The organism is Streptococcus sp. HMSC062D07 (genome assembly GCF_001814215.1).
GTDB classification, from domain to species: domain Bacteria; phylum Bacillota; class Bacilli; order Lactobacillales; family Streptococcaceae; genus Streptococcus; species Streptococcus infantis_I.
Genome location: NZ_KV815331.1, coordinates 443 through 58113, shown reverse-complemented (window position 1 = coordinate 58113; position 57671 = coordinate 443). Strand labels below are relative to the sequence as shown.

Here is a 57671-nt window from a genome sequence, read left to right as displayed (position 1 = left end):
AGTCGGACGAATGATTTGCTCAATAACGGTATCAGTCTGCTCGTGTTCATAATCACCAGGTGTCGCTGACACATAGACAATCTGGTGAACATGACTTTCGAACTCTTCACGACGAAGAGGACGATTATCCAAGGCAGATGGCAAACGGAAACCGTAATTAACCAACATCTCCTTACGAGAACGGTCCCCATTGTACATGCCCTTGATTTGCCCCATGGTCATGTGGCTCTCATCAATCATAATCAAAAAATCATCAGGGAAGAAATCAAGAAGGGTGTACGGTGGCTCTCCTTCGCTTCGTCCATCCATGTGGCGGGAGTAGTTTTCAACGCCGTTTGTATAGCCCATCTCACGGAGCATCTCGATATCGTACTCTGTACGTTGTTTCAAGCGTTGCGCTTCGAGGAGCTTACCTTCCTTCTCAAAGATAGCTAATTGCTCTTCCAACTCAGCCTCAATCTTAGCAATAGCTACTTCCATGTGGTCGTCATTGGTCACAAAGTGAGTGGCTGGGAAAATCGCCAAATGATCCACTTCGCCGAGAACTTGACCAGTTAGAGCTTCGACTTCACGAATACGATCAATTTCATCCCCGAAAAACTCTACACGAAAGGCATGCTCATCACGAGAGGCTGGGAAAATCTCCACCACATCCCCACGTACACGGAATCTTCCACGCTGAAAATCAATGTCATTGCGTTCGAACTGAATGTCCACCAAATCATTGAGCAGTTTATCGCGAGAAATCTCAAGACCCGGACGCAAACTTACCACGCTATCAGCATATTCTTTAGGAGATCCCAAACCATAGATACAAGACACAGATGCTACAATGATAACGTCATTACGCTCCAAGAGAGCTGAGGTTGCTGAGTGACGAAGCTTGTCAATCTCATCATTGACCGAGCTATCTTTTTCGATATAGGTATCGCTTGATGGCACATAGGCTTCTGGCTGGTAGTAATCGTAGTAAGATACGAAGTACTCAACAGCATTCTCTGGGAAAAATTCCTTGAACTCCCCATAGAGCTGTCCCGCTAGGGTTTTATTGTGGGCAATGACAAGAGTTGGTTTATTGACCTGGGCAATGACTTGACTCATAGTGTAGGTCTTTCCTGTACCAGTCGCTCCCATCAGGATTTGTGCCTTTTCTCCACCCTCGATATTATCCACCAACTGCTCGATGGCTTGAGGTTGATCCCCAGACGGTTGATATTTGGATACAAGTTTAAATTTGTTGTCTGTAATTCGATTTATCATAATAGCCTCATACACATTTTCTATCCTTCTATTTTACCATAAAAAGGAAAGAGTTTCTGTTTCTCAACAGACCACCTCACTTTATTATATGTTATATCTTCTGACATAGAAATATAAAATATTTGCCGTTCTTCAACTTTTTTGATATAATTTTAAAATATCTTGAAAGGAGACATCACATGAAGAAAAAAATTCTAGCTTGTTTGCTAATTTTATTTCCTATTTTTTCATTAGGGCTAGTAAAAGCTGACACAGAAAAAACCAAGTATGTTATCGCCAGTGACTCATCTTTTGCGCCATTTGTTTTCCAGGACTCAAGCAATCAATACACTGGTATCGATATGGATCTAATCAAGGCAATCGCTGAAGACCAAGGTTTTGAAATCGAGATTACCAATCCAGGTTTTGATGCTGCTATTAACGCAGTCCAATCTGGACAAGCAGACGGTATCATTGCGGGTATGTCAGTTACAGATGCTCGTAAAGAAACTTTTGATTTCTCTGATTCTTACTATACAGCAAACACCATTCTCGGTGTGAAAGAATCAAGTACCATTTCTTCTTATGAAGATTTGAATGGTAAGACTGTAGGTGTGAAAAATGGTACTGCTTCACAAACATTCTTAAACGAGAATCAAAGCAAATACGGTTACAAAATCAAGACCTTTTCAGATGCTGCTTCTATGTATGATAGTTTAAATACTGGTTCAATTGATGCCGTTATGGATGACGAACCTGTTATTAAATATTCTATCAGTCAAGGACAAAAGCTAAAAACACCAATCGCAGGTACACCAATTGGCGAAACTGCCTTTGCTGTTAAAAAAGGAAGCAATCCAGAATTGCTAGAGAAGTTCAATAAAGGACTTGCAAATCTTAAAGCAAATGGAGAATTCCAAAAAATTCTTGATAAGTATCTAGCCAGCAACTCTACTACAACAACTTCAACTGCTGATGAAACAACTATTTGGGGCTTGTTGAAAAACAACTACAAACAGCTCCTCAGTGGACTTGGAATTACTCTCTCATTAGCCCTTATTTCATTTGTAATTGCGATTTTTATCGGAATTGTCTTTGGTATGTTTAGCGTCAGTCCTTATAAATCACTTCGTTTGATTTCTGAGATTTTCGTTGACGTGATCCGTGGTATTCCATTGATGATTCTTGCAGCCTTTATTTTCTGGGGAATTCCTAACTTTATCGAATCTCTTACAGGTCAACAAAGTCCAATCAACGACTTTGTCGCTGGTACAATTGCACTCTCTTTAAACTCAGCAGCCTACATCGCTGAAATCGTACGTGGTGGTATCAAGGCCGTTCCTGTTGGGCAAATGGAAGCTAGTCGAAGTCTTGGTATTTCATATGGAAAAACCATGCGTAAGATTGTCTTGCCTCAAGCAACCAAACTCATGCTTCCAAACTTCGTTAACCAATTTGTTATCGCTCTTAAAGATACAACTATCGTATCTGCAATCGGTCTTGTAGAACTCTTCCAAACTGGTAAAATTATCATTGCTCGTAACTACCAAAGTTTCAAAATGTATGCAATTCTCGCAGTCTTTTACCTTGTGATTATCACTCTTCTAACTAGACTAGCAAAACGCTTAGAAAAGAGGATTCAATAATGGCAAAATTAAAAATTGATGTCGATAATTTACATAAACAATATGGAAAAAACAAGGTTCTAAAAGGAATCTCTGTAAAATTCTACGAAGGGGATGTTGTTTGTATCATCGGTCCTTCTGGGTCAGGTAAGTCAACTTTCTTGCGTAGCTTGAATCTCCTTGAGGAAGGTACCAAAGGTCATATTACTGTTAACGGTTATGATTTGACGGATAAAGCAACCAATGTCGACCATGTTCGTGAAAATGTCGGAATGGTATTCCAGCACTTCAATCTCTTTCCACATATGACTGTCTTGGAAAATATCACTTTTGCTCCTATCGAGCATAAGTTATTAACCAAACCAGAAGCCGAAAAATTAGGCATGGAACTTCTTGAAAAGGTTGGACTTGCTGACAAGGCCAATGCTAATCCTGATAGTTTGTCTGGTGGACAAAAACAACGTGTGGCTATTGCTCGAGGTTTAGCAATGAACCCCGATATCATGCTCTTCGATGAGCCAACTTCTGCCCTTGACCCTGAGATGGTCGGAGACGTTCTAAATGTTATGAAGGAATTGGCTGAACAAGGTATGACCATGATCATCGTAACTCACGAGATGGGATTTGCTCGTAAGGTTGCCAATCGTGTTATCTTTACAGCAGACGGTGAATTCCTGGAAGATGGAACCCCTGATCAAATCTTTGATAACCCACAACACCCTCGTCTAAAAGAATTTTTGGACAAGGTTCTCAACGCTTAAAAAAACTGTAAGGTTTCCCTTGCAGTTTTTTTCTTACTTGTATTGGAATTTTGGATTTTTTTGAAAATTATGATAAAATAAAGGATATGAAAATGGGGTTTTCCCATGCCTAGCTGGACTAGGAAACAAAATAGAAATTAGGTAGCTCGATGTCATCTAAAGTTATTGTTACAATTTTCGGTGCAAGTGGAGATTTGGCTAAACGCAAGCTCTACCCTTCACTCTTTAGACTTTATAAATCAGGTAATCTTTCTGATCATTTTGCTGTTATCGGAACTGCTCGTAGACCATGGAGTAAAGAGTATTTCGAATCTGTTGTTGTCGAATCTATTTTAGACTTGGCAGATAGCGTGGAAGAGGCTCAAGCATTTGCTAGTCATTTTTATTATCAAAGTCACGATGTTAATGACACTGAGCACTATATCGAATTACGTAAACTTCAAGCTGAATTAAACGAAAAGTATCAGACTGAACACAACAAGCTTTTCTTCCTCTCAATGGCACCTCAATTCTTTGGTACCATCGCCAAGCACCTCAAGTCAGAGCAAATCGTTGACGGTAAAGGCTTTGAACGTTTGATTGTTGAAAAACCTTTTGGAACAGACTATGAGACTGCAAGCAAACTAAACGAAGAACTCCTTGCTACTTTTAACGAAGATCAAATCTATCGTATTGACCACTATCTCGGTAAGGAAATGATTCAGAGTATTTTTGCGGTTCGTTTTGCCAATATGATCTTTGAAAATGTTTGGAATCGTGAGCACATCGATAATGTGCAAATTACCTTTGCAGAACGTCTAGGTGTTGAAGAGCGTGGTGGCTACTATGATGAGTCTGGCGCCCTTCGTGATATGGTTCAAAACCACACCCTACAACTTCTATCACTCTTGGCTATGGATAAACCAGCAAGCTTTACAAAGGATGACATTCGCGCAGAGAAAATCAAGGTCTTCAAGAACCTTTACCACCCTACAGATGAGGAACTTAAAGAGCACTTCATCCGTGGTCAGTATCGTTCTGGTAAAGTTGATGGCATGAAGTACATTTCTTACCGCAGCGAACCAAATGTCAACCCAGAATCAATGACAGAAACCTTTGCTTCAGGTGCCTTCTTTGTCGATACTGATCGCTTCCGTGATGTACCTTTCTTCTTCCGTACAGGTAAACGCCTAACTGAAAAAGGAACACACGTAAACATCGTCTTCAAACAAATGGATTCAATCTTTGACCAACCTCTAGCACCAAATATTTTGACCATCTATATCCAACCGACGGAAGGATTCTCTCTTAGCCTTAACGGTAAAGAAGTTGGAGAAGAGTTCAAACTTGCACATAACTCGCTTGACTATCGAACAGATGCAACTGCAACAGGTGCTTCACCAGACCCATATGAAAAACTGATCTATGATGTTTTGAACAATAACTCAACAAACTTTAGCCACTGGGAGGAAGTGAGTGCATCATGGAAATTGATTGACCGTATCGAGAAGCTTTGGGCTGAAAACGGTGCTCCACTTCATGACTACAAGGCTGGTAGCATGGGACCACAAGCTAGCTTTGATCTCCTTGAAAAATACGGTGCCAAATGGACTTGGCAACCAGATATCGCCTATCGTAAAGATGGTCGTTTAGAATAATCAAAAACATCCTGCAAGAATTCTTGCAGGATTTTCTTATTTATAGTAGACCTTCTAAAAGACCCTTCATAAAGTTTTCTGAGTTGAACTCACCAATATCGTCAATCTTTTCACCAAAACCAATTAGCTTAACAGGGATATTGAGTTCCTCACGGATAGCAAGAACAACACCACCTCGGGCAGTCCCGTCAATTTTTGTTAAGACAATCCCTGTAACAGGAGTAATTTTTGAGAATTCTTTAGCTTGTACAAGAGCGTTTTGCCCAGTTGACGCATCAAGAGCTAGGAAGGTTTCATGAGGTGCCTCTGGCACTACGCGTTTGATGATACGACCAATCTTTTCCAATTCTGCCATTAAGTTTTCTTTGTTTTGCAGACGGCCAGCTGTATCAATCATGAGAATATCAATACCTTCTGCTACTGCTCGTTCCATCCCATCAAAGACAACGCTAGCTGGATCTGCTTTCTCAGGACCAGTAACAACAGGAACATCTACACGACGTCCCCATTCTGCTAACTGAGCAACCGCACCCGCACGGAAAGTATCCGCAGCAACAAGCATAACCTTTTTACCAGCTTGTTTGTATCTATTAGCTAATTTACCAATTGAAGTTGTTTTCCCAACCCCATTAACTCCAACAAAAAGCATAACCGTTAATCCATCTTGGAAGTTAATATTTTCATTATATATGCCGTCCTTTTCGTATAGCTCCACTAATTTTTCGATGATAACACGACGAAGGGCATCAGGTTTCTTAGCATTCTCAAGCTTGGCTTCATAACGCAATTCTTCCGTAAGATTTGAAGCCACCTGCACACCAACGTCACTCATGATAAGTAGCTCTTCTAGTTCCTCAAAGAAATCTTCATCGACTGAGCGGAAATTTGCAAAGAAAGCGTTCAAACGGGCACCGAATCCAGTACGCGTTTTTTTAAGACTACGATCATATTTTTCTTGTTCAGTCTCTTGGACTTGAGGAGTTTCTTCGATTGCTTGGTTTGCTTCCTCTTCTTCAAAAAACTCTGTTTCTGCTTCGTCTGATTGAGGCTGAACAATTTCTTCCTCGTCACTATCATTTGAAGTTGCTTCTTCAACATGAGTCAATTCTTCTTGAGGACTATCTGCCTCTTGGACTTGATTTAACTCTTCTCGAGAAACCTTCACTTCGTCAACTGACTCGGTAATAGTTTCTTCGTCAACCTCGGCTTCAATTAATCCTTCATCACTTTCTTCCGCTACGACAGTCCCGTCTTGCTCTTTGACTTCGATATTTTCAGATTCTAGCGCCTCAGTTTGCTGGCTATCATCCGATAAATCAATGTTTTCTAGAGCTTCTTTGACAACTTCTTCAATTTTAGGTTCTTCTATTTTTCCAAATAAACGGTCAAATAATCCCATTCTTTAATTCTCCTTCAGTACATATTTTTCAATTGCCCAGGCGACAGCTTCTTCGTCATTAGTCATTGGTGTTACCACATTTGCCACAGCCTTAACTGCTGGCACAGCATTTTGCATAGCGACACCGAGACCGGCCCACTCAATCATCGAAAGGTCATTAGCCTCATCTCCGCAGGCAATAACCTGACTTTGGTCAATTCCCAGGTGTTCAATCAGTTTAGATAATCCTGTCGCCTTATGAACATTCTTTGGTGACCATTCTAGCAAGAGTTCACGTGATTTAAAAATTTCATATTGGTCGTATAATTCTGGTGAAATCTTCTGAATAGCTGCATCCAAAGGCTCCTGAGGAAAGGCAGTCACACATTTATTGTATGTTACCTGACTAGACAAATCTTCAAAAGTAGTTGGAACAAAAGTTAGAGCTGGGTTAAACTGAGCATATAAACTTTCTTGGTCAGACTGAATCTGGTAAACTGTTCCTTCTGAAATTGCATCTAAGGGGATTTCTAATTTTTCAGTTTCTTCATAAATACGTGTCACATCATCAATTGAAAAGACTGTCTTATCAAGAATCTCACCTGTATTTTTCTGAACCAATCCACCGTTGAATGTGATAGTATATTCGTCATCGTGACCATCTGTCCCAAGCTCTTTAAGGAAGAAATCCATAGCCTTGAGAGGACGTCCAGTTGTTAGGACTACCTTGACCCCTTGTTCACGCGCAGCCTTTAAAGTTGCCTTGGTACGATCAGTCAATTTCTTGTCTGTCGTCAGCAAGGTTCCATCTAAATCTAGGGCAATTAATTTAATATCTGCCATTATAACCCCTCCATATAAGCGATAACAGATTGGTCCTTATGATGACCGATAACTGTTTCAGCTAGTTCCAAAATCTCTGGACGGGCATTTTCAGGTGCGACTGGGTGCCCTACAACTTGCATCATGTGAAGATCATTAAGATTATCACCAAAAGCCATCACTTGGTCCATATCTAGATTTAACTTCTTAGCCAATTCGACAATCGCAACTCCCTTATCCACATAATCAAGAACAATATCAATGGATTCAAAACCTGTCGTCATTGCCTTAACACCAGGCACATGTTCATTAACCCAAGCTTCGCCAGCTTCTACTGTCTCTTCTGTAAAGTTAGTTGTGAATTTGAAAATTTCATCGGTGATATCTTCAAGTTTGGCTACTTTTTGAATATTCTCATTGTAATGATGACTAAACATGAGATAGGTTTCATCAACCGTATCTAGAACATAGCATGCTTTTTTACCTGTTAGGAGCATCTTCTTTTCATCAAAATAAGGTGATGTCTTTAGCTTTTCAAAAGTTGATAGGTAAAAATCTCTAGGCATGGTCGCTTCATAGAGGTCTTGTCCATGAAAACGAACCAGACTCCCATTTTCAGCAATGAAAATAATCTCATCTTTGACATCCGAAAAATGCTTTTCAAGCGACAAAAGACCGCGACCAGAAGCTACAGCAAAGTAAATTCCTTTTTCTTTATAAGAATGGAGGAGCTTTTTTAAGCGCTCCATATCAAATTGGCCAGCTTCATCCAAAAAAGTCCCGTCCATATCAGTTGCGACTAGTTTAATCATAAATCCTTCTATTCTCCAGTTGTAAATCTATCTTCTATTATACCATAGAAAAAGTAAAAAAAGACGTGCTGAATTGACACGTCCTTGTATTCTATAAATCTATCTGTAGGGCCAATTGTTATTATAAATATAACCCCCTTTCCACACTTTCCTGAATCAAATCTTCCGTCAGTTTCCATAATTCTTCTGATTCACTTTTTATGAACTTTTTCTTTTCTAATACCATGTCTGCACTGATATTATCAGGGTTATAATTTAATTCTGACACTTCTAAGTGATTTATCAGTGGTACCAATGCATCGATTACTCTTGCATATCTTGATTCAGCACTCTGTCCTTTTTCAAATTCCAACCACAAATTTTTCATATTCAAATATTTCTCTTCTGGAAGGAGGCTCATTGTTTTTTCTATAGATTCTAACTCTCTATCATGAGAATGAACCTTTCTTTCATCATCAAAAACCCAAGTATCTCCGGCATAAATCTCACCTAAATCATGAATCAATAACATAGAAATAACTTTTTCCATTTTCAACTTTTCAGGATAATAATCTTGAAGAACTATAGCAGCTATAGCACCTTGCCAAGAATGCTCGGCACTATTTTCAAATCTTCCATCAAGAGTTCTATTAAATCTTGTTAGTGACTTTAACTTCTCTATTTCTTTAATAAAATCGACTGAATTCTTTAAATTACTCATTGTAGCTCCTATCTTATTTAAAATTTTAGATATAATACCAAAAAATATTAATTTCATCAAATATTTCCCGTATTTGCAAAAATAAAATAGCGCCTAATCCATACGAGATTAGACGCTTGATTAAACTTGTAATTTATAAAATATTTATCAATCGAGTGATTGAACTTTCCTACCATCAATCAATTCCAAGTCTTTTTATCCATATTTGGCAAAGAGAGCTTAAACTTAATAATACAGAGTCGAATTACAAAACCGACAATTGAGAGAATGATAAAAGCAGTAATTCTTGGAAAGTGAAGGACAAAGGCCAACCAGTAATAAATAATGCCAATTACAAAAGATAGGAGGGCATAGATGTCCTCTTTTAGAACACTTGGGACTTCATTAATCAAGAGGTCTCGGATGATACCACCGCCAGCACCTGTTAAACAGGCCAAAATCCCTGCAGACATCAAGTTCAATTTACTATCAGCTAAGGCGGTAGCTCCAATCAAGGAAAAGATGATTAAGCCAATCGAATCAAAGATAAGATAAGCTTCTCTCAGCCACTTATAGAATTTTTTTTCTTGACTAGCATTGGCTTGTTTTGATGTCACAAAGGCATACATAATAACAGCTACTAGAATAGAGACATAAATCGGTCCAGGATCTGCGAGAGCGGAGGGGAAACGACTGATAATAGAATCTCTCAAAATCCCTCCGCCTACTGCTGTTACAATTGCCAATAAACTAATGCCAAAAATATCTAAACGTTTACCAAATCCTTTGATGGCTCCTGACGCCGCAAAGGCTATAGTCCCAATATAATTACAAATCATTAGGAATAGGTCAAAATCCATGTAAGCTCCTCAATTTATTTTTGTAACCTTTCCGACTTCTTGAAGGTCATTCTAAATACTTTAGCTTGAAATGTTATATTGAAAACAAACTAAGCATCCATATTTTCTAAATCTTTTAGTTTAACAGAGACAATCTTAGAAACACCAGATTCTTGCATGGTTACTCCGTAAATAGTGTCTGCGGCTGCCATGGTTCCCTTACGGTGGGTAACGACGATAAACTGGCTATCCTTGTCAAATCGGTTAAGATAATCCCCAAATCGTTTAACGTTAGCTTCATCGAGTGCAGCCTCTACTTCATCCAAAATAACAAATGGAATGGTCTTGACACGAATGATTGAGAAGAGCAAAGCAAGAGCTGACAAGGCCTTCTCTCCACCACTCATGAGGTTGAGAGATTGGATTTTCTTTCCTGGCGGTTGAACAGAGATTTCAACACCTGCTGTCAATAAATCTCCCTCGGTCAGGATTAGGTCCGCTTGACCACCACCAAACATCTGCTTAAAGGTTACTTTGAAGGATTCACGAATAGCTTCAAAGGTTGATTTAAATCGTTCCTTCACTTCATCGTTCATCTCTGTAATGGTTTCAAGAAGAAGATTTTTAGCCGAAAGAATGTCATCACGCTGACTATTTAAGAATTCCAAGCGTTCGTGAACTTCGTCAAACTGTTCAATGGCATCCAGATTGACTGGACCAAGTGAACGAATCGATTTTTCCAAATCCTTGACCTCTTGTTCAGCGACAGTCAAATCTTCTAACGAATTGGCTTGTTCTAGGGCTTCCGTATAACTAATCTGGTACTCTTCAGTCAGTTGACCTTGAAGATAGCGAAGGCGGTCCGTAATCTTCTCTTTGGTTGCTTCTGCACGTGTTTGCTTACGAATCCATTCTTCATTTTGCTGACGAGCTTGTTCTAAATGACTAGCAATATCATCCAATTGACCTTCAATATCATCCAGCTCAAACTGCTTACGAATAAGCCCTTGTTGAATTTCTTCTTTCTGACTCTTGGCTTCTGCTTCCTGCTTGGCCAAAAGTTCCGTATCAACCTTTTCAAGATTGTCTACCTTTTCTTGGAGAAGGCGTTCGATTTCATCTTGCTCCATATCAAGGTATTCAAGCTCTTTGTTAATCCGTTCAATATCTGCAACTTCGTAACGTTTTCGCCCTATCATTTCTGTTTTGAGCAGACGTTCTTGGGAAAGTTTATCCTGTAAGTTTTGGTAACGTTCCTGAATAGCATTTTTATTGGACTTGATTTCTTCAATCTCAGACTCCAGCTTTTGCTTTTCAGTTGCGATGATTGAGAGACGTTCTTGGCATTTTTCTTTTTCAGCTTGCCAATCTCCACCTCTGAGATTGTTTAATTCTTTTTCCTGAAGTTCTAACAGTGTTTCGAGTTCTTCGACTTGTTGGGAAGTTTGTTGATAAGCCAGATATAAGCCTTGCTCTTCTATACGAGCTTGTTCCCCTTTGGACTTAATGGTCTCCAAAGTCTGAGCGAGGGTAGTCAAAGCATCTTGAACTGACTTCAGATTTTCTTCCTCTTGACGAAGAAGTTTTTCTTCTTGAGCAATCTCTTTTTGCAACTGCTCCAATTCAGGCTTGATGAAAATACTGTTATTTTGACGATTGGCACCACCAGCATAAGAACCACCTGTTCGCAATTCTGTACCATCTAGCGTTACCATTCGAACCTGATAACGTACCTTGCGAGCTGCATCACGCGCATGCTCTACCGTATCAAAGATTGCTGTTGTAGCTAGCAAGTTTTTAAATATAGCTTCATGCTTGGCATCAAAGGTAACCAGTTCATCTGCCATTCCAAGAAAACCTGGACTTGAGGCAATCACATCTTGATTCTGACCTGAAATGCTACGAGCCTTAATAGTTGTCAAAGGTAGGAAGGTCGCACGACCAGCTCGGTTTCGCTTAAGGAAATCGATAGCCTTAGTCGCAGCCTGTTCGTCTTCAACGATGATATGTTGGCTACTTGCCCCGAGGGCAATTTCAAGAGCTGTTTGATAACGAACATCAAAGGTTAAATGTTCACTGACTGCTCCGACAATACCGCCCAGGCAATTTTTTTCTTGTAGAACACTCTTAACACCCGCATAGAAATTACTATGGTTTTTAAGAATGTTTTCCAGACTTTGCGCCTTGGCCTGCTTGTTTTTCAGACTATCCAAACGGTCAAAAAGTTGATTTTGCTGACTTTGATAAGCCTTCTTTTGTTCTTCTTCCTGTTTAGCATGCGTCTGATAGTCAGCAAGCAAGGTCTGTACTTTTTCTTTTGCTGATTTAAGAGCAGTTTCTTGCTCACTAGCCTTAGATTTAGCAGAAGCTAATTGTTCCTTCAAGGACTCCAATTGTTCTTCTTGCTTTTGAGTCTGTTGGCGACTATTTTCAAGATCATTTTCAATCCGTGTCAACTGGTTAGAGACATCCGCTTCTTCCTGCAAGAAAGCAACAAAGCGCTCACGCAGTTGCTCAATCATCTGATCAGGATCATCAGAAAATGCTTCTAACTCAGCTTCTAAACGATTGAGCTCCTTGGTATTGAGAGCTAGATTTGCTTCTAACTGACTGAGATTTGCTTCTTTTTCTTCCTTCTCTTGAATAAGAGCATTTCTCTTTTCATCCAAACTAGCTAAACGAGCTTGGGCCTCTTGTTGATTGAGAGCAACCTGCTCTGTCTCCAGTTTAGACAAGGCTAATTTCCGTTCTAAATCACTGATTAGAGCAGTCAAATCCATCAAGCTAGTTTGATCTTTAGCCATCTCTGCTTGTAAATCTTGTCTCTGCTTCTTGAGAGATTGATTTTCAAGTTCTAGTGACTCGCGTTTTTGATAATAACTAGTCAACAGTTCTTGAACTTGGTTTAATTCTTCTTCTGTTAGATCCAATTCTGCCTTATTGGCTTGAATTTGCGCAACTAAAACATCTAAGTAGATGCCTTTACGCTGACTGTCCAAGTCCATAAATTTACGAGCTGTTGCTGCTTGCTTTTCTAAGGGCTTGATTTGATTGTCTAACTCATAGATGATATCTTCCAAGCGGTCTAAATTGTCTTGAGTTTGTTGCAGTTTACTTTCCGTCTCTTTGCGACGAGTTTTATATTTTAAAACTCCCGCCGCTTCTTCAAAGATAGCACGGCGTTCCTCAGGCTTAGAGTTAAAGATTTCTTCGACCTTCCCTTGGGAAATGATGGAGAAGGAATCGCGTCCAAGTCCAGTATCTAAGAAAAGATCATGAATATCACGAAGACGAACTTTTTTCCCATCAATCTTGTATTCACTATCTCCCGTACGATAGATGTGACGCTCCACCTTGATTTCCTGTCCTGCATCCTTGATGAAACCGTCCTGATTATCTAGAGTAACGACTACAGAAGCATAGTTTAATGGCTTTCTACTTTCTGTTCCTGCAAAGATAACATCAGGCATCTTCCCACCACGAAGACTTTTGACACTTGATTCCCCAAGAGCCCAGCGTAAACTTTCTGTGATGTTAGATTTTCCAGAACCATTAGGTCCTACAACTGCTGTTACTCCTTGGTCAAAAACAACCTTGGTCTTATCAGCAAAGGACTTAAACCCCTGAATCTCAATTTCTTTTAAATACATGAATCCAGTCCTTCCTCAACTGCATTTTTAGCGGCTTCTTGTTCGGCCAATTTTTTAGATCGTCCTTGACCCCTACCTAAACTTTGACCCTCTACAAGGACTTCAACCTCGAACATCTTATCGTGGGCAGGACCATTTTCCGAAATCACCTGATAACGAATATCGACATCACCATTGACTTGGAGTAATTCTTGAAGGTGGGTCTTGTAGTCTTTAATCATTTCAAAGTCACCGGCCTCAACCTTCGGTATCATGACCTGGTAGATAAACTCTTTTACCGTAAGTAGATCCTTATCTAAAAGCAGGGCACCCAAAAAGGCTTCGAAAGCATCTCCCAAGATGGTATCTCGATTACGGCCTCCAGATTTTTCCTCTCCCTTTCCTAGCTTGATAAACTGGTCAAACTGGCAGTCACGGGCAAAACCAGCCAAACTCTCTTCACGTACAATCATAGCACGGAGTTTAGACAGGTCACCTTCTGGTTTTTTAGGATATTTTTTGTACAGATATTCTGAAATCAATAATTGCAGAACAGCGTCTCCTAAAAATTCCAAGCGTTCATTGTGTGAAATTTTTAAGAGGCGGTGCTCATTGGCATAACTAGTGTGAGTAAAAGCTGTTTCAAGTAACTGTTTATCTGAAAAAACAAGCCCAAAACGTTGCTCTAACACGGTTTCTAATTCTTTCATAAGAACCTCTTTCTAAAACATTATAATACACTCCATTATACCAAAAAATAGAATCATAGTCAGAAAATAACCGTTAAAAGTCCTTTTTCTGACTTGTGTTTAAAATCAATCCATTACTAGCAGTTCAGGCTATTTTTTGGTATAATAAATCTTATGGAAATTGAAAAAACCAATCGAATGAATGCTCTGTTTGAATTTTATGCAGCCCTTTTGACTGATAAGCAGATGAACTATATCGAGCTCTACTATGCAGACGACTATAGTTTAGCTGAAATCGCTGAAGAATTTGGTGTTAGTCGTCAGGCTGTTTATGATAATATCAAACGAACAGAAAAGATACTGGAAGACTATGAGATGAAGCTTCATATGTACTCTGACTACATTGTCCGCAGTCAAATTTTTGATCAGATCATTGAGCGCTATCCAGAAGATACTTTTCTCCAAGAGCAAGTTGAGATTTTAACAAGTATTGACAATAGAGAATAAGAGGAATAAATATGGCATTTGAAAATTTAACAGAACGTTTGCAGAACGTCTTTAAAAATCTACGTAAAAAAGGAAAAATCACAGAGAGTGATATCCAGGAAGCAACCAAGGAAATTCGTCTGGCTCTTTTAGAAGCCGACGTTGCTTTGCCAGTGGTTAAGGACTTTATCAAGAAGGTTCGTGAACGTGCGATTGGGCATGAAGTCATTGATACCCTCAATCCAGCTCAACAAATCATTAAGATTGTCAATGAAGAATTGACGGAAGTTCTTGGTTCAGACACAGCTGAGATTATCAAGTCCCCAAAAATCCCGACCATTATCATGATGGTTGGTTTGCAGGGTGCTGGTAAAACAACCTTCGCTGGAAAACTTGCTAACAAACTCAAAAAAGAAGAGGATGCTCGTCCTCTGATGATTGCGGCCGACATCTATCGTCCTGCAGCTATTGACCAGCTTAAAACACTAGGACAACAAATTGATGTTCCTGTCTTTGCTCTTGGAACTGAAGTTCCTGCAGTGGAGATTGTTCGCCAAGGTTTGGAGCAAGCTAAAGCCAACCATAATGACTATGTTTTGATTGATACGGCCGGTCGTTTACAAATCGATGAACTTCTCATGAACGAGCTCCGTGATGTCAAAGCCTTAGCTCAACCTAATGAAATTCTTCTTGTCATCGATGCCATGATTGGTCAAGAAGCAGCTAACGTTGCGCGAGAATTTAACGCTCAATTAGAAGTTACCGGTGTCATCCTTACCAAGATTGATGGGGACACTCGTGGTGGTGCGGCCCTTTCTGTTCGTCATATCACAGGAAAACCAATCAAATTCACTGGTACTGGTGAAAAGATTACCGATATTGAAACCTTCCACCCTGACCGTATGGCCAGCCGTATTCTCGGTATGGGAGATATGCTGACTCTGATTGAGAAAGCTTCCCAAGAATACGATGAGCAAAAAGCCCTTGAAATGGCTGAAAAGATGCGGGAAAACACCTTTGATTTCAACGATTTCATCGATCAGTTGGATCAGGTACAAAATATGGGTCCAATGGAAGATTTGCTCAAGATGATTCCTGGTATGGCCAATAATCCTGCCCTTCAAAATATGAAGGTGAATGAAAAACAAATCGCTCGCAAACGTGCCATCGTCTCATCTATGACTCCTGAAGAACGTGAAAATCCAGATTTGCTCACTCCAAGCCGCCGTCGTCGTATCGCAGCTGGTTCTGGCAATACCTTCATCGAAGTAAATAAATTCATCAAAGACTTTAACCAAGCCAAACAACTCATGCAAGGTGTCATGTCTGGTGACATGAACAAGATGATGAAACAAATGGGCATCAACCCTAACAACCTTCCTAAAAATATGCCTGGTGGCATGGATATGTCAGCCCTTGAAGGAATGATGGGACAAGGTGGTATGCCGGATATGTCTGCTTTTGGAGGAGCTGGTATGCCTGATATGAGCCAGATGTTTGGTGGAGGTCTCAAGGGTAAAATCGGTGAATTTGCTATGAAGCAATCCATGAAGCGCATGGCTAACAAAATGAAAAAAGCTAAGAAAAAACGCAAGTAAAAAGGACTCAATTGAGTCCTTTTTTGTTTAGTTATTTCGAAGTCTTTCCAAAGTCTCTTTAAAGATATTTGGAATTTCAGAAGTAAATTCCATAGTTTCACTAGTCCTTGGATGGGTAAAACCAAGAGTCTTGGCATGGAGAAATTGCCCATGTCCCTTTAGGGTTTTACGAGGACCGTATACCTCATCACCAGCGACAGGATGACCGATATAAGCCATGTGCACACGTATTTGATGAGTTCGTCCTGTTTCCAGTTGCAACTCTAATAAAGAATAGTCACCAAAGCGTTCCAAGACTTGGAAACGTGTCACTGCTGGTTTTCCTTTGGCAGTCACAGCTTGTTTCTTGCGGTCTTTTTCGCTACGACCAATCGGCGCCTCAATGACTCCACGGTCATTTGGAAGATTACCATGAACAATGGCCCAATATTTTCGAAGAGATTTCTTGTCTTTTAATTCTTGAGCTAGTGCTAAATGGGCATCATCGTTTTTAGCAATCATGAGAAGCCCTGATGTGTCCTTATCAATACGGTGGACAATTCCTGGACGCAGCACACCATTGATTCCTGATAAGTCTTTAATATGATACATAAGGGCATTCACCAAGGTACCACTGGTATGACCAGCACTTGGATGAACGACCATCCCTTGAGGTTTGTTGACTACTGCTACATCCTCATCTTGGTAAATGATTTCTAAAGGAATATCTTCAGCCACATACTCTAAAACTTCTGGTTCAGGAATTTGGTAAGTGATGACATCCCCCTCTTGGACCGTATACTTGGCTTTCTTGACCTGGCCGTTGACCAAGACTTGACCAGACTTGATTTGTTCATTGGCGAGACTACGAGACAATTCTGTCAAATCTGACAAAGCCTTATCTAGGCGTATCCCGCCTCTTTCAATTTTAATTTCCATTCATTTCCTCTTTTAGCATTGCAAGCAATAACACAACGACCCCTACTGTCAGATAACTATCAGCCACATTAAAAATGGCAAAATTGATAAAGTCTAAGTGAAACATATCCACGACAAATCCTTGGCTAATGCGATCAATGAAGTTTCCCAGACCACCTGCAATAATCAGAACCAATCCAAAGACTGTCCAGAGGGAATCTTCTATATGCTTGTGCAAATACCAGATAGCCCCTGCCATAACTACTAGAGTAATCACCGCAAAAAACCACTGTTGATCTTGAAGAATAGAAAAAGCTGCTCCCCTATTTTGCAGATAGGTTAAACTAACTAGATTTGGAATCCATGATTTGATTTCATCAAGAGCAATATTATTAACGACATAAGCCTTTACCAATTGATCTAATACAATCAAGGCAGCTATAATTCCTGCTACTATTCCTCTTTTTTTCATGCTTTCCTCTTCTGATCAAAATACTCTTGCATAACCTCTACAAATAAAGTCCCTGCTTGACTCAAGTCTACTTCCTCACGTTTCACATAAACCATGCGATTATTGAGATTATCATTTAGCGGAATAACGGTGATTCCGTTCACACTATCGCTATCTAAGAATCCAGAACCAGTCGCATAAGCATTTGTTCTTTCAAGAATTCCATTTAAAGTAGCGCGATCTGTTACGTTAAACATCTGAGAGCTGGCACTTGTGTCCACAAAGTTTTCTGAGTAATAGAGATATTCATCCTTCTCTTGTGTGAAACGAACTGTTGGCAAATCAACTAAATTCTCCATAACCAACTCTTTTTTCTTGGCTAAAGGATGTCCTTCACGAAGATAGATATGCGTCTGGAAAGGAATCAACTCAATCACTTCAAGGCCTAATTTTTCAATCCGCTGCATGATACCTTTTTGGTTTTGATTGTTGAGGTAAATAATCCCAATCTCACTATGACCTTGGGCTACTTCATCCAAAATCTGAACAGTTGTAGATTCAAAAATACGGAAATTTTTATATTCAGGATATTGTTGTGAAAATGCTGTAATGGTTGGTGGCAAGAAATCATAGTGCTGGCTGGCTATTGAAAACTCATCCTTCTCCTCTTCAGGATTAGCATACTGATTTTGAAATACATCAAACCCTTTTACTAACTCTTGTGCCTTTTCATAAAATTCCATTCCTCGGCGAGTAAGAAAGGTACCCGAACTAGTTCTGCGGAAAATCTTGAATCCTAGCTCTTTCTCCAGATCTCTTACAGAAATAGATAGACTGGGTTGGCTAACGTACATTTTCTCAGCAGCTTCACGAAAAGTACCACTATTTGCAATAGCAACAACGTAGCGTAATTGTTGAATATTCATGATTTCTCCTTCGTTTTCTATCTTATCATTATACCATAAATAAAGCCTATCCAACAAAGGAAAATCATGAGACAGTTACTTCTAAAAAAGGAAACAAAAAAACACCTTTAAAGCTAGACCCAAAATCCAACTAAAAAGGAGTGTTACCAAATGCGATTATTTAGCTGCTGCGTAAAGCTCGTCTACTTTGTTCCAGTTGATAACTGAGAAGAAAGCTTTGATGTAGTCAGGACGAACGTTGCGATATTTCACGTAGTAGGCATGTTCCCAAACGTCCAAACCTAAGATTGGTTTTTTACCTTCTGAGATTGGTGTATCTTGGTTTGCTGTTGAAGTCACTTCAAGCTTACCTTCTTTGTTAACAACCAACCATGCCCATCCAGAACCGAAACGAGTCGTTGCTGCCGCAGTAAATGCTGCTTGGAATTCTTCGAATGAACCAAAAGTTGCATCGATTGCTGCTGCAAGTTCTGCTGAAGGAGCTGTCTGTTCAGGAGTCATCAATTCCCAGAAAAGAGCATGATTCAAGTGTCCACCACCGTTGTTGATAAGCGCTTGACGGATATCAGCTGGGATAGATTCTACATCAGCAAGCAAAGATTCAAGGTCTTCACCAATTTCAGGGTGTTTTTCAAGAGCTGCATTAGCGTTATTTACATATGCTTGGTGATGTTTGTCATGGTGCAAATGCATCGTTTCAGCATCAATATATGGTTCCAAGGCGTCATAAGCGTATGGAAGATCTGGTAAGATAATAGCCATCTGTAATACCTCTTTTTCTTTCTATATAAAAATGATAACGCAAACAACCTTTTTTTTCAAGTTATTTGCTCAATTTGACTGGCTCGCAATCTGCAATAAAGCTTTCTCAAACAAGTACCCTTTTTCGTAAACACCAGTCTTAATTTGATAATCTGCCTGGATGAGATAACGAATAGAATCTTGTAGGAAATTCATAGACAATCCTCGCGTGTCACGAAGAGCAAATTTGATTTGATAGGGATTCGGATTGCGACCAAGATAATGACCCAAACTGCTAACCATCTGTGATTCTGTCTGACCAGACTCTTGCAATATTTTTACCTGTGTATAGAGTCTAAACTGCCCCAGCATAATGGCAATCAGTTTAATCTCGTCTTCACCCTGTAAGGTCAAATCTTTAACTAAATCTCGTGCCTGATCAATTTTCTTAGTTAATATTAATTGGGTCAAATCAAAAATATTATCCTGCAAAGTCTTTGGAATGGCTTCAACAATATCTTCTTCTGTTATCCGACCACTATCCTTATAAGACTGTAAGAAGAGCAGGTTTTTCTGAATTTCACTGAATTGAAAACTAGATTTGATAAGCAACTGTTCAAAGGAATTTCCATCAAAAGTAAGTCCTTGTTCCTGAACCCACTTTTGAAAATAGGCACGCAACTCTTGCTCTTTAGGTTCAAGAGCCTCAAATACTGTCGCATCCCGCTTAAGTAATTTGACCAAACGTCGCTTGCTATCTAACTTGCCTTCAGCAAAGATTACTAATTTACTTGAGGGTACAGGATTTTCCAGATAGTCTTCAAAGGCCTTGAGCTCATCATCAGTTAGATAGCGTTTTTTAGCAGTTGTAATATCGAGAAAATGATCTAAAATAACAATTTTTTCATCCGCAAAGAAAGGAAGACTGACCAACTCTAGCTCCAAGCTTTTGTAGTCTACTTCTTTCATGTCAAAATAAGCAAAATTCAAATCTGCAGGATCGTATCCGATTTGCTTTAGAACCTGAGTTTTCATGATGTCGTACTGGCCTTGATCAGCCCCTGTAAACAGGGTCAAACTAGGAAGGTTCGCTAAGGATAGCTTTCGACTTTCTTCTATGGCTAGCATTTATTCTCCTTTCTTTTTAATTTAGCTTCTGTTTAATCCATATAATTCAATTTTCCATGGAAATCCTCTAGGCTTTGGTATCCTTTTTCCGTCATAATTTCTTTGAGTTCCTTTGTAATACGCTCAAAAGCACCTACACCTTCTTTATGAAGAGTAGTTCCTACTTGTACCATGCTGGCACCACATAGGATATGTTCAAAGGCATCACGTCCTGTTAATACTCCACCAGTTCCGATGATTTGAATTTGAGGATTTAAGCGTTGATAAAAGGCATGGACATTGGCAAGAGCAGTTGGTTTAATGTATTCTCCACCAATTCCACCAAAGCCGTTCTTAGGACGAATCACGACAGACTCATCTTCTATATAAAGACCATTTCCAATAGAGTTGACACAGTTGACGAATTTGAGTGGATATTTGTTGAAAATTTCTGCTGCCTGGTCAAAGTGAACAATATCAAAATAAGGTGGAAGCTTAATTCCAAGAGGTTTTGTAAAGTAGGCAAAGACTTCTGACAAGATACGGTCTGTTGTTTCAAAATCATAGGCAATCTGAGGCTTACCTGGAACATTTGGGCATGAGAGATTGAGTTCGGTTAAACCACGAAAATCACTTTCTTGAACCTTCCTCAAGATGGTATGAGTTTCCTCTGGAGACATCCCAACTAAAGAGAGAAAGAAGGTACGATTTGGTTCCTTTTCTTGCAATTCCAAAAGGTAGTTCAAGTAATAGTCTAAACCATTATTTGGGAGCCCCATAGAGTTAATAGAACCAAGTGGAACATCTTGATAGCGTGGTTCAGGATTTCCCTGACGAAATTCCAAGGTTGCAGTCTTGGTGACAAAGGTTCCTGCTGCTGAATTTTTGACACCTTCCAATTCCTCAATTGTCATACAAGCAACACCTGCCGCATTCATCAAGCAATTATCAAACTCAAAACCAGCAATCTGTGTTTTCGTTGATACCATGATTCTATTCCTCCAAAATCCATTATTTCTTTATTATTATACCATACTTTGGCAGGAGCCTTTTAATAAAACTAACCCTATAAAAAGGTTTCTAATTCAACTAATAAAACTAGCTTATTCAAATTGAAAGAATTTTTAGAAAATTTATGTTTTTTTCTTTACACTGAAAATTTTTTCTGCTATAATGTCTCATGTAATAAAATATGACAACAAAAAAAGGAGAACGATATGACATCTGCTAAAGAATATATCCAAAGCGTGTTTGAAACTGTAAAAGCTCGTAACGGGCATGAGGCTGAATTTCTCCAGGCGGTTGAAGAATTCTTCAGCACTTTGGAACCTGTCTTTGAAAAACACCCTGAGTATATTGAAGAAAACATCTTGGCACGTATCACTGAACCTGAGCGCGTAATTTCTTTCCGTGTTCCTTGGGTTGACCGTGATGGAAAAGTTCAAGTTAACCGTGGTTACCGTGTTCAATTTAACTCTGCTGTTGGACCATATAAAGGCGGACTTCGTTTCCACCCAACTGTAAACCAAGGGATCTTGAAATTCCTCGGCTTCGAACAAATCTTTAAAAACGTTTTGACTGGACTTCCAATCGGTGGAGGTAAAGGTGGATCCGACTTCGATCCTAAAGGCAAAACTGATGCTGAAGTGATGCGCTTCTGCCAAAGCTTCATGACTGAATTGCAAAAATACATCGGACCATCTCTTGACGTACCTGCTGGTGATATCGGTGTCGGTGGACGTGAAATTGGTTACCTTTACGGACAATACAAACGCCTCAACCAATTTGATGCTGGTGTCTTGACTGGTAAACCTCTTGGATTTGGTGGTAGCCTGATTCGTCCAGAAGCAACTGGTTACGGTTTGGTTTACTACACTGAAGAAATGCTTAAAGCTAACGGAAACAGCTTTGCTGGTAAGAAAGTGGTGATTTCAGGTTCTGGTAACGTAGCTCAATACGCGCTTCAAAAAGCAACTGAACTTGGTGCTACAGTTATTTCTGTATCTGACTCAAATGGTTATGTCATTGATGAAAATGGTATCGACTTCGACCTTTTGTCAGACGTTAAAAACAACCGTCGTGCTCGTTTAACTGAGTACGCTGCAGAAAAACCTACTGCTACTTATTATGAAGGTTCTGTATGGACTTACACTGGTAACTACGATATCGCTCTTCCATGTGCGACTCAAAACGAGATCAACGGTGAAGCTGCGAAACGCTTGGTTGCTCAAGGTGTTATCTGTGTGTCTGAAGGTGCTAACATGCCTAGCGACCTTGAAGCTATCAAAGTCTACAAAGAAAACGGAATCCTTTATGGACCTGCCAAAGCTGCTAATGCTGGTGGGGTAGCTGTATCTGCTCTTGAAATGAGCCAAAACAGCCTTCGCCTTTCATGGACACGTGAAGAAGTTGACGGTCGCTTGAAAGATATTATGACTAACATCTTCAACACAGCTAAAACAACTGCAGAAACATACGGTCTTGGTACTGACTACCTTGCAGGTGCAAATATTGCAGCCTTTGAAAACGTAGCAAATGCTATGATTGCCCAAGGTATTGTTTAAAAATAAAGATCATTATCAAAAAAGCAACAACTTATTAAGTTGTTGCTTTTTATCATATTCAAATAAAGTATATCAAACTCTTATTAAGAAACGATAAATGTTTCACCACAGTTTTCACAAGTTAAGTTAGTTCCAATTACTCCATCTGTTGATGTATGACAATTAGGACAGTAGGCCCGTTTTGCTGACAATCTATAAGATAATTGATCTTGTAATACTTTTCCCTTTGTTTCTATAACATCTTCTTCAAGTTCTTCAAATTCAAGAACTGTCATCAAACTTTTATTATATTGTTTCATCCTTGGTTGTATTAAAAATAAAATAAATGATATGACAATAAATAAGAAAAATAATATGAATAAAATTGTAACTATCAAAAGCCACATAAAGTAGAAATCGTGAAGTAATCCTTCTTTTTTTCCTAATAACCATCTTATTTCCTTATCTATGGACTGATAAAATTTCAATCCCGAAACAATACAAATGAAAGATACTAGCGGATAAACAAATTTTGATATCATTAAACGATAGCGTCTCATTTATACTTCCTTTCTAGATAACCATGCACCACAATAATCACATGATTTACCCTGACCTAAGTCAAGCAAATTCTCCCCACTGCATGATGGACAAATAACAGGATAGGTGTTTTTATGAATCTTATGCTTTTCAAATAAGGTGAATAATGCTTGTATCTGTTTTTGTGTCTTAATTTCCTCTTCTCTCTTTGATTCTCGGTAAGTTAGGATCAATATCACAATCAAATTAAGCAAATACCAAGGAATTAAAAGAAATAAAAATCGGATAGACCATTCCCTGGATTTTACTTGTTCAAAAAGTGATGAAAAAGTAATTAAAACAAGCATTTGAAGTAGATTCTTTTGTTTCAACTTTTTCAAGGAAAAGGAATCTTTAATTGTTTTTCGGAATAAGAATAAAATAATTAAGGCAATAACGACATAAGAAATATTTTGGAATGCTAAAAACACTAAACTTATAACAATAGGAATCCCGATAACCTTCCCCAAGAGTATAAAATCAAGATTTTTTAAAATAACATTAGTTGGTTCATCTTCGAGAGCAAAGATAGCTAGTGATAGAACTACAAAACAGAGTATTACTATATTTGAAATTAACCAATGAAAGACTTCTTTCCAATTATTCTTAATATACTGTTTCACCTATCTTCTCCTCTAGTTGCTATATATTCTCTATAAAGAGCTTTCCCATTATATATCTCATCCAAAGCTTTGACTTTAATTTTTATATTTTCTAAAACACCAAAGCTATAAAATGCAAAGGAAGACAAAAAGAAACCTGATAAAGAAAAAATAATAGGTGTCACTATTGAGAAAATCGGCTTACCATATCCTAGAAATAGAGTTGCAATCAATAGTGAAATAAAAAATGTTGCACTTGTTAATCCCATAAAAAGTATACTTAATAAACGAAATACTTGATACATTCACAATATCCTCCTATAATAAATTTCCTAACTGTTTAACTGTCTAGTTTTTCTAATTTTCCTTCTACATTGATACAATTTCATAAATTTAATGTTCAAACAAAGAATACATATGTATCAGTATAAAAAATGGGAACTCTGAAAGAAACAGAACTCCCAAAATAAGCTAATGATTGGGATTAGAAACATGATAGAATCAAAATATTATAAAGATTTTTAAGACATATGTATATTTCATCCCACATTTTATTTTAAAATTTAAACTTTATCTAGGTTGACCGCAATTAGAACAAAACTTAGCTTCTTCAGAAAATTCAGCCCCACACTGACTACAGAACTTAGCTAAAGCATCCTCTTTACTTGAATCGAATTGATTCTGTTCGGAACTATTATTAGCTTGGTTAAGTCCTTCGATATTTCCTACAAGGTTGTTAAGTTTAGCTCCTATTCCAAGACCCATAGCAACTTCCATACCTACACCCATTAGTTTTCCATCAGAATTTTCATTTTTCGCTGCTTCTTCTAGAATATCAAATTTTCGCTCCTCCTGATAGTTATATCCTTCGATATCTCGACTTGTAGTCTTAATTTTAGCATCTACAATTTGTTTATGGAATTTGAAAATATCTTTATATCCCTGACATCCTTGATTAACTTTTAGAGATTCAATATTAAATTCTTCAATACGAATACCATACTTATCGAACTGATTCTCTAAAATCTTAGATAGTTCAGAACCAATTTCATTGCTGTGCATTTCAATATCAATAACAGCAATCTGATTACTATAGACAACTTTTGAAATAGCTGAACTAATTAGTCCAATGGTAGCTTGCCTAAAGCGTTTTTGAAAAATATCTACTGTAATAAGATCAGGCTGACTTGGCATAAATTCCAATAAAAATGCTTCCAAGTTTACAATTCGAGGAACAAAATTTCCATGTAATTTCAATTCGACAGGAATATCAGTCTCTGGATCTCGTACTAAAATAGCTGAAGGAGTTCCCCAACCAATGGGTTGTAAATCATACAAATTTACGAACCATAGATTTGATGAATTCTGTAAAACACCACCACTGACAAAGGTTTTAAATTCATCCAATAACTGTGTATCAGAGATTTCAATCTTATGCTTTCCTGCATTAAATCTAGCTAATTCTTTCCCATTTGAAAATAATATTGCACATTGTCCAGGGTTAACAATTAATGTTGAACCAGATTTAATATCCGTTTTAGGATGTCTCCAAGCAAGTATATTTCTGGTATTTTCTCCTTCGTACCGAATAACATCAAACATTTTTAAAGCCATGGTTTCTCCTTTTATAGTTTCCAAAAATTATAATCAATCAAATCTTATTTTCTTACTTATACTTATATTTATATTATATAATCTCGTTATTAAAAAGGCAACTCAAATTATTAAAGGTTATATCAAGCAAATTGAGACTTAATATGAGCTTTATATGTAAAAATACCTATCCAAATGGATAGGTATTTTTAATTACAACTTACCTGCTACTGCATCCAACAATTCTTGGATTTTCGCTTGGTTGCTTCCTCCTGCCATGGCCATATCTGGTTTACCACCACCACGTCCATCGACGATTGGAGCTAATTCTTTAACCAAGTTACCTGCGTGGATGTCTTTTGTCTTGCTAGCTACAAGAAGGTTGACCTTGTCACCGATGGCTGCGACAAGAACAAGGACGTCTGAGTAGTCTTTTTGCTTCCAGTTATCTGCAAAGGTACGAAGAGCACCTGCATCTGAAACAGAAACTTGACTCGCAATGTAACGGTGGCCGTTTGCTTCTTGAACATTCTTGAATACATCACCTGCCGCTGCTGCTGCAGCTTTTTCCTTCAATTCTGCATTTTCTTTTTGTAATTGACGGAGTTGTTCTTGAAGTCCTTCAACCTTATGAGGTACTTCTTTGAGTTGAGGTGCTTTCAAGGTTGCTGCGACTGCTTTCAGTGCATCTTCTTGTTCACGGTAAGCTTCGAAGGCTTCCTTACCAGTCACTGCCAAGATACGACGAGTTCCTGATCCGATCCCTTCTTCCTTGACAATCTTGAAGAGACCGATTTCAGAAGTGTTACCTACGTGAGTACCACCACAAAGTTCAACTGAGTAGTCACCAATCGTTACAACACGGACTTCCTTACCGTATTTCTCACCAAAGAGGGCCATAGCACCCATTTCTTTAGCTGTGTCGATGTCTGTCTCAACAGTCTTGACTGCGATGGCTTCCCAGATCTTCTCATTGACTTGTTGCTCAATAGCACGCAATTCTTCTGGAGTTACGGCTTGGAAGTGGGTGAAGTCAAAGCGGAGGAATTCTACTTCATTAAGTGAACCTGCTTGAGTTGCATGGTGGCCAAGGATATTGTGTAGAGCCGCATGGAGCAAGTGAGTTGCTGTGTGGTTCTTCATGACACGGTGACGACGATTGCTATCGATGGCCAAAGTGTATTCTTGGTTCAAAGCAAGCGGTGCAAGGACTTCAACAGTATGAAGAGCTTGTCCATTTGGTGCTTTTTGAACGTCTGTCACTGTCGCTACGACGTCACCTGCAGCATCCAAGATTTGACCGTGGTCAGCTACTTGTCCACCCATTTCAGCGTAGAATGGAGTTTCTGCAAAGATCAGTGATGCAGTTCCTTCAGCTACAGCTTCTACCTCTGCATTGTCCGCTACGATAGCCACCAACTTAGAAGGCAATTGGCTAGCATTGTAGTTGAAGACACTCTCAACTGTAATGTTTTGAAGGGTTTCATTTTGCATACCCATAGATCCGCCTTTAACAGCTGATGCACGCGCACGTTCTTGCTGCTCTTTCATGGCTGCTTCAAAGCCTTCACGGTCTACAGTCATTCCTGCTTCTTCAGCGATTTCTTCTGTCAACTCTACTGGGAATCCATAAGTATCATAGAGTTTGAAGACATCTTGTCCAGCGATAACTGTTTGACCTTTTTCTTTCAAGTCTGCTACGATAGTTTCTGCAAAGTGTTGACCTGAGTGAAGAGTGCGAGCAAATGACTCTTCCTCGCTCTTGACAATTTTTTCGATAAAGTCACGTTTTTCGAGAACTTCTGGGTAGTAGCTTTCCATGATTTTTCCAACAGTTGGAACGAGTTTGTAAAGGAAAGGCTCGTTGATACCCAATTTTTGACCATGCATAGAGGCACGACGGAGCAAGCGACGAAGGACATAACCACGACCTTCATTTCCAGGGAGAGCACCGTCGCCAATAGCAAATGAAAGAGAACGGATGTGGTCAGCAATGACCTTGAAGCTCATGTTGTCGCCATCTTGGTCATAAACCTTACCAGATAACTTCTCAACTTCGCGAATGATAGGCATAAATAGGTCTGTTTCAAAGTTGGTCTTAGCACCTTGGATAACAGCTACCAAACGCTCCAAACCAGCACCCGTATCAATGTTCTTGTGTGGCAATTCCTTGTATTCGCTACGAGGTACAGCAGGGTCAGCGTTAAATTGTGACAAAACGATGTTCCAGATTTCGATATAACGATCGTTTTCGATATCTTCTGCGAGAAGGCGAATACCAATATTTTCTGGGTCAAAAGCTTCCCCACGGTCAAAGAAGATTTCTGTATCTGGTCCAGAAGGTCCAGCACCGATTTCCCAGAAGTTGTCTTCGATTGGGATCAAATGACTTGGATCTACTCCCACTTCAATCCAGCGGTTGTAAGAATCCGTATCAGCTGGGTAGTAAGTCATGTAAAGTTTTTCAGCTGGGAAGTCAAACCATTCAGGGCTTGTCAAAAGCTCATAAGCCCAAGTAATGGCTTCGTCACGGAAGTAATCACCGATAGAGAAGTTCCCCAACATTTCAAACATGGTATGGTGACGCGCAGTTTTCCCTACGTTTTCGATATCGTTGGTACGGATGGCTTTTTGCGCATTGGTAATCCGTGGGTTTTCAGGAATAATGGTTCCATCAAAGTATTTCTTAAGGGTAGCAACCCCTGAGTTGATCCACAAAAGTGTTGGGTCGTTGACGGGAACCAAGCTAACTGATGGTTCTACAGAGTGGCCTTTACTGGCCCAGAAATCAAGCCACATTTGGCGGACTTGTGCACTAGATAATTGTTTCATTTGTATCTCCTTTTTTAATCTGATTGGCTTTCTAGCATCTCTACATAGTCGATAGCGACACAGAGGGAAATGACTAGGTCTGCATAAGATTCGTCGTAGACGGTCACGGTATAAGTCGAGGTTAAATGGAACAGTTCCTTAGCAATCTCCGCAATTACTTGGTCACGATCGTCCAGCAATTTAAAATTCAAATCCCAGACATTTCCTTCGATACGAAGACCGAGATTGTCAAATTCATACTTATCTCTAAAGAACGTCAACTTCTTCCGGATATAAAAACTATCGCCGTTACTCAGTTGAATTTCAAAACGAGGTAGGAAAGTTAAGACTTCCTTACTAATCTCACTGACCTGTTCACCAGCAACATCATAGATGGTAAAAGTTTTAGGAATCTTAAAAAATGAACCTTCAACCTGATAGGCGACATTGCCCAACTCATCCTTGATATCAAAACGTTCACCACCTAGGCGAAATTTCTGTTTGACAAGAAATGTTCTCATAAACACCTCCAAAAATAAAAGACAAATCCATATCACGAAGGGCGAAAAACCGCGGTACCACCTTCATTCAATGAACTTGTCATTCTTTCGTTCTTATGCAATTGTTAGATTGAGTAGCATGATTTTCTATCTTAGATGGCTCGCAGCACCGCCATTTCTCTGGTCTAAGATGGAGAGAAAATCAATTCTCAACTCTCTTATTATAACGTTTTTTTAAGCTTGCGTCAACTGGAAATAATCCTCATTTAAATAACCAACTCCCTATATCCCTGATGACTTTTTCAGGATATATTTTTTCTTACTGCTATCACTCTTTTTATCCCAACTTTTATCCCACATTTTCGAATTGCTAAAGATAGCTACGAAAATATTTGCAAATATAAAGAACCCTATCACCAAATGTATGGAATCAGTTGTTAGATATTGCCGATCCAAGCCATCCTTTAAATGGAATAGTATAATTGTTTGGTCAACAATCAAAAAGGTTGGCCAGTAACTTTTTTTGAAAAAAGTAGACATTTTCATGATTTGTTACCGCTTTCTATTATGATAAGATTAGTATACTACTAGGAAATAAAATAAGCAAATAGGATAGTAAAAATAAACAGTTATACAAATTACGATCTATTCAAAAAACGAACCAGATTTACTGATTCGTTTTTATTTTATATACTTCTACTTCCGATACATCTTAAATTGTAGGAAGAGGTCACTGTAGATTCCTGTCCATTGATGGTCAAACTTCTCATAAACTTCGAGGTGTTTCATTGTATCTGCATCTGGATAGAAGGACTTGTCCTCTTTTGTCTCCTCTGGGAGCATTTCCTTAGCAGCATTGTTTGGTGTTGAATAGCCGACATACTCTGCATTCTTAAGAGCATTTTCAGGCTTCAACATGAAGTTGATGAAGGCATAGGCTGCATCTTGGTTCTTGACAGTTTTAGGAATAACCATGTTATCAAACCAGAGGTTGCTTGCTTCTGTCGGCACAACATATTTGAGGTTAGGATTCTTTTCCAACATCTGGCTAGCTTCCCCTGAGAAAGTCACACCGATAGCAGCATTGTTCTGAATCATGTAACCCTTCATCTCATCAGCTACAATAGCCTTAATATTAGGAGTCAGCTCATACAGTTTATCAACCGTTTGTGATAGTTGTTGAGGATCTTTTGAGTTAAGGCTATAGCCTAGTGAGTTAAGGCCTAAACCAAGCACTTCACGCGCCCCATCAAAGAGCATGATCGAATCCTTGTATTCTGGTTTCCAGAGGTCGTCCCAATGTTCAGGAGCTTCTTCCACCATGGTTTCATTATAGACAATTCCCAAAGTTCCCCAGAAGTATGGGATAGAATATTCATTGTTTGGGTCAAAGGACTGGTTGAGAAATTCTGGACCAATATTCTCAATTCCCTCAATTTTACTATAATCCAGTGGAACTAAAAGGTCTTCGTCCTTCATCTTGTTAATCATGTACTCACTTGGGATGGCAATATCATAGGTTGTCCCACCCTGCTTGATTTTCGTGTACATGGCTTCGTTAGAGTCAAAGGTTTCGTACTGGACTTGGATTCCTGTTTCTTCTGTAAATTTCTCCAGAAGTTCAGGATCAATATAGTCGCCCCAATTGTAAATGACCAATTTTTGACTATCACGGCTATTGATTTTACTATCAAGATGGTAAGAAATTCCCCATAAGACAAGGATAATGGCTAAAATTCCTGCTAAAAATGAATAGAGTCGTTTCATGCTTTCTCCTCCTTCTCACGTGAAATGAAGTAATATCCAACTACTAGGATAATACTAAAGAGAAAGACCAAGGCTGAAAGAGCATTGATTTCAAGCGAAATTCCCTTACGAGCCCGAGAGTAAATCTCGACTGACAAGGTTGAAAATCCATTCCCCGTTACAAAGAAGGTCACGGCAAAGTCATCTAAGGAATAGGTGAAGGCCATAAAGTAACCTGCAATGATAGACGGTGTTAGGTAAGGAAGCATAATTTCTTTAAACATCTGGAACTGACTAGCTCCAAGGTCATAGGCCGCATGAATCATATCCCCATTCATCTCTTTCAATCGTGGCAAGACCATGAGCACTACGATAGGAATCGAGAAGGCTACGTGACTGGACAACACTGTCAGAAAACCAAGAGAGAACTTGAGCTGAGTAAAGAGAATCAAGAAGCTGGCACCAATCATAACATCGGGTGCAACCATCAAAATGTTATTGAGAGATAGAAAGGCTTCTTGGTATTTTTTGCGTGATTGGTAGATGTAGATAGCTCCAAAAGTACCAATCACTGTCGCAATTAAGGCTGACAAAAAGGCTAGTAAAAATGTCTGTACCAGGATCAGCATGAGTCTTCCATCGCTAAACATAGCATGGAAATGAGCTAAACTAAAACCTGTAAAACTATTCATATCGTCCCCAGCATTGAAGGCATAACCAATCAAGTAGAAGATTGGCAGATAGAGGACGATAAAGACGAAGGCTAGGTATAGATTCGATAATTTTTTCATCGTTCTCTCCTTTCCTTGGTCACCCACATGGTGATGAACATAGTCAGGATAAGGATCACCCCGATGGTAGAACCCATACCGTAGTTGTCATTGGTTAGAAAGTTCTGCTCAATAGCCGTTCCCAGCGTGATAACGCGGTTCCCTCCAATCAAACGTGTCAACATGAAGAGACTCAAGCTGGGGATAAAGACAGATTGAACTCCGCTTCGCACCCCATTCATAGACAGAGGGAAGATGACATGACGGAAGGTTTCCCACTTGGTCGCACCGAGGTCATAGCTGGCATTGATGAGATTGTTATCCATATCATCCAAGACATTGAAGATTGGCAAAATCATAAATGGAAGCTCGATGTAGCTTGCAACAAAGATAAATGAGAAATCTGTAAATAGCAACTGCTGAGAACCAATTCCGATAAATTCTAGGAATTGATTAATAGAGCCGTTTTGACCAAAAATCCCGATAAAGGCATATGCCTTAAGGAGAAGGTTGATCCAGGTTGGCAAGATGATTAGCATGAGCCAGAGTTGACGGTGTTTGAGACGAGTCAAAAAGAGGGCTGTTGGATAACTGATAAGAAGCGTCACTAGAGTTACAATCCCTGCATAGAGAACAGAGTTGAAGCTCATTTTGAGATAGGTTAAGTTTTGTGACGCAAAATAGGATTTATAGTTTTCTAAACTAAACTGACCTTCGATGTTGAAAAATGATTGTCCAAAAATCAAGACCAGGGGTGCCAATACAAAGAGGGCAATCCAAAGCATGTAGGGCACTACAAAGAGTTTAGAGGTTGTTTTCTTCATCTCTTTCCTCCTCAATAGCGTTAATCAAACCTGCTTCATGCTCTTCGATTTCTACGTATTCTTCGATACGAGCATCGAACTCTTCTTCTGTTTCATTGAGACGCATGATATGGATATCTTCTGGTTCAAAGTCCAGACCGATTTCCTCACCAACGATGGCCTTACGAGTTGAGTGGATCATCCATTCATTACCAAGTTCGTCATAGGCGATAATCTCATAGTGAACCCCACGGAAGAGCTGCGTATCGACCTTCACTTGAAGTTTTCCTTCTTCTGGCAGAGTAATGCGCAAGTCCTCTGGACGAATGACGACTTCGACCGGTTCATTTGACTTCATCCCACCATCGACCGCTTCAAAGCGTTTGCCGTTAAACTCGACCAAGTAGTCCTCAATCATGGTTCCTGGCAAGATATTTGACTCCCCTATGAAGGTAGCAACAAAGTGGTTGATTGGCTCGTCGTAGATATCAACTGGTGTCCCAGACTGAACAATCTCACCGTCATTCATGACAAAAATCCAGTCACTCATGGCCAGAGCTTCTTCCTGATCGTGGGTAACAAAAACAAAGGTGATGCCCAAGCGTTGTTGCAGTTCACGTAGTTCGTACTGCATGTCTGTCCGCAACTTCAAGTCAAGTGCTGACAAGGGCTCATCCAAGAGCACCACTCGAGGCTGGTTGATAATCGCACGCGCAATAGCTACACGCTGACGTTGCCCTCCAGATAGCCTACGGATAGAACGCTTTTCATATCCTTCAAGCTGTACCATCTTGAGAACTTCTAAGACACGTTTTTCGATTTCTTTTTTATCGACCTTTCGCAATCGCAATGGAAAGGCAACATTTTCAAAGACATTCATATGTGGGAACAAGGCGTAAGACTGGAAGACCGTATGAACATAACGTTTATTGGTCGGGATATCATTGATTCTTACGCCATCCAGCAAAATATCACCCGTCGTTGCGTCTAGCAAACCCGCGATAATATTGAGAATGGTTGATTTTCCTGAACCAGAAGCTCCTAGCAGTGTATAAAATTTTCCTTCTTCCAACTCAAAGTTAATATCCTTGAGAACCTTAGTGTCACTATCTTCAAAAACTTTAGAAACGTTTCTGAATTCGATAATTGGTTTTTTCAATTCCTATAAATTCCTTTTTCTTCGTAAATTAACAGATTGGGACCTTGTTAAATGCTAGCAATGACTGTAAGGAATTGACCCAAACCATATCTAGCGATAAAATCCCAATCTTTGTATAATGTTTAATAATAATGTTATTCGTGTTCACCCAAGATACGAACTTCTCGCTCAAGGGTAACACCTGAATGTTCTTTAACTTTTTCAATGACAGACTCAATTAAGTCTTCATAATCTCTTGCAGTCCCATCGGCTACATTAATCATAAAGCCTGCATGTTTTTCTGAGACTTCGACACCACCGATACGGTAGCCCTTCAAACCAGCTTCTGAAATCAATTGTCCTGCAAAATGCCCGACTGGACGCTTAAAGACAGAACCACATGATGGATATTCCAAAGGTTGTTTGAGTTCTCGAAGGTGGGTCAAACGTTCCATTTCTTGATTAATCGTCTCATAATTCCCTGGAGATAGTGCAAATTTAGCTGATAATACTACTGCTCCAGAATCTTGAATAGCTGAATGACGGTAACCAAAGGCTAAGTCCTTGGCTGATAAAGTCTCGATTTCCCCATCCTTGGTCAATACTTTGCAAGATTGCAAAATATTGGAAATCTCACCTCCATAGGCTCCAGCATTCATAAAGACAGCTCCACCGACGCTTCCTGGAATTCCACAGGCAAACTCAAATCCTGTCAAACTATGGCGTAGAGCAATACGAGTGGTCTCAATCAAGTTAGCTCCCGCTTCTGCTTCAATGGTGTAACCATCGACGGAAACATTGTTGAGCTTGTCACACATAATGACAAAGCCACGAATTCCGCCTTCTCGGACGATAATATTACTGGCATTTCCAAGAACCATCCATGGGATATTTTCTTGATTAGCGAACTTAACCACATGGGCCATCTCATAATGATTGCGAGGAAAAGCTAAGTAATCTGCCTTCCCTCCGACTTTGGTATAGGTATAAGTTTTCAATGGCTCATCGAATCGAATATCAATTCCTTCTAAGGTTTCTTTTAATTTTTCTAATACAGTCATCTTTCTTATCCTTTTATAAAATTCATTCCATTATACCATTTTTAGCGATTTTTTTCGACGATTTGAAAATCTTTTTTATTCACACAAGTAAAAAAGAGGTCAGACCTCTTTTGCATGATTATTTTTTATACAAGATAGTTTTTGTAAAGTATACAAATAGAACAACTTCCACTGCTAACAATCCTTCAACAAGAAGCGGATTTGAAATCCAACCAACCTGAGATAGACTCGGAGCCAGATCAAAGAAGGCATGTAAACCATAAGCAGTTACTAGATAAATCCAATTCTTTTGACGGACTGCTTGATAAACCCAGAAAGAGAGACCAATTTGCATAACAAGAGCAAGCACACGCTCAACTCCGAGTAAATAAACCTGCCATACAGATAGAGATTGTACTGTTTCAAGTGTATTTTTGGGAAGGAGAGTTGCCAAATCTGGATTTGAAGACTCTAATAACGAAAAGAGGATCAAAAGACTAATCAAGCTTCCCATTCCGAGGTAGAGCAATTCCAAGCCACCATGACCAAGTCCATAGGCGAGGGCATCCGAATCTTCCAAAGCTCTCTTCTTCTCTAACCATTTAAAGAAGACAAGTCGGGCCGTTTCTTCAAACAAAGCAGCCATACAGATCCCGTAAATCACATAGAGAAGGGGATTTTCCGTCATGAGTGGAACTGTCCCATCCTTTTGTGGATGAAGAACTATAAGGTGAACAATTTTCTCCAGTACTTGAGATGAGACAAAAAATGCAACTGCCCCAAGTCCTAAAACTGAAAGGTTAATCTTGTACTTCTTTTTTGAGAACCAAATGGCAGCTATGAGAAATACAAATAAAGCTATCATTGTGATTATTACATGAATTTTCATACTTTTCTCCTTTTATTCAGCTTGATCGATATCTTTTTTCATCTCATCAACATTAAACTTAGCAAAGAGATACTGACGATCCTGGACAGGGAAACGTTGATCCAACTGATCAACAGCTCCAACCTCTACGATTCCTTCCTTGATGACAAAGTCCATGACATGACCTCCAAAGGTTAGGTCATCTGAAATAAAGTGCAAATGATAGCCTGCGACACTGACACCATGGAAAATTTCAGGTGTCCAGAATCCAACGATAGTCCCAGATACATTTTCGCAACTATATTCAGGCTGATGAGTCGCAACCTCAGCAAATTTCGTTTCGCTTGTCGATTTTGGAATCATGCGAACATGCATGTGTTTAAAATCACCATGAATCTTAATCGAACGGAAAAGATTTTCTCCATCATAGTAGGACTCAATACGTTTTTCTAGTTCCTGATCAGTCATTTCAAAACGCTGGCGGAAAATAACTTCTGCCTGGTGAGGTACAACTGCCGCATAAGGAATCAGAGCATCTGGCGACACTTCAACGATTTCAGGTTTATCACCTGACCCCTTAGCTTGATAGGCTTTACCATCTAAGACAATTAACTCCCCATCAATAGAGTCCAAGGTTCCTAGCCCTAAATCTCCATGTTCGAGTAACTCACCAACTGTCATAGTCCCGCCGTAAAGTCCTGCCATCAAGGCTCCCAAAGTATTATATTGGAATAATTTAACTGGTTCTTGCACCTTTATCATCTCACTCTTCTTTGAAAATTTACTTACTAAGTATATCACATTTCTGATTAGAATTGAATGCTAGACTACCTTTTAACATTGCCAAACATCTAAAAAAAGGGTACAATGTAACAAAATCAAGAGAGGTCTGGAATGAAGCAAAAAAGTAAGTACGAACAAGTTGTTCACTATCTAAAAGAAGAAATTGAATCAGGAAAACTTCAAACAGGAAGTCGTCTGCCTTCTATCCGAAAACTCAGTCAAGACTTCCACTGCAGTAAAGATACTGTGCAGCGTGCACTTTTGGAACTCCGATACGAGAAATACATTTACTCCAAACCTCAAAGTGGCTATTATGTTTTAGAACAACAAGCTAGCCACGAAGACCTCGTTATCTCGGTCAATGACGAACATGCTGCTGCCTATGATGATTTTCGTCTTTGTGTCAATGAAAGCTTGATCGGTCGAGAAAATTATCTCTACAACTACTATGAACACCAAGAGGGTTTAGAAGAATTACGAAAGTCTGTTCAGAAACTACTGTTTGACCAAGCTATCTATAGTAAACCCGATCAATTAGTCATGACAACTGGAACCCAGCAAGCACTGTTTATTCTTTCTCAAATTGACTTTCCAGGTAAGGGCCAAGAAATACTGGTCGAACAACCAACCTATCACCGAATGAACCAACTTCTGCTGGCTCAAAATATTCCCTATCAAACCATTGAACGTCGCGTGGATGGCATTGACCTGAAAGAACTTGAGAAACATTTTAAAAGTGGTAACATTAAATTTTTCTACACCATTCCTCGATTCCACTATCCGCTTGGTCATTCATATTCTGAAGAGGAGAAACGTGCTATCCTTGATCTAGCAGCCAAATATCAAATTTTTATCGTTGAAGATGATTATCTGGGAGATCTAGATCCTAAAATGGGACAAACCTTTCATTATTTGGACCAAAATGATTTGGTCATCTACATCAAGTCTTTTTCAACAAGTATTTTCCCCGCACTTCGAATCACTGCTCTCATACTTCCAAATGTTATGAAAGATGCTTTTGTCTCTTATAAAAACATTCTGGACTATGATAACAATCTCATTATGCAAAAGGCTTTATCACTCTATATTGATAGTCAACTCTTTGAAAAAAATAGAGTAGCAAGATTGGCACTGCAAGAGAAAAGCCAAGACTTCATTCATAAGCTATTAAAATCTTATCCCCTTTCCCTACCAAACTATCCTCTCCATGATGGACTTTTGCTTGATCTCAGGAACTATCCTAAGATTGCAAGCCTCAAACATAGCTCTTTAAATCTAGACTTTTTCGAATCGTCCTACATTGAGACTTGCCCTTATCAATTTGCTAAGATTCCTTTAGAAAATCTTGAAACAACATTAAATTGCTTAAAAACAGAGAGTGGGACAGAAATCGGTAATTCGTTAGAATTCGATTTCGTCGTCCCACCTCCGCACAGTTGAGTAGGACTGTAAAAGCTGATGAAATCAGCGTATTAGAGCCCACTCAACCACTGCGTCTTGCTTGATAATCCAATGACAATTGAGAGGCTAGGACTTTTGTCCCAGCCTCTGTTATTTTTTATTGCTCTACTTCTGTTAGCTTGGCGGCTTTTTCAAGATATGTTTGATAAGTACCGTCATCTTTTAGTTTTTGAATAACCTTATCAACTACTTCCTTCAAATCTGAGTTGCCTTTCTTGATAGCAACTGCATTTTCTTCGCCTTCTTTCATAGTTAAGCTTACTGTTGCGACAGCCAAGTCAGCATTTTTTGTTGCATAGCTGAGTGCTACTGGCTCGTCCATATGAACAGCATCAACCTTACCTGATTGAAGTTCATTAACAGCTTCACCCATATTTGTCAATGAAGTCAACTGCGCTTTAGGAAGTTGCTCTTTGACCATAGATTCAGGAACAGTTCCTTTTTGAGCTGCAATATTTGCACTTTCTAGAGAATCCAAATCTTTGTATTTTTCAAGATCAGTTTTTCTGATTAGGAAACTAATCTTGTTCTCATAGTAAGGAATTGAGAAATCAAAGACTTCTTTTCTTTCTTCAGTTGCACTGATTCCCGCAATGGCCAGATCTGCTTTCCCTGTTTGAAGGCTGGTCAAGACATTATCAAAACTCATGCTTGAAACTTCCAATTTCACTCCAAGTTCGTCAGCGATAGCTTGTGCCATATCAATATCAGCACCGACGACTTGGTTCTTGCCATCCACAAGTGCTTGAAACTCAAATGGTGCATAGTCTGGGCTAGTTGCGACCACTAATTTACCTTTTTGTTTGATTGCCTCTACTGCAGACTGTGAGCTTGAGCTAGATGATTGGCAAGCAACTAAAAAGAAACTTGCAAGAAAACTACATAAGACAAATATCCATTTTTTAAATTTCATAAATAAACAACCTCTCTGTCAATTTTGTATAATTATAACTTAATTAAAAATAATTGTCAACATTTTCTTGTATTTTCCATAAAATATATTTATAAAAAATACAAATCCAATAATCGGTTTATCTATCTATTGGGAAACAATTTTCAAAAAAATCATTTATCATATCTCGATGTTGCTGGTTTACAATTGTGATATTTTGTATGTCCCTGTGATCAAACAACCCTAATTCTAAAGTTTCGTCACTCGTAAAAACATTTGTAGAGATCGAAGTTTCAGATGTAACTAAATACAACATTGTAATAACTTGTGCCTCATCACCATTTGGATAACTATCTGAATATTTTGTATAAACATTTAAAAGTTTTTTTACTGTCACTTTCACTCCAGTTTCTTCATAAAACTCTCGCACTAATGCTTCTACAGATGATTCACCTAATTCAATAGCGCCACCTGGTAAACCCCAAGTTCCTTTGTCTGCTCGTTTTTGTAATAATATTTTTCCTGATTGACTTAATATTCCACAGGTAAAATTTAAAATAATTTTATCTTTTCCAACTTTTTTTCTTATACTCTGTATGTAGTCCATTACTCACCTCTGACAAAGTAAACTATCGATACAATGAAAGCTTACTATATTAAAAAGTAAGCTTTCACAATAATTTTTATCATCTAAATATTTTACAATTCGACAATCTTACCTGTTTCAAAGTAAACAACCCATTCACAGATATTTTTAGCATAGTCACCGATGCGCTCCAAGTATGAAATCACTTGGAAGTAATCACGACCTGTGACGATAGCATCTGGATTCTTTCTGATTTCTTCAGTTGCCAAATCACGAATATTTTCAAAGTAATGGTTGATTTTTTCATCCATGGTTGCAACTTCATAAGCCTTATCAACTGATCCGTTTAGATAAAGTTCGAGGGTTGTTTCTACGAAATCTTTAACATCACGTCCCATCTTTTTGATTTCTTCTTCGACTGCTGGGATGCGTTGTTCACCCTTCATACGAATGGTTGCCTCAGCAATGGATACAGCATGATCTCCCATACGTTCCAAGTCTGAAACAGCCTTTAGAACTGTTAGAACTGTACGTAAGTCTTGTGATACTGGTTGTTGAAGGGCAATGATTTCAAATGATTTCTTTTCAAGTTTCAATTCGTATTCATTGACTTCTGCGTCTTGCTCGATGACTTCTTTAGCCAAGTCACGGTCATGGGTGACAAAAGCACGTACAGTACGATTGATTTGGGAAAGAACTTCTTGTCCCATGGCGTAGAATTGGTTATGCAATTTCTCTAAATCTTCTTCAAATTGAGATCGTAACATCTTTTTCTCCTTATCCAAATTTACCTGAAATGTAATCTTCTGTTTCCTTATGTTGTGGATAGAGGAACATTTCCTTGGTATCGTTAAATTCAATCAAATCTCCATTGAGGAAAAAGCCTGTTTTATCAGAGATTCGAGATGCTTGCTGCATGGAACGAGTAACCAATAGCATGGTGTACTTGTCCTTAAGACTATATAGGGTTTCTTCGATTTTTCCAGCCGAGATAGGGTCTAAGGCTGAGGTCGGCTCATCCAAGAGGATGATCTTTGGACTAGTCGCCAATACACGGGCTACACAGACACGTTGTTGTTGTCCACCTGATAGACCAATTGCTGAATCATGCAAGCGATCCTTGACCTCATCCCAGATTGAAGCACGCTGTAAAGCTTTCTCCACAGCTTCGTCCAAGACTTGCTTGTCTTTCTCTCCATTAATTCTTAGTCCATAGACAACATTTTCGTAGATAGACATTGGGAATGGATTGGGTTGTTGGAAAACCATTCCGATTTCCTTACGTAACTCAACAGTATCAGTACGAGGGCTATAAATATTGTGACCATTATAAACCACTGAACCAGTAGTGGTCACTTCAGGATTTAAATCTCCCATACGATTGATAGCCTTTAGAAGTGTTGATTTCCCAGATCCAGAGGGACCGATAAGGGCGGTAATTTCCTTGGGTTGGAATGATAAGGAAACACTATTCAAGGCCTTCTTTTTGTTGTAATAAACAGACAGGTCTTTAACCTGCAAAATCGGTTCTGTCATACTGTTTCCTTTCTAACCAAAGTGTCCAGTTACATAGTCATTGGTAGACTGTAGCTTGGCATTTTGGAAAATGTTTGACGTTTTATCGTACTCAATCAAATCACCCAAGTAGAAAAATCCAGTGTAGTCACTTGCACGCGCAGCCTGTTGCATACTGTGGGTAACGATGATGATGGTGAAGTCCTTCTTCAACTCAAGCATAGTTTCCTCGAGCTGAGCTGTCGCAATCGGATCCAAGGCTGATGCCGGCTCATCCATTAAGAGAATGTCTGGTTTTACAGAAATAGCACGAGCGATACAGAGACGTTGCTGTTGACCACCTGAAAGCGTCAAGGCAGACTTGTGAAGGTCATCTTTGACCTGGTCCCAGAGGGCGGCCTGACGAAGTGAGGTTTCTACAATTTCATCAAGAACTTTCTTGTCCTTAACTCCTGCACGTTCATGTGCAAAGGTGATATTGCGGTAAATTGATTTAGCAAATGGGTTTGGACGTTGGAACACCATTCCGATGTGTTTACGCATTTCATAAACATTGATTTCAGGACGGTTAACGTCAATACCTCGATAGAGAATCTGTCCTGTAACCTTAGCAATATCAATGGTATCATTCATACGATTGAGACTGCGTAAGTAGGTTGATTTCCCAGAACCTGATGGACCAATCAAGGCCGTAATTTTATTTTTTTCGAATTGCATATCCACGCCCTTAATGGATTCATTCTTACCGTAGTAAACATGTAAATCCTTCGTAGAGAGTGCCACTTTTTCTTCTGGAAAAGTAATAATATGCCTTTCATCCCAATTATATTTTGACATGGCTTCTCCTTTAGGATGCGGTTAATTTCTTGTGTAGATAGCTTCCGAGTTTACGTGCTCCAAAGTTAAAGATCAAGATAAAGATTAGGAGCACCGCTGCAGAACCTGCTGAAACCAAAGTTCCATCAGGAATAGTTCCTTCACTGTTGACTTTCCAGATATGGACAGCCAAGGTTTCTGCTTGACGGAAGATTGAGATTGGACTACTTACGCTGAGAACATTCCAGTTAGACCAGTCAAGAGCTGGCGCAGATTGACCCGCTGTGTAGATAAGGGCTGCAGCCTCACCAAAGATACGACCTGAAGCAAGCACGATTCCCGTTACAATACCAGGTAGGGCTTCAGGAATAACGACATGAAGGACTGTTTCCCAACGAGAAAGTCCAAGCGCCAAACCAGCTTCACGTTGCGTATGGTGAACGTGTTTCAAACTGTCTTCAACGTTACGAGTCATCTGTGGAAGATTAAAGACGGTCAAAGCCAAGGCACCTGAAATAATGGAAAATCCATACTCGAACTGGACTACAAAGATGAGGTAACCAAAGAGACCTACAACAACGGATGGTAGAGAAGACAAGATTTCAATACAGGTACGGACAAAATTTGTAATCCGACCTTTTTTAGCATACTCTGCTAGGAAAATTCCAGCCCCCATTGATAGAGGTACAGAGATAAATAAGGTAATCACCAAAAGGAAAAAGGAATTATAAAGCTGAATTCCAATACCGCCACCTGCTTGATAAGAAGATGATTTTCCTGTCAAGAAAGACCAAGAAACATGAGGTAAGCCTCGAACCAAGATATAAAGAATCAAGGAAGCTAGAATGGTCACAATGATTCCTGCGATGGTATAGAGGACAGCTGTTGCAAGTTTATCTAATTTCTTAGCGTGCATAGTTTTTCTTTCCTCTCTCTTTTGTAATCAATTTAATCACACTGTTAAAGGCCAAGCTCATCAAAAGCAATACTAAGGCCAGTGACCAAAGAACATTATTATCAACAGTTCCCATAACGGTATTACCGATTCCCATGGTCAAAACAGATGTCAGAGTCGCTGCTGGTGTCGTCAATGAAGTTGGAACAACTGCTGAGTTACCAACAACCATCTGAATAGCCAGGGCTTCACCAAAGGCACGCGCCATTCCGAAGACTACTGCCGTAAAAATACCTGAACGAGCAGCCTTCAAGGTTACACGCCAGATAGTTTGCCAACGAGTAGCTCCCATGGCTAAACTAGCTTCACGGTAGTGACGAGGAACTGCACGTAGGCTATCTGTTGTCATGAAGGTTACAGTCGGCAAAATCATAACAAAGAGAACGAAAATCCCTGATAAAATACCAAAACCTGTTCCACCAAAGACAGTACGTACAAATGGTACTACGACCTGCAATCCGATAAATCCATAAACTACTGAAGGAATCCCAACTAAGAGTTCAATAGCCGGTTGCAAAATCTTGGCTCCTTTTGGTGACACTTCTGTCATAAAGACTGCAGCGCCAATGGCAAATGGTGTTGCAATCAGAGCTGATAAGATGGTCACGATAAAGGAACCTAGAATCATTGGAAGGGCACCAAATTGTTTACCAGACGGATTCCAAGTTGCACCAAAAAGAAAATCAAAGATATTCACACCATTAACAATGAAGGTCGATAAGCCTTTCTGAGCCACGAAAATCAAAATCATAGCAACAATGATAACAATCAAAGATAGGCAGGCAAAGGTTAGTCCTTTTCCTAATTTCTCAAGACGAGAGTTTTTTGAAGGAGAGAGCAATTTTTTAGATAATTCTTCTTGATTCATTATTGGCTCCCTTCTATGGCTGTCACAGTACCTGCAGCATCTTTTTCAACCTTCATTTCCTTGACAGAAATATAACCCATTCCTTTAACGATTCCATTCTGAGCTTCGTCTGAAAGGACAAAGTTTAGGAATTCGGCAACCAATTCATTTGGCTCACCAAGTGTATACATATGTTCATAAGACCACAAAGGCCAGTTATTCGTTGTAACGTTTTCTGAAATTGGCTCATAACCATTGAGCTTGATGGTCCCAACCGAATCATCAACATAAGCAAAGGCAAGGTAGGAAATAGCTCCAGGGGTTTGGGAAACGATGGACTTCACCATACCGTTTGAATCTTGCTCCTGACTTTGTATTGCAGATTTTCCATCCATAATCACACTGTCAAAGGTAGCACGAGAACCTGAGCTAGCAGCTCGGTTAATAATAGAGATAGCTAAATCCTTACCGCCGACTTCCTTCCAGTTGGTAATTTCTCCTGTAAAGATTTGTCGGAGCTGGTCTGTCGTCAGATTATCGACATCTACTTCTTTATTAATAATGACAGCTAATCCAGCAACAGCAACCTTATGGTCAACTAGCGCGGATGCATCGATTCCGTCTTTTTCTTCAGCGAACACATCAGAGTTCCCAACATCAACTGCACCTGACTGAACTTGAGATAGTCCAGTACCAGATCCACCACCTTGAACATTGACTGTTTTACCAACGTGTGCGGACGCAAATTCATCTGCTGCCGCCTCGACTAAAGGTTGAAGGGCAGTTGAACCAACAGCCGTCATAGACTCCCCACGATCAATCCAACTTGCACATCCTGCTAGCGAACCAGCAAGTAAAAGAGTTGCAAGAGAGATGGTGAGTTTTTTAAATTTTTTCACTATTTGTCTCCTTGAAAATAATGATGAATAGCTTGAATTTTTGCCCTTATTTTCTATTGTTTTCAGGGAAAATCCATACTTCCACTATAACATAGAATACTGTTTTTGACTAGTTTTTCACCTGAAACCTCAAGCCCTTGGGAAAATAATTCTTCAAGGTATTTCCGGTTACTTTTGCAAAACCTAGACCATTTCCACCAACCAAAACTTGGTACCAACCATTTGGAAGAGTTTCAGCTAATTGGACCGTTTCACCAGCCACATATTTGACAAAGTCTTCTTGATGAATTTCGATTCCTTGCTTGACTTGGCTTGGTTTTAAAGCTAAGCCAAGAGCAAAACTTGGTTCAAAACGTTTTTTCTTAAAAGTTCCAAGATGAAGACCATTACGAGCTATCTTGAGTTTTCCTATATCAGGTAGGACTTCTGGCAAGAGATAAAGCTGGTCTCCAAAAACTTGTAGGACACCGGTCAGTTTTTCTTTAAGATGTTTTTTCTCAAAATCCTGCCATAAGGAAATCTGTTCACGAGATAGGTTGGATTTAGAAGGTTTGAACTTCCCAGCCTTGTTTTGACCTTTAAATTGAAGATGGGCCACGAACTGACCTTCTCCCTTAAAGTGATGAGGGTACATTCTAGCTGTTTCAGGTAAATCAATTCCAGGTACCATTCCATTGATGTGTTGGACTGGAATCAATTCAAAATGATAGCTATCCAGTAACCATTGGACGATTTCTTCGTTTTCTTCTGGCGCCCAGGTACAGGTTGAATAGACTAGTCGACCACCATCAGCCAACATAGTAACTGCATCTGCTAAAATCTCACGTTGTAAACTAGCGCACTGGCTAGGATAATCGACACTCCAATAATCCATAGCGTCAGGTTGTTTACGAAACATCCCTTCTCCTGAGCAAGGTGCATCTAAAACGATCAGGTCAAAATAGCCTTTAAAAACCTTGGCTAAACGGTCTGCTGATTCATTGGTCACAACGACATTAGTCGCACCAAAACGTTCCATATTTTCAACCAAGACTTTCGCTCGTTTGTTTGAAATTTCGTTAGAAATTAAAATACCCTCACCAGCTAGATAAGCTGCCAGTTGAGTGGATTTCCCACCGGGAGCCGCTGCCAAGTCTAAGACCTTCATACCTGGCTTTGGCTGGGCTACTTGAGCGACCATTTGTGCGGCAGGTTCTTGTGAATAGACCAGACCAGTTACATGTTCTGGTGATTTCCCTGAAACCTTCCCATAGTAGCCCCAGGGTGTATTGGGAATCGCATCTGAAAAAGAAACTTGGCTTTCTTTTAGGGGATTGATACGAAAGGCAGAAACAGCTTCATCATCAAAAGAGGCAAGAAAAGCTCTTGCCTCATCTCCCAATATTGTTTCGTATTTTTTTACAAATCCTTCTGGAAATTGCATGTAGGTTTATTTCCTTTCATAGATATAGGATTGAATCTCATCTTTCATCTCGACTGGCACAATCATAACGGCCTGTCGTGTTTGCAAATCGACTTCCTCACCAGCAATCGTAAAAACCTTATAACCCAAACTCTCGCCTAGAATACTTGCAGCCGCATAATCCCAAGGTTGTAAATAAGTGATATAAGTTAAAAGTCGACCTGAAAGCACCTTGGCAAAACTAATAGCGGCACTGCCATAAACTCGTGTACCAAGTGCAGCGTTTCCCAAATCAGCTAAACCCCATTCGTTAGTCGCTAGCATTCCAGAATTACCAGACACCAAAAATTCTCTCAAGGGTTTCTTTTTAAATGGTGGTAAAGGTTCATCATTGCGACAGGGCGGGAAGTCTCCTCCACCATGGTAACAATCACCTTTCATGACATCATAAATAATACCAAACTTACCAACACCTTCCTCAAAATAGGCCAGCATAACGGCAAAATCTTCACCTTGTGCTACGAAGTTGTTGGTTCCATCAATAGGATCAATAATCCATACAGAACCTTGTCCTACTGCTGCACGCATGCAGCCTTCTTCTGCACAAAATAGATCATCTGGATAGCGAGAACGGATTTTTTTAATAAGTAAGTCTTGAACTTCTTTATCTAACTTAGTTACCAAATCTGTAGGGGAAGACTTTCTCTCAACATGGAGATCCTCTTTCATATGCTGGAGAATGTATTCCCCAGCTTCCCTGACAATTTCTTTGGCAAATGTAAATTTATTTTCCAAGTGAAATCTTCCCTTCTCCTTTTTCTTTGGCCAACTGGACTGCACGGTAGAAAGAGTATCCACTAACTGATTCAAACTCACGTCCCAAACGTTTTTCTTCGCTCTTGCTAGGCACAACTGACTTGAATACCTTGTAGGAATCTAATAGTTTCTTAACATCTACCTGTGTCTCATAGGCAGCTTCAACATCATTAAAAAAAGAAAGCACTGAAGCAAGTTCTTCAGTGCTCCACGACAAATCTAGTGGGTAACTATACTGTTTATTCATCTAATTAATACCAGCTCTTAATGTAGCTTCTTTCAATTCTTGCTTACGATAACTACGAGGAAGAAATGCACGAATCTCATCTTCATTAAAGCCAATCTGCATACGTTTATCATCAATGATGATTGGACGACGCAAAAGACTAGGATATTGCTCAATTAAATTAAGCAACTCTGTCACCGAGATACTTTCCACATCGATATTTAACTTTTGGAAAATTTTTGAACGAGTTGAAATGATGTCATCGGTACCGTTTTCGGTCAAGGAAAGAATGTGTTGCAATTCTTTTCTTGATAAAGGACTGGTCATAATGTTGTGCTCTTGGAAAGGCACTTTATGATTATCAAGCCAGGCCTTTGCCTTACGACATGATGTACAACTCGGTGATAAAAATAGTGTAATCATGCTATTCTCTACTTTGCATACTTTTCTAACTCTATTATACAAAAAAATAAAGCGCTTGACTAGTTATTTCCGTAAAAAAACCTACTTTTTAAAGAAAAATAAGTTTTTCGTAAAATTTTTAAAACATTTTTATGCATTTATTCTCTTTTCGGTAATTTTTTCCAACTTAGTAGATAAACGAATCCAAAAATTAACTCATACAAGCAGAAAAATAGGAGAAAGGCATGCAGGAAAAAATCCTCTGGTAAAATAAGAATGACCGAATCTTTAGCGGGATCAAAAAGCCAGGTATCATCACCTACAAATAGAATCTGATGAAACAAGGTAAAGAATTGTTCAAAACCAATGAAGACGCCAACTAAACCAAGAACCAAAGGTAAAGACAGCATAATCAAGAGACCTCTGCGATATAGAGACAGAAAACCTTTCTGAATGACTTGCTTCCAAAAAAGGTAGAAAATCGGTAGAGTTACGATTGCTACTCCTTGCGCTAGGTGAAAGAGTCCCTTTACAACCACAAAGTGGTGAATTCCAGAGGCAGACGAAGGAAAATCTGGCATTGCTAATACTTGACTCAATGGATTGGTCAAATAATCCATCAAAACATTAAAGTTATGTTGGATGGTCTGAGGTTGGACATGAACACGACTTGTCAGATTTAACCAAGAAATCTCCAGAGGGTATACCAACCAAGACAGGTAGATGGTCAATAAAATAGCAAGCGAGAGGAGAAAGAGAATACTTCCTACAAAAGTAAATTTAGTTTTCATCGAAATTCCACTCCGATAGACTTGAGAGGACATGGGTTGGGGCGATTGGTAAATCCGCTACTTCTTCAGGTTTTGTAAATCCTGTCGTCACCAAAAGGCTAGGGATCCCATTGTCAATACCAGCGCGAATATCAGTAAGATAATTATCCCCCACCATGACAATTTCTTGGCGTTCAAGTCCTAGGTGTTCAACAGCCTTATCCATAATAATCGCGTTTGGTTTTCCAATATAAACTGGTTTTACGCGAGTTGCTGCTTCAAGAAGAGTAATCAGTGAACCAGCACCAGGTAAAAGTCCACGTTCTGTTGGAATATTTAAATCTGGATTGGTGCCGATAAAATGAGCACCTTTATGGATAGCTAGGGTTGCAGTAGCAAATTTTTCATAGTCAACTTGCCAGTCCAAACCTACAACCACATAGGCTGGATTTTCTTTATCTTCAACATAACCAGCTGCTTGAATAGCTTCCTTGAGCCCTGCTTCTCCAATCACATAAACGGTCTTTTCAACCCCCAGGTCATTCATGTAATCAATGGTCGCTAAGGTTGCAGTATAGATTGTCGATACAGGCGTATCAATATTAAACTGATTTGCCAACATCTCTTGGACACTTTCAGGTGTACGAGTAGTGTTGTTTGTTACAAAAAGATAGGGAATCTCTCTCTTTTGTAACTCGTGAACAAATGCTTCACCAGCTGGGATCCTATCTTTTCCTTTATAAATTGTACCGTCTAAATCAATTAAATAGCCTTTATAAGTCATATATTACTTTCTAATCTGTGTTAATTTCTTGCCAAATTATCTTTGCCTGAGCATTAATATCGCCATCACTTGTGACTTGGTGATTGCTTTCTAGTTGATTCAATTCGTAACTAGAAGTAATCATACCACCTGGTCTAACTTCCTTGACATACTTGAGGTTGATTTTTTTAGGAATATGATTGGTTAGGAAATCTGCCCCCATAACCTCAAAAATCCAGTCCAGATATTTGCTGTTATTGACGTGACCATTCATATCCAAGTCATAAAAACGAACATGGTAGTCCTTGTTAATCGCGTTTTCTAACTCTGTGTATTTTGGTCCACGGACTAGTTTCTTAGAAAACTCAGACTGATAAGGGGCGACAATTTCTGGAACTACAGGATGAACCTTCCGACTATCACGATCCATAAGAACAAAGGTAGCTACCATGCGAATGATTTCTTGACCATCTTCATCATAAATAGTAAATCGGCGGTAGCAAAATAGACGATTGTAAGTCAAGGCTTCCGTTTCAATTGTGATTTCCTCATCAAATTGAGGTAAACGTACAACATCGATATCATAATCAGTGATAATCCAGACTAGATTATACTGTTCTAAAACATCCTTGTCACTCACTCCTAGATTAATTGATTGCATTCCTGATACTTGCAGGGACAACAAAATAACATCTGGCAACTTGATATGGCCATTCATATCAGCCATATCAAAAGGAATTTTCATCTTCATTTGATAAGTTAAGCCCATAATTCTACTCCAATATAAATCGTTCTGCTACTGTATCTCCTAAAAAGAGACCTTTTTTTGTCATTCGTATTTGTTGACCTTCTACTTGTAAAAGACCTTGATGACATAAATCTCTTACAACTTGACCATATAAATTTTCAAAAGATGTGCCAAATTTTTCTTCGAATCTTGCTTTTGAAACTCCTGTCTTCTTGCGAAGTCCAAGAAACATCTCTTCTTCCATTTGTTCCCTTAGACTCAGGTGTTCCTCATTGATGCGAGCATTGCCTTCTTCTACTGCCTTTAGATAATGGCGGATAGGGCCATGGTTTTTATAGCGAACACCGTTTACATAGCCAGACGCACCTGCACCTATACCATAATACTCAGCATTATCCCAGTACATAAGATTGTGACGACTTTCAAAGCCAGGTTTTGAAAAATTTGAAATTTCGTAATGCTCAAAACCAGCACGCTCTAATTCAGCAATGATATATTCGAACATTTCAGCTTCTACTTCTTCTTTAGGAAGTGGTAATTTCCCACGACGCATACGATTCATAAAGACCGTATGGTTTTCTAGAATCAAACTATAAAGGCTCATATGAGGTATATCAAGAGCGATGGCCTTGGCAACATTGTCCTTGACCTGGTCCATAGTCTGACCAGGAAGAGCGTAGATCAAGTCAATGGAAATATTATCAAACCCTGCTAACTTGAGACGATCTATATTTTCATAGATATCTTTCTCTAAATGACTACGACCAATTTTTTTCAGCATTTTATCATCAAAGGTTTGGACGCCCAATGAAACACGGTTGACTGCTGAATTTTTCAAAACTGCAATCTTATCCTCATCCAAATCACCAGGATTAGCCTCAATGGTTAATTCTTCTAAGACTGACAAATCTAAGTTTTTAGTCAATCCATCCAGAAGCACCTCTAACTGTAGCGCAGACAAGGCTGTCGGTGTCCCTCCCCCAATATAGAGAGTACGCAATTTCTGAATGTCATAAGAATGAAATTCTTGCAGTAGATGTTCTAGATAGCTGTCTACTGGTTGATTTTTAATAAAGACCTTAGAAAAGTCACAATAATAACAGATTTGTGTGCAAAATGGAATGTGCACATAAGCTGATGTTGGTTTCTTCTGCATAGTATTTATTATACCACAAAGACTTCCCTCAAGAAAAAAATCACCATCTCCGACTCTAAGGGAATCAAAAATGGTGATTTCTATTTTAATCTTCTTCGATTTCGATGATGATTTCTTGACCGTCTTCTGGGTCTTCAACAACTACTTTTTCTTCCAATTGTTCCTTGAGATTGTTCAAGGTCTCTTTTGAAGCCTCAGTTGCTTGTTGAGCTAAAGATTTAGATTTTTCAAGAACTGAATCCAAGGTAATTTCGCCTGATTCTACTTGTTCTTTTGTCTTTAGAACAAAATCTCTGGTTTGTTCTTTGACTTCTGTCAATTTTTCAAGAGCTTGTTCCTTAGCATATTCTGGATCTTCTCTCAGATCTTCAATAAAGTCTTGTGCCTGACTAGTAACACGTTTCCCTTTTTCACTTGTTAGAAACAAGGCAACAGCCACACCTGAAACAGTTCCTAAAAGGATTGATGATAATTTACGCATGAGTTATCTCCTTTTTATTTTTTAAAAAATTTACTTGCAATACGAACGGCAGATAAGCCTGCACTAGTCTTTAATGTTTTTGAACCTGCAGATGATGCTTTTTTACTCAAGACACGAGCCTGCTCATTTAAGTCAGAGACAGAAACAGAAAGGTCTGCAACTGCTGTAAAGAGTGGATCAATGGTTGCAACTTTGATATTGATATCATCAGCAAGAACATTGACCTTGGCAAGAAGTTCGTTTGTGTGATGTAGAGTAACATTTACATCTGAAGTTAGCGTTTTAACAGTATTTTCTGTTTCATCAATTACACGTCCAACTTTTTGAAGGGTAATAATCAAATAAACTATAAAGACAATCAAGGCAATAGCCACAAAAATATAAGCAACTTCTAACATTCTAATTCTCCTTTTTTACATTATAAAATGGTGCTTTTTTCCGATTTTGATAAACGATAATATAAATACCAAGTCCAATTAATAGAACAGACAACCACTGAGATACTCGAAGTCCAAAGAACATGAGACTATCTGTACGCATGCCCTCAATAATCATACGTCCAAAACCATACCAAATTAAGTAAAAGGCTGTGATATGACCACGACGAATGCCATTTAATCGGCGTCTAAAAATAATAATTAAAGCAAAACCAATCAGGTTCCAGATAGATTCGTAAAGGAAGGTTGGTTGTCGATATGAGCCATCAATATACATCTGATTTTTAATGAAACTAGGCAAGTAGTCAAGACTCTCCACAACTGCGCCATAAGCTTCTTGGTTAAAGAAGTTCCCCCAACGTCCTAGACTCTGAGCAATCATTACACTCGGAGCTGCAATATCTAAGAAATCCCAGGTATTGATTAATTTACGGTCTGCGAAAATATAAAGTACAATCGCTCCGGTAATTAGACCGCCGTAAATCGCAAGACCACCATTCCAGACAGCAAATACCTCCCCTAAATGTTGGCTATAATAGTCAAATTTAAAAATAACATAGTAAAGTCTCGCGCCGATGATTGACAAAGGGAAAGCCACTAAGATAAAATCCAGAATATCTTCTGATAAGATTTTCTTTTTAGGAGCTTCTTTACTTGCCAAATATACCGCTAAGATAAGGCCGGAAACGATACAAAGTGCATACCATCTAATGGCAAATGGACCTATTTGAAAAGCAACTGGATCAATCATTTTGCACCTCGTTCTTTTCAATTAATTTCGTCAATCTTTCTTCAAAGAGACGTGTCGCATCAAAGCCCATTTCCTTAGCACGATAGTTCATGGCAGCAGCTTCAATGACCACAGAAATATTGCGACCTGTTTTTACAGGAATCCGAATACGCGGAATAGAAACACCTGAAATTTCCAACTCTTCAGCATTATTTCCTAAGCGGTCAAAGGTCTTATGTGTATCGTAATTTTCCAAATAAACAGCTAGCTGAACTTGTGAAGAATCCTTAACTGCACTAGCACCGTATAGACTCATGACATCAATGATCCCTACTCCACGAATTTCTAACAAATGTTTCAAAATTTCAGCAGGTTCACCCCAGAGAGTCATTTCATCCTTAGAATAGATATCTACTCGATCGTCTGCCACCAAGCGGTGACCACGTTTAACTAGTTCTAAACCTGTCTCACTCTTACCAATTCCACTATCACCTTGAATCAAAACACCCATACCATAGATATCCATTAGGACACCGTGTACACTAGTACGTTCTGCTAGACGAGAATCAAGATAGCTAGAAAGTTCTCCAGACAAACGACTGGTTGCTGTACGACTAGTTAAAATCGCAATTTTACATTCTCTGGCTGCCTTCAACATTTCCTCTGGAACTACCAAACCACGCGCAACAATAACTGCTGGTGTTTCTGGTAGGAACATTTTTTTCAAAACAGTGTAACGATTTTGAGAAGGCATAGAGACTAGATAAGACCATTCCTTCATCCCCAACAATTGAATACGCTCTGGAGTATAGTAATCAAAATAGCCTGTCATTTCAAGACCAGGTCGCGTTATATCTGCAGTATTAATTTCCTTTTCAAGTAATTCAGGCTCCCCATAGACAATGTCTAATCTAAGCTTCTCAATTACTTCTTTTACTGAAACCGACATATATTCCTCCTTCAATTGAGTTCTCTTACTATTATATCAGATTGTAGGAAGAAGTTTGTGTTTTTTACCGTGTTTACACTATTAATTTATCTGATAATATTTGAACGATACAAAAAAGGATTAAACAACAAATTGTTGTCTAATCCTTCTGACTATTATTTCATAATAGATAGTGTACTTTAGTTATCTTGTTTCTTTAAGCCCAAGACTCCAAGACCAGCTACCAAGAGTGCTACTCCTGTTGCAAACAATGATTCCTTAGAACCAGTATTTGGCAATTCCTTTTTAGATTCAGATGTTGTAGACGTAGTTTCAGGTCTTGTTTCTTCAGTTGTTTTACCTGAAGGAGTTTCTTCACTTGATTTACCTGGAGTTGTCTCAACTGTTGTAGTAGTGGTAGTTGATTTTTCTGTTGTTGTAGTTGTTGAAGTAGTCGTTGGCTCTTCTGTCATTGTCGTTGTTGAAGTAGTCGTTGGCTCTTCTGTTGTTGTCGTGGTAGTTGTAGTCGTAGTACTAGTTGTTGTTGTCATAGTTTGTTCAACTTTTTTATACCAGTGGATACGATTTCCTTCACGGTCTTTTTCTGTTTTTACAAACTCATATCCATCAATAGTAGCTGGATCTTTCCAACCCTTATCCTGTGGTTTAAGATTTTCTTTTGTATCGATATCTTTGTAGTCTGTGACAAGCGTATCCAGAACTAATTGTGCACCTGCAGAGTCATTAATGATACGGTAAATATAGATACCCTTTGAATTTTTCCCATCAATAGTTGCCGTAGCTACTTTCGAAACATCATATTGCATTTTTTCAAGATCAATCTTAGATTTATCGATGATATTAATACGGTTTTGACCAACACCGAAGAATACTCCTAATTCTTTTGGAACATCTCCTGAAATCATTTCAAGTGTGATTTTCTTAGCTGAAACTGAAGTTACTTTAAACTTAGGTGCTACACCTGTTGGGAATACATATGCTCCATATTCGTTCACTTCATATGAACTGTATACAGGTAAGATAAAGTAAGCTTGGTGTGTGTCGCCCACTTTAATTGCATCATCTCCACTTGTTTTCCACTCGATACCTGAAGCATCATTGAATTCTAACTCAACAGTTGAACCAACTTTCATACCTTCACTTCCACGAACTTGGAATTGTGTAGACGTTTCATATGAGCCATCTGCATTGAACTTAATTGTATTTCCAGAAGGTGTAAAGTTAATTGAATTTGTCTCAGTAGCAAATTGTTCTACTTTCGGAATATCTACTGTACTTGTCACAGAAGAAGATCCCACTTTAATCACTTGGTTTAAAGTGTAGTCTTTATTTGCGATTACAGCTCCATTATAAGCGTTATCTGATTTAATTTGGAACTTGACTTGTTTCAATACATCTGGTTTTTCAGCTTCAATAGCTTTCGTAAATGTAACTTTTAGTGTAGCACGTGTTGATTCTAATTGAGCTTGTTCCATTTGAGCTTTGTCGTTAGAACCTTGACGTGCTTTATTGACGTTTTCAAACGAAACAATTGAAATTTTACCAATTGTCTTACCTTCGTAAGTGACATCCTTACCATTTAATTGATTTAAGATAGCAACGTTTTCTAATGTAACTGTAACATAGTCGCCTTCTTTCACATCATCTTCTGTAATTGAAAAAGAAAGGTCTACATCTGTATAGTATTCATAATATTTAATGTCATGATTTTTAATAGTACCAGTCACTTCTGCAGCTACTTCTCTAGCTTCACGTGCAGGAGTTTCTGTAGTTGTTACAGCTTCGGCAGTAGTTGTTGCTTCAGCACTTGTTGTAGAAATTTGCTCAGCTGTCGTTGCTTCTTCAGCAGTAATAATTTCTTGACTTTGAAGTGCAGCCAAAAGCACTCCAGTAGACAACAAAGTGATCAATAATTTTCCAAACCTTTTCTGGTTTTTCATCCCCATTTACCTCCGTGTAAAATTACACCATTTTAATATGATTTTACTATATTTGTCTATTTAATTCAACTAAAATATATAATTTATTTTATAACTAAAATAAAAAGATTTTTTACTATTAAGTTTGAACTTTTTCCAATTCATAAATAATCATTGAAACATGTAAAATTATTCGGGTCTTAAGAATACAAAAAAGACTAGACAAGTCTAGCCTTTCATTTTAAATTAGAATTTTTTACGTTTACGAGCTGCTTCTGATTTACGTTTACGTTTTACAGAAGGTTTTTCATAGAATTCACGTTTGCGTGTTTCTTGAAGAGTACCAGCTTTAGTAACCGCACGTTTGAAACGACGAAGTGCATCGTCAAGAGATTCATTCTTACGTACTACTGTTTTAGACATTTTTTTCACTCCCTTCAAGTTCAAGATCTATTCTATTTTACATGGATAAGAGCAATTTGTCAAGACCAAAATGCTTTATTCCATGAATTTCCACTATTAATTTCAAACTTGCTATTATCACTTTTTTATAAAAAATAATTTATTAAGTAGGAAGATTTATATACACTCATTAAATTGAAAAGAGAGCCTTTCGGCTCTCTTTAAGATAGTGTAGATTTTCTAAAAATTATTATTTAGTAAATTTACGTTTCATAACAACTGTTCCTGACATGATTACCACACCAGTTAATACAAGTACTAGGCTTGTAGCCTCACCAGTAAATGGCAGACTTGGTCGCTCTTCTGTAGTAGTTGTTGTATCTGCAGGTTTTGGAGCTTCAGTCGTTGTTGTATCTGCAGGTTTTGGAGCTTCAGTCGTTTTTGGAGCTTCTGTTGTTGCTGGAGCTTCAGTCGTTGTTGGAGCTTCAGTTGTTGTTGGAGCTTCTGTTGTTGCTGGAGCTTCAGTTGTTGTTGGAGCTTCAGTCGTTGTTGGAGCTTCAGTCGTTGTTGGGGCCTCTGTCGTGGTTGGAGCTTCTGTTGTGGTTGGAGCTTCTGTTGTGGTTGGAGCCTCTGTCGTGGTTGGAGCCTCTGTCGTGGTTGGGGCCTCTGTCGTGGTTGGAGCCTCTGTCGTGGTTAGAGCCTCTGTCGTGGTTGGAGCTTCTGTTGTGGTTGGAGCTTCTGTTGTGGTTGGAGCCTCTGTCGTAGTTGGAGCTTCTGTTGTGGTTGGAGCTTCAGTCGTTGTTGGAGCCTCTGTCGTTATTGGAGCCTCTGTCGTGGTTGGAGCCTCTGTCGTGGTTGTGGTTTGTTCTTTTGGATTGACAATTGTTTTGGTAACTGACTTATCTGCTCCAAAATCTGTTGCATTTACTTCTGTATCTGCAGCATTCATAACATAACCTTTTGGAGCTTCAACCTCTGTGAGAATATACTTATCTTTTAAAAGACCAGTTACTGTAATTTTTCCTTCAGCATCTGTAACGTATTCTCCAATAACTTGATTATTAGCTTGTCGTACGACTTTAAACTTAACACCAGCTACTGGTTGATTTTCATCATCAACTTTATGAATATTAATTGTAAATACGTAACCAACCCCTGAACCACCTGCTACTTGAACGACAGTGGATTGCTCAACATATTTAACAGCCTTTCCTTTACCTTTTAATACAGCATCATTATTTAATTTTTCTCCGTCTGCTGGTGAATAATTGGCTTGAACTTTATATTCAATTCGATATTGATCTGACTCTGTGATGTCACCAAGTTGTACAACAAATGATTGTCCATCTTCACTTACTGTAACAGTATGTTGGTCTGTTACATCTGTTCTATCAGTAAATTCCCAAAGTCCTTTAACATAGTCAAATTTACCTTTGATAATACGAATACTATCTTTAATATAAGATGCATTCGAAAACTTCAATGTGTCTTCTACTGTAGCATCTTGAAGACTTTCTTTAGTACGATTGATTGAAATGGTGTAAGAGAGTGTCTTTTGATCTTCACTACTTACCCATCCTGTTTTAGAAAACAACACAGGATTTCCATCTCCAACACCGGTGAAGTTAACTTTTCCAACTACTTGTGTTTTCCCATTAATCGTTACCTCGACAGGGATTTCTCCTTCTTCAGGGTGTTTTTGGAAATCTACCCGAGTATAGACGTAGAAAGAACCGTTTGTATCAGAGTGTTTTTCAACATAATCAGTATAGGTTAAGACGATATGTTTTTTTGTTTCATCAATCTGACCATTTGCGATTACTTCGTTTGTATTTTCATCACGAATCTCAAAATTTTCTGACTCAATATATAGTGAATCTGATAAATCTACAACTGTTGTGTCCCCAGCTTTAACGTTTTTATCTGTTAAGTCATAATTCGCATTAAGCCTAAAAGTAATCCATTGTTGCAAATCTTCCTCAAGATTACCACCTTTTTCATTCGTAATATTGAGTGAAGTAATTGTGTCAACAGTCTTACTATTAGACGTAGTAGCCGATGTTTCAGCAGCAGCTTTTGTTAAGCTTAGTGAAACAAATACAGTTAATATACAAACAATGAAAAAGATAAACGATAGTTTTTTCTTATTCATTTTCATGTCTCCTTTAAATTATTAGTTTATTAAAACTAGTACAGTATACCAATATTTACATTCTATGTCTACTTTTATAACTAAAATAAACCAAAAAAAATTATCAAGATTACTTTTAGATATTAAATATGTCTTTTAAATCTAATAATAATATAAATCTATTACTGAGAATCGTTTCTTACAACCTTTTCATTTAAAATAGATAATCATTGTTTGTAAATAAAAAGGAGAGAGCAATGCTCTCTCCTCTCTAAA

General features: G+C 38.8%; 58 protein-coding genes (1 of these 58 cut by a window edge). 7 read left to right on the top strand and 51 right to left on the bottom strand.

Features of this window, described 5'->3' with window-relative positions; all coding sequences use genetic code 11:
• Nucleotides 1-1260 carry the 5' portion of an excinuclease ABC subunit UvrB gene (gene uvrB, locus HMPREF2957_RS05970; protein WP_070678101.1) on the bottom strand. It extends 729 nt beyond the left edge of the window, so only the first 1260 of its 1989 coding nucleotides appear in the window; it begins with the start codon at nt 1258-1260; its stop codon lies beyond the left edge, outside the window.
• 179 nt (nt 1261-1439) lie between these two features.
• Between uvrB and HMPREF2957_RS05965 the strand changes: the two genes are divergently transcribed.
• From HMPREF2957_RS05965 to zwf, 3 genes are all read left to right on the top strand, one after another.
• Entirely contained in the window at nt 1440-2885 is a 1446-nt protein-coding gene (locus HMPREF2957_RS05965) for an amino acid ABC transporter substrate-binding protein/permease (protein WP_083312341.1), read from the top strand.
• Complete coding sequence (locus HMPREF2957_RS05960; protein ID WP_006150592.1) at nt 2885-3625, top strand: amino acid ABC transporter ATP-binding protein; 741 nt, start codon at nt 2885-2887, stop codon at nt 3623-3625. The genes HMPREF2957_RS05965 and HMPREF2957_RS05960 overlap by 1 nt, the downstream gene beginning before the upstream one ends.
• Before the next feature lie 149 nt (nt 3626-3774).
• Nucleotides 3775-5262, top strand: a complete 1488-nt coding sequence (gene zwf, locus HMPREF2957_RS05955) for a glucose-6-phosphate dehydrogenase (RefSeq protein ID WP_070678099.1) — start codon at nt 3775-3777, stop codon at nt 5260-5262.
• A 40-nt stretch (nt 5263-5302) separates the two neighbouring features.
• Here zwf and ftsY read toward each other — a convergent pair whose 3' ends face one another.
• From ftsY to rnc, 7 genes are all read right to left on the bottom strand, one after another.
• Nucleotides 5303-6661 carry a signal recognition particle-docking protein FtsY gene (gene ftsY / locus HMPREF2957_RS05950; RefSeq protein WP_070678097.1) on the bottom strand — a complete coding sequence of 453 codons (1359 nt, stop codon included), beginning with the start codon at nt 6659-6661 and terminating at the stop codon, nt 5303-5305.
• Between the two features lie 3 nt (nt 6662-6664).
• Nucleotides 6665-7483 carry a Cof-type HAD-IIB family hydrolase gene (locus tag HMPREF2957_RS05945; RefSeq protein WP_070678095.1) on the bottom strand — a complete coding sequence of 273 codons (819 nt, stop codon included), beginning with the start codon at nt 7481-7483 and terminating at the stop codon, nt 6665-6667.
• A complete protein-coding gene (locus HMPREF2957_RS05940; protein ID WP_070678093.1) occupies nt 7483-8274 on the bottom strand; it encodes a Cof-type HAD-IIB family hydrolase in 792 nt (263 codons plus the stop codon). Before HMPREF2957_RS05940 ends, HMPREF2957_RS05945 begins: the two co-directional genes overlap by 1 nt.
• Before the next feature lie 121 nt (nt 8275-8395).
• A complete protein-coding gene (locus tag HMPREF2957_RS05935; RefSeq protein ID WP_070678236.1) occupies nt 8396-8974 on the bottom strand; it encodes an HD domain-containing protein in 579 nt (192 codons plus the stop codon).
• 179 nt (nt 8975-9153) lie between these two features.
• On the bottom strand, nt 9154-9813 hold the full coding sequence (locus HMPREF2957_RS05930) for a trimeric intracellular cation channel family protein (protein ID WP_070678091.1): 660 nt from the start codon (nt 9811-9813) through the stop codon (nt 9154-9156).
• Between the two features lie 89 nt (nt 9814-9902).
• On the bottom strand, nt 9903-13442 hold the full coding sequence (gene smc / locus HMPREF2957_RS05925; RefSeq protein ID WP_070678089.1) for a chromosome segregation protein SMC: 3540 nt from the start codon (nt 13440-13442) through the stop codon (nt 9903-9905).
• Nucleotides 13433-14131: a ribonuclease III gene (gene rnc / locus HMPREF2957_RS05920; RefSeq protein WP_070678087.1), complete on the bottom strand. Its 699-nt coding sequence runs from the start codon at nt 14129-14131 to the stop codon at nt 13433-13435. The genes smc and rnc overlap by 10 nt, the downstream gene beginning before the upstream one ends.
• Before the next feature lie 153 nt (nt 14132-14284).
• Here rnc and HMPREF2957_RS05915 point away from each other — a divergent pair, with 153 nt between their 5' ends.
• Entirely contained in the window at nt 14285-14617 is a 333-nt protein-coding gene (locus tag HMPREF2957_RS05915; protein WP_070678085.1) for a putative DNA-binding protein, read from the top strand.
• 11 nt (nt 14618-14628) lie between these two features.
• Nucleotides 14629-16194 (top strand): signal recognition particle protein, encoded by a 1566-nt coding sequence (gene ffh, locus HMPREF2957_RS05910; RefSeq protein WP_070678083.1) that lies wholly within the window; start codon nt 14629-14631, stop codon nt 16192-16194.
• 27 nt (nt 16195-16221) lie between these two features.
• Here the strand turns inward: ffh and HMPREF2957_RS05905 are convergent, their stop codons facing one another.
• The 6 genes from HMPREF2957_RS05905 to HMPREF2957_RS05880 form a co-directional block, all read right to left on the bottom strand.
• On the bottom strand, nt 16222-17112 hold the full coding sequence (locus HMPREF2957_RS05905; RefSeq protein ID WP_070678081.1) for an RluA family pseudouridine synthase: 891 nt from the start codon (nt 17110-17112) through the stop codon (nt 16222-16224).
• Complete coding sequence (gene lspA / locus HMPREF2957_RS05900) at nt 17102-17563, bottom strand: signal peptidase II (protein ID WP_070678080.1); 462 nt, start codon at nt 17561-17563, stop codon at nt 17102-17104. Before lspA ends, HMPREF2957_RS05905 begins: the two co-directional genes overlap by 11 nt.
• Entirely contained in the window at nt 17560-18468 is a 909-nt protein-coding gene (locus tag HMPREF2957_RS05895) for a LysR family transcriptional regulator (RefSeq protein ID WP_070678078.1), read from the bottom strand. The genes lspA and HMPREF2957_RS05895 overlap by 4 nt, the downstream gene beginning before the upstream one ends.
• Before the next feature lie 156 nt (nt 18469-18624).
• Nucleotides 18625-19230: a superoxide dismutase SodA gene (gene sodA, locus HMPREF2957_RS05890; protein ID WP_070678076.1), complete on the bottom strand. Its 606-nt coding sequence runs from the start codon at nt 19228-19230 to the stop codon at nt 18625-18627.
• 69 nt (nt 19231-19299) lie between these two features.
• Complete coding sequence (holA, locus tag HMPREF2957_RS05885) at nt 19300-20337, bottom strand: DNA polymerase III subunit delta (RefSeq protein ID WP_070678075.1); 1038 nt, start codon at nt 20335-20337, stop codon at nt 19300-19302.
• Between the two features lie 32 nt (nt 20338-20369).
• The gene (locus HMPREF2957_RS05880) at nt 20370-21305 is read right to left on the bottom strand and encodes a dihydroorotate oxidase (protein WP_070678073.1); all 936 of its coding nucleotides are present in this window, start codon (nt 21303-21305) and stop codon (nt 20370-20372) included.
• A 228-nt stretch (nt 21306-21533) separates the two neighbouring features.
• Here HMPREF2957_RS05880 and gdhA point away from each other — a divergent pair, with 228 nt between their 5' ends.
• Entirely contained in the window at nt 21534-22880 is a 1347-nt protein-coding gene (gdhA, locus tag HMPREF2957_RS05875; protein ID WP_004252585.1) for an NADP-specific glutamate dehydrogenase, read from the top strand.
• 83 nt (nt 22881-22963) lie between these two features.
• Here gdhA and HMPREF2957_RS05870 read toward each other — a convergent pair whose 3' ends face one another.
• From HMPREF2957_RS05870 to budA, 14 genes are all read right to left on the bottom strand, one after another.
• Complete coding sequence (locus tag HMPREF2957_RS05870; protein ID WP_025170560.1) at nt 22964-23419, bottom strand: hypothetical protein; 456 nt, start codon at nt 23417-23419, stop codon at nt 22964-22966.
• On the bottom strand, nt 23420-24061 hold the full coding sequence (locus HMPREF2957_RS05865; protein ID WP_004252582.1) for a hypothetical protein: 642 nt from the start codon (nt 24059-24061) through the stop codon (nt 23420-23422).
• On the bottom strand, nt 24058-24345 hold the full coding sequence (locus HMPREF2957_RS05860) for a hypothetical protein (protein ID WP_004252581.1): 288 nt from the start codon (nt 24343-24345) through the stop codon (nt 24058-24060). The genes HMPREF2957_RS05865 and HMPREF2957_RS05860 overlap by 4 nt, the downstream gene beginning before the upstream one ends.
• 265 nt (nt 24346-24610) lie before the next feature.
• A complete protein-coding gene (locus tag HMPREF2957_RS05855; RefSeq protein WP_025170559.1) occupies nt 24611-25654 on the bottom strand; it encodes an SPFH domain-containing protein in 1044 nt (347 codons plus the stop codon).
• A gap of 192 nt (nt 25655-25846) precedes the next feature.
• Nucleotides 25847-28465: an alanine--tRNA ligase gene (gene alaS, locus HMPREF2957_RS05850; protein WP_070678071.1), complete on the bottom strand. Its 2619-nt coding sequence runs from the start codon at nt 28463-28465 to the stop codon at nt 25847-25849.
• A 14-nt stretch (nt 28466-28479) separates the two neighbouring features.
• On the bottom strand, nt 28480-28965 hold the full coding sequence (locus HMPREF2957_RS05845) for an LURP-one-related/scramblase family protein (RefSeq protein ID WP_004252577.1): 486 nt from the start codon (nt 28963-28965) through the stop codon (nt 28480-28482).
• Nucleotides 28966-29226: 261 nt separating this feature from the next.
• Complete coding sequence (locus tag HMPREF2957_RS05840; protein WP_025170558.1) at nt 29227-29490, bottom strand: hypothetical protein; 264 nt, start codon at nt 29488-29490, stop codon at nt 29227-29229.
• 150 nt (nt 29491-29640) lie between these two features.
• A complete protein-coding gene (locus HMPREF2957_RS05835) occupies nt 29641-30711 on the bottom strand; it encodes an ABC transporter substrate-binding protein (protein ID WP_070678069.1) in 1071 nt (356 codons plus the stop codon).
• On the bottom strand, nt 30708-31481 hold the full coding sequence (locus HMPREF2957_RS05830) for an ABC transporter permease (RefSeq protein ID WP_070678067.1): 774 nt from the start codon (nt 31479-31481) through the stop codon (nt 30708-30710). The genes HMPREF2957_RS05835 and HMPREF2957_RS05830 overlap by 4 nt, the downstream gene beginning before the upstream one ends.
• The gene (locus tag HMPREF2957_RS05825) at nt 31478-32284 is read right to left on the bottom strand and encodes an ABC transporter permease (RefSeq protein ID WP_000754114.1); all 807 of its coding nucleotides are present in this window, start codon (nt 32282-32284) and stop codon (nt 31478-31480) included. Before HMPREF2957_RS05825 ends, HMPREF2957_RS05830 begins: the two co-directional genes overlap by 4 nt.
• Nucleotides 32265-33422 (bottom strand): ABC transporter ATP-binding protein, encoded by a 1158-nt coding sequence (locus HMPREF2957_RS05820; RefSeq protein WP_070678066.1) that lies wholly within the window; start codon nt 33420-33422, stop codon nt 32265-32267. Before HMPREF2957_RS05820 ends, HMPREF2957_RS05825 begins: the two co-directional genes overlap by 20 nt.
• A 134-nt stretch (nt 33423-33556) precedes the next feature.
• Complete coding sequence (gene murB, locus HMPREF2957_RS05815; protein ID WP_070678065.1) at nt 33557-34462, bottom strand: UDP-N-acetylmuramate dehydrogenase; 906 nt, start codon at nt 34460-34462, stop codon at nt 33557-33559.
• 118 nt (nt 34463-34580) lie between these two features.
• Entirely contained in the window at nt 34581-35330 is a 750-nt protein-coding gene (locus HMPREF2957_RS05810) for a YhfC family intramembrane metalloprotease (RefSeq protein ID WP_070678062.1), read from the bottom strand.
• A gap of 12 nt (nt 35331-35342) precedes the next feature.
• The gene (gene budA, locus HMPREF2957_RS05805) at nt 35343-36071 is read right to left on the bottom strand and encodes an acetolactate decarboxylase (RefSeq protein ID WP_070678061.1); all 729 of its coding nucleotides are present in this window, start codon (nt 36069-36071) and stop codon (nt 35343-35345) included.
• A 132-nt stretch (nt 36072-36203) separates the two neighbouring features.
• On the opposite strand from budA, the gene HMPREF2957_RS05800 reads away from it, so the two are divergent.
• Nucleotides 36204-37532: an aminotransferase-like domain-containing protein gene (locus HMPREF2957_RS05800; protein ID WP_070678059.1), complete on the top strand. Its 1329-nt coding sequence runs from the start codon at nt 36204-36206 to the stop codon at nt 37530-37532.
• Between the two features lie 118 nt (nt 37533-37650).
• On the opposite strand, the gene HMPREF2957_RS05795 is transcribed toward HMPREF2957_RS05800, so the two are convergent.
• The 23 genes from HMPREF2957_RS05795 to HMPREF2957_RS05685 form a co-directional block, all read right to left on the bottom strand.
• The gene (locus HMPREF2957_RS05795) at nt 37651-38466 is read right to left on the bottom strand and encodes an ABC transporter substrate-binding protein (RefSeq protein ID WP_004252563.1); all 816 of its coding nucleotides are present in this window, start codon (nt 38464-38466) and stop codon (nt 37651-37653) included.
• Nucleotides 38467-38584: 118 nt separating this feature from the next.
• Complete coding sequence (locus HMPREF2957_RS05790) at nt 38585-39052, bottom strand: NUDIX hydrolase (RefSeq protein ID WP_070678058.1); 468 nt, start codon at nt 39050-39052, stop codon at nt 38585-38587.
• Between the two features lie 92 nt (nt 39053-39144).
• A complete protein-coding gene (phoU, locus tag HMPREF2957_RS05785; RefSeq protein ID WP_004252561.1) occupies nt 39145-39798 on the bottom strand; it encodes a phosphate signaling complex protein PhoU in 654 nt (217 codons plus the stop codon).
• A gap of 10 nt (nt 39799-39808) precedes the next feature.
• Complete coding sequence (gene pstB / locus HMPREF2957_RS05780; RefSeq protein WP_006148225.1) at nt 39809-40567, bottom strand: phosphate ABC transporter ATP-binding protein PstB; 759 nt, start codon at nt 40565-40567, stop codon at nt 39809-39811.
• Between the two features lie 12 nt (nt 40568-40579).
• On the bottom strand, nt 40580-41383 hold the full coding sequence (gene pstB / locus HMPREF2957_RS05775) for a phosphate ABC transporter ATP-binding protein PstB (RefSeq protein ID WP_060955554.1): 804 nt from the start codon (nt 41381-41383) through the stop codon (nt 40580-40582).
• A 10-nt stretch (nt 41384-41393) separates the two neighbouring features.
• Complete coding sequence (gene pstA / locus HMPREF2957_RS05770; protein WP_070678056.1) at nt 41394-42278, bottom strand: phosphate ABC transporter permease PstA; 885 nt, start codon at nt 42276-42278, stop codon at nt 41394-41396.
• Nucleotides 42268-43185 (bottom strand): phosphate ABC transporter permease subunit PstC, encoded by a 918-nt coding sequence (gene pstC, locus HMPREF2957_RS05765; protein WP_004252555.1) that lies wholly within the window; start codon nt 43183-43185, stop codon nt 42268-42270. The genes pstA and pstC overlap by 11 nt, the downstream gene beginning before the upstream one ends.
• The gene (locus HMPREF2957_RS05760) at nt 43185-44063 is read right to left on the bottom strand and encodes a phosphate ABC transporter substrate-binding protein PstS (RefSeq protein ID WP_070678053.1); all 879 of its coding nucleotides are present in this window, start codon (nt 44061-44063) and stop codon (nt 43185-43187) included. The genes pstC and HMPREF2957_RS05760 overlap by 1 nt, the downstream gene beginning before the upstream one ends.
• A 109-nt stretch (nt 44064-44172) precedes the next feature.
• A complete protein-coding gene (locus HMPREF2957_RS05755) occupies nt 44173-45486 on the bottom strand; it encodes an RsmF rRNA methyltransferase first C-terminal domain-containing protein (RefSeq protein WP_070678051.1) in 1314 nt (437 codons plus the stop codon).
• A gap of 6 nt (nt 45487-45492) precedes the next feature.
• Nucleotides 45493-46260 (bottom strand): inositol monophosphatase family protein, encoded by a 768-nt coding sequence (locus HMPREF2957_RS05750; RefSeq protein WP_070678049.1) that lies wholly within the window; start codon nt 46258-46260, stop codon nt 45493-45495.
• A complete protein-coding gene (locus HMPREF2957_RS05745; RefSeq protein ID WP_070678047.1) occupies nt 46250-46528 on the bottom strand; it encodes a UPF0223 family protein in 279 nt (92 codons plus the stop codon). The genes HMPREF2957_RS05750 and HMPREF2957_RS05745 overlap by 11 nt, the downstream gene beginning before the upstream one ends.
• Nucleotides 46529-46930: a Spx/MgsR family RNA polymerase-binding regulatory protein gene (locus HMPREF2957_RS05740; protein WP_006148218.1), complete on the bottom strand. Its 402-nt coding sequence runs from the start codon at nt 46928-46930 to the stop codon at nt 46529-46531. It abuts the gene before it with no gap.
• Between the two features lie 137 nt (nt 46931-47067).
• A complete protein-coding gene (locus HMPREF2957_RS05735; RefSeq protein WP_004252546.1) occupies nt 47068-47700 on the bottom strand; it encodes a TIGR01906 family membrane protein in 633 nt (210 codons plus the stop codon).
• A complete protein-coding gene (locus tag HMPREF2957_RS05730; RefSeq protein ID WP_070678045.1) occupies nt 47690-48463 on the bottom strand; it encodes a TIGR01457 family HAD-type hydrolase in 774 nt (257 codons plus the stop codon). Before HMPREF2957_RS05730 ends, HMPREF2957_RS05735 begins: the two co-directional genes overlap by 11 nt.
• 10 nt (nt 48464-48473) lie before the next feature.
• The gene (locus tag HMPREF2957_RS05725) at nt 48474-49211 is read right to left on the bottom strand and encodes an acyl-[acyl-carrier-protein] thioesterase (RefSeq protein WP_004252538.1); all 738 of its coding nucleotides are present in this window, start codon (nt 49209-49211) and stop codon (nt 48474-48476) included.
• A gap of 4 nt (nt 49212-49215) precedes the next feature.
• Nucleotides 49216-50346, bottom strand: a complete 1131-nt coding sequence (gene hemW, locus HMPREF2957_RS05720; RefSeq protein WP_004252535.1) for a radical SAM family heme chaperone HemW — start codon at nt 50344-50346, stop codon at nt 49216-49218.
• A gap of 85 nt (nt 50347-50431) precedes the next feature.
• Complete coding sequence (locus HMPREF2957_RS05715) at nt 50432-50827, bottom strand: YtxH domain-containing protein (protein WP_004252533.1); 396 nt, start codon at nt 50825-50827, stop codon at nt 50432-50434.
• A gap of 14 nt (nt 50828-50841) precedes the next feature.
• The gene (locus HMPREF2957_RS05710; protein ID WP_004252531.1) at nt 50842-51225 is read right to left on the bottom strand and encodes a DUF948 domain-containing protein; all 384 of its coding nucleotides are present in this window, start codon (nt 51223-51225) and stop codon (nt 50842-50844) included.
• A gap of 1 nt (nt 51226) precedes the next feature.
• A complete protein-coding gene (gene lgt, locus HMPREF2957_RS05705) occupies nt 51227-52015 on the bottom strand; it encodes a prolipoprotein diacylglyceryl transferase (RefSeq protein ID WP_004252529.1) in 789 nt (262 codons plus the stop codon).
• A complete protein-coding gene (gene hprK / locus HMPREF2957_RS05700) occupies nt 52008-52943 on the bottom strand; it encodes an HPr(Ser) kinase/phosphatase (RefSeq protein WP_004252528.1) in 936 nt (311 codons plus the stop codon). The genes lgt and hprK overlap by 8 nt, the downstream gene beginning before the upstream one ends.
• Nucleotides 52944-53122: 179 nt before the next feature.
• Nucleotides 53123-54883 (bottom strand): LPXTG cell wall anchor domain-containing protein, encoded by a 1761-nt coding sequence (locus tag HMPREF2957_RS05695; protein WP_070678234.1) that lies wholly within the window; start codon nt 54881-54883, stop codon nt 53123-53125.
• A gap of 225 nt (nt 54884-55108) precedes the next feature.
• A complete protein-coding gene (gene rpsU / locus HMPREF2957_RS05690; protein ID WP_000048054.1) occupies nt 55109-55285 on the bottom strand; it encodes a 30S ribosomal protein S21 in 177 nt (58 codons plus the stop codon).
• Between the two features lie 229 nt (nt 55286-55514).
• Nucleotides 55515-57416, bottom strand: a complete 1902-nt coding sequence (locus tag HMPREF2957_RS05685; protein ID WP_070678043.1) for an Ig-like domain-containing protein — start codon at nt 57414-57416, stop codon at nt 55515-55517.
• Nucleotides 57417-57671 lie beyond the last annotated feature (255 nt).

What these genes read in the sequence shown, in the direction of transcription:
- HMPREF2957_RS05965 (WP_083312341.1), top strand. Translation starts at nt 1,440, where the DNA reads ATGAAGAAAAAAATTCTAGCTTGTTTGCTAATTTTATTTCCTATTTTT.
- HMPREF2957_RS05960 (WP_006150592.1), top strand. Translation starts at nt 2,885, where the DNA reads ATGGCAAAATTAAAAATTGATGTCGATAATTTACATAAACAATATGGA.
- zwf (WP_070678099.1), top strand. Translation starts at nt 3,775, where the DNA reads ATGTCATCTAAAGTTATTGTTACAATTTTCGGTGCAAGTGGAGATTTG.
- ftsY (WP_070678097.1), bottom strand. Translation starts at nt 6,661, where the DNA reads ATGGGATTATTTGACCGTTTATTTGGAAAAATAGAAGAACCTAAAATT.
- HMPREF2957_RS05945 (WP_070678095.1), bottom strand. Translation starts at nt 7,483, where the DNA reads ATGGCAGATATTAAATTAATTGCCCTAGATTTAGATGGAACCTTGCTG.
- HMPREF2957_RS05940 (WP_070678093.1), bottom strand. Translation starts at nt 8,274, where the DNA reads ATGATTAAACTAGTCGCAACTGATATGGACGGGACTTTTTTGGATGAA.
- HMPREF2957_RS05935 (WP_070678236.1), bottom strand. Translation starts at nt 8,974, where the DNA reads ATGAGTAATTTAAAGAATTCAGTCGATTTTATTAAAGAAATAGAGAAG.
- HMPREF2957_RS05930 (WP_070678091.1), bottom strand. Translation starts at nt 9,813, where the DNA reads ATGGATTTTGACCTATTCCTAATGATTTGTAATTATATTGGGACTATA.
- smc (WP_070678089.1), bottom strand. Translation starts at nt 13,442, where the DNA reads ATGTATTTAAAAGAAATTGAGATTCAGGGGTTTAAGTCCTTTGCTGAT.
- rnc (WP_070678087.1), bottom strand. Translation starts at nt 14,131, where the DNA reads ATGAAAGAATTAGAAACCGTGTTAGAGCAACGTTTTGGGCTTGTTTTT.
- HMPREF2957_RS05915 (WP_070678085.1), top strand. Translation starts at nt 14,285, where the DNA reads ATGGAAATTGAAAAAACCAATCGAATGAATGCTCTGTTTGAATTTTAT.
- ffh (WP_070678083.1), top strand. Translation starts at nt 14,629, where the DNA reads ATGGCATTTGAAAATTTAACAGAACGTTTGCAGAACGTCTTTAAAAAT.
- HMPREF2957_RS05905 (WP_070678081.1), bottom strand. Translation starts at nt 17,112, where the DNA reads ATGGAAATTAAAATTGAAAGAGGCGGGATACGCCTAGATAAGGCTTTG.
- lspA (WP_070678080.1), bottom strand. Translation starts at nt 17,563, where the DNA reads ATGAAAAAAAGAGGAATAGTAGCAGGAATTATAGCTGCCTTGATTGTA.
- HMPREF2957_RS05895 (WP_070678078.1), bottom strand. Translation starts at nt 18,468, where the DNA reads ATGAATATTCAACAATTACGCTACGTTGTTGCTATTGCAAATAGTGGT.
- sodA (WP_070678076.1), bottom strand. Translation starts at nt 19,230, where the DNA reads ATGGCTATTATCTTACCAGATCTTCCATACGCTTATGACGCCTTGGAA.
- holA (WP_070678075.1), bottom strand. Translation starts at nt 20,337, where the DNA reads ATGCTAGCCATAGAAGAAAGTCGAAAGCTATCCTTAGCGAACCTTCCT.
- HMPREF2957_RS05880 (WP_070678073.1), bottom strand. Translation starts at nt 21,305, where the DNA reads ATGGTATCAACGAAAACACAGATTGCTGGTTTTGAGTTTGATAATTGC.
- gdhA (WP_004252585.1), top strand. Translation starts at nt 21,534, where the DNA reads ATGACATCTGCTAAAGAATATATCCAAAGCGTGTTTGAAACTGTAAAA.
- HMPREF2957_RS05870 (WP_025170560.1), bottom strand. Translation starts at nt 23,419, where the DNA reads ATGAGACGCTATCGTTTAATGATATCAAAATTTGTTTATCCGCTAGTA.
- HMPREF2957_RS05860 (WP_004252581.1), bottom strand. Translation starts at nt 24,345, where the DNA reads ATGTATCAAGTATTTCGTTTATTAAGTATACTTTTTATGGGATTAACA.
- HMPREF2957_RS05855 (WP_025170559.1), bottom strand. Translation starts at nt 25,654, where the DNA reads ATGGCTTTAAAAATGTTTGATGTTATTCGGTACGAAGGAGAAAATACC.
- alaS (WP_070678071.1), bottom strand. Translation starts at nt 28,465, where the DNA reads ATGAAACAATTATCTAGTGCACAAGTCCGCCAAATGTGGCTTGATTTC.
- HMPREF2957_RS05845 (WP_004252577.1), bottom strand. Translation starts at nt 28,965, where the DNA reads ATGAGAACATTTCTTGTCAAACAGAAATTTCGCCTAGGTGGTGAACGT.
- HMPREF2957_RS05840 (WP_025170558.1), bottom strand. Translation starts at nt 29,490, where the DNA reads ATGAAAATGTCTACTTTTTTCAAAAAAAGTTACTGGCCAACCTTTTTG.
- HMPREF2957_RS05835 (WP_070678069.1), bottom strand. Translation starts at nt 30,711, where the DNA reads ATGAAACGACTCTATTCATTTTTAGCAGGAATTTTAGCCATTATCCTT.
- HMPREF2957_RS05830 (WP_070678067.1), bottom strand. Translation starts at nt 31,481, where the DNA reads ATGAAAAAATTATCGAATCTATACCTAGCCTTCGTCTTTATCGTCCTC.
- HMPREF2957_RS05825 (WP_000754114.1), bottom strand. Translation starts at nt 32,284, where the DNA reads ATGAAGAAAACAACCTCTAAACTCTTTGTAGTGCCCTACATGCTTTGG.
- murB (WP_070678065.1), bottom strand. Translation starts at nt 34,462, where the DNA reads ATGACTGTATTAGAAAAATTAAAAGAAACCTTAGAAGGAATTGATATT.
- HMPREF2957_RS05810 (WP_070678062.1), bottom strand. Translation starts at nt 35,330, where the DNA reads ATGAAAATTCATGTAATAATCACAATGATAGCTTTATTTGTATTTCTC.
- budA (WP_070678061.1), bottom strand. Translation starts at nt 36,071, where the DNA reads ATGATAAAGGTGCAAGAACCAGTTAAATTATTCCAATATAATACTTTG.
- HMPREF2957_RS05800 (WP_070678059.1), top strand. Translation starts at nt 36,204, where the DNA reads ATGAAGCAAAAAAGTAAGTACGAACAAGTTGTTCACTATCTAAAAGAA.
- HMPREF2957_RS05795 (WP_004252563.1), bottom strand. Translation starts at nt 38,466, where the DNA reads ATGAAATTTAAAAAATGGATATTTGTCTTATGTAGTTTTCTTGCAAGT.
- HMPREF2957_RS05790 (WP_070678058.1), bottom strand. Translation starts at nt 39,052, where the DNA reads ATGGACTACATACAGAGTATAAGAAAAAAAGTTGGAAAAGATAAAATT.
- phoU (WP_004252561.1), bottom strand. Translation starts at nt 39,798, where the DNA reads ATGTTACGATCTCAATTTGAAGAAGATTTAGAGAAATTGCATAACCAA.
- pstB (WP_006148225.1), bottom strand. Translation starts at nt 40,567, where the DNA reads ATGACAGAACCGATTTTGCAGGTTAAAGACCTGTCTGTTTATTACAAC.
- pstB (WP_060955554.1), bottom strand. Translation starts at nt 41,383, where the DNA reads ATGTCAAAATATAATTGGGATGAAAGGCATATTATTACTTTTCCAGAA.
- pstA (WP_070678056.1), bottom strand. Translation starts at nt 42,278, where the DNA reads ATGCACGCTAAGAAATTAGATAAACTTGCAACAGCTGTCCTCTATACC.
- pstC (WP_004252555.1), bottom strand. Translation starts at nt 43,185, where the DNA reads ATGAATCAAGAAGAATTATCTAAAAAATTGCTCTCTCCTTCAAAAAAC.
- HMPREF2957_RS05755 (WP_070678051.1), bottom strand. Translation starts at nt 45,486, where the DNA reads ATGCAATTTCCAGAAGGATTTGTAAAAAAATACGAAACAATATTGGGA.
- HMPREF2957_RS05745 (WP_070678047.1), bottom strand. Translation starts at nt 46,528, where the DNA reads ATGAATAAACAGTATAGTTACCCACTAGATTTGTCGTGGAGCACTGAA.
- HMPREF2957_RS05740 (WP_006148218.1), bottom strand. Translation starts at nt 46,930, where the DNA reads ATGATTACACTATTTTTATCACCGAGTTGTACATCATGTCGTAAGGCA.
- HMPREF2957_RS05735 (WP_004252546.1), bottom strand. Translation starts at nt 47,700, where the DNA reads ATGAAAACTAAATTTACTTTTGTAGGAAGTATTCTCTTTCTCCTCTCG.
- HMPREF2957_RS05730 (WP_070678045.1), bottom strand. Translation starts at nt 48,463, where the DNA reads ATGACTTATAAAGGCTATTTAATTGATTTAGACGGTACAATTTATAAA.
- HMPREF2957_RS05725 (WP_004252538.1), bottom strand. Translation starts at nt 49,211, where the DNA reads ATGGGCTTAACTTATCAAATGAAGATGAAAATTCCTTTTGATATGGCT.
- hemW (WP_004252535.1), bottom strand. Translation starts at nt 50,346, where the DNA reads ATGCAGAAGAAACCAACATCAGCTTATGTGCACATTCCATTTTGCACA.
- HMPREF2957_RS05715 (WP_004252533.1), bottom strand. Translation starts at nt 50,827, where the DNA reads ATGCGTAAATTATCATCAATCCTTTTAGGAACTGTTTCAGGTGTGGCT.
- HMPREF2957_RS05710 (WP_004252531.1), bottom strand. Translation starts at nt 51,225, where the DNA reads ATGTTAGAAGTTGCTTATATTTTTGTGGCTATTGCCTTGATTGTCTTT.
- lgt (WP_004252529.1), bottom strand. Translation starts at nt 52,015, where the DNA reads ATGATTGATCCAGTTGCTTTTCAAATAGGTCCATTTGCCATTAGATGG.
- hprK (WP_004252528.1), bottom strand. Translation starts at nt 52,943, where the DNA reads ATGTCGGTTTCAGTAAAAGAAGTAATTGAGAAGCTTAGATTAGACATT.
- HMPREF2957_RS05695 (WP_070678234.1), bottom strand. Translation starts at nt 54,883, where the DNA reads ATGAAAAACCAGAAAAGGTTTGGAAAATTATTGATCACTTTGTTGTCT.
- rpsU (WP_000048054.1), bottom strand. Translation starts at nt 55,285, where the DNA reads ATGTCTAAAACAGTAGTACGTAAGAATGAATCTCTTGACGATGCACTT.
- HMPREF2957_RS05685 (WP_070678043.1), bottom strand. Translation starts at nt 57,416, where the DNA reads ATGAATAAGAAAAAACTATCGTTTATCTTTTTCATTGTTTGTATATTA.